The sequence below is a fragment of the Paraburkholderia sediminicola genome, from assembly GCF_046027825.1.
In the GTDB taxonomy this organism is placed as follows: domain Bacteria; phylum Pseudomonadota; class Gammaproteobacteria; order Burkholderiales; family Burkholderiaceae; genus Paraburkholderia; species Paraburkholderia sediminicola_D.
This window is the reverse complement of record NZ_JAQQDU010000048.1, coordinates 1-57671: the sequence shown is the minus strand read 5'-3', so window position 1 is coordinate 57671 and position 57671 is coordinate 1. Positions and strand designations below refer to the sequence as shown.

The following is a 57671-nucleotide window of genomic DNA, read 5'->3' as shown; positions in this document are numbered from 1 at the left end:
TCGACGTGGATGTCGTCAAGTTCTTTGAAGTAGGGATTGCTGTTATTCATTGCTTGTCCTCGGCCCGCCGCTTACGTCACTTTTTCTTCTGAATGAACTCGATCTTGTAGCCGTCCGGATCTTCGACGAAGGCGATCACGGTGGTACCGTGTTTCATCGGACCGGCTTCGCGCACAACCTTGCCGCCCTGGGCCTTGATCTTGTCGCATGCCGCGTACGCGTCTTCGACTTCGACGGCGAGGTGCCCGAAGCCGGAGCCGAGGTCATACGACGGCGTGTCCCAGTTGTGCGTGAGTTCAAGCACGGTGCCGTCGCGTTCGTCTTCATACCCGACGAAAGCGAGCGTGAACTTACCGTCCGGATAGTCATCCCGGCGCAGCAATTTCATACCGAGCAGGTCGGTGTAGAAGGCAATTGAACGGTCCAGGTCGCCGACCCGGAGCATGGTATGAAGCAGGCGCATCGTGTACTCCCTAGTGCGTGATGTCGAGAACGACAATGTACCCGGAATCACGCCACGCTGCAGAGCGTGCCACACGCGGCGAGGCGCGTGGCACACCCGTTTTCAGCCCGCGCTCTTCACCTCGTCGCGCAATGCGCGCCGCAGAATCTTGCCGACGTTGGTCTTCGGCAACTCGCTGCGGAACTCGATGATCTTGGGGCGCTTGTAACCCGTCAGTTGCTCCTTGCAGAACGCAAAAATATCCGCATCGGTGAGCGCCGGATCTTTCTTCACCACGTAAAGCTTCACGACTTCGCCCGCCTCCGTGTCCGGCACGCCGACCGCCACCACTTCGAACACGCCCGGGTGCTTCGCCACCACGTCCTCGATTTCGTTCGGATAGACGTTGAAGCCCGACACCAGAATCATGTCCTTCTTACGGTCGACGATTTTCACGAAGCCCTCTTCCGTCATCACGCCGATGTCGCCGGATTTGAAGAAACCGTCCGGCGTCATCACCTTCGCGGTTTCGTCAGGACGGTTCCAGTAGCCGGCCATCACCTGCGGCCCGCGAATGCAGATTTCGCCGCGTTCGCCGAGCGGCACCTCCTGGCCGGCATCGTCGCGAATCGAAATATCCGTGGACGGCAGCGGCAAGCCGACCGTTCCGGTGAACGCGGTGGACATCGGCAAATTGGTGGTGGCGCACGGCGAGGTTTCCGAGAGCCCATAACCTTCGACGATCGGCACGCCGGTCGCCGCCTGCCAGCGTTGCGCGACGGCCTGCTGCACAGCCATGCCGCCGCCGTTCGATTGCACCAGCGTCGAGAAGTCGAGCGTGTTGAAATCGGGTTCGTTCAGCAGCGCGTTGAACATGGTGTTCACACCGGGGAACGAGTTGATCGCATGGCCTTGCAAGGTTTTGATCAGCCCCGGCAGATCGCGCGGATTCGGAATCAGGATGCCCATGCCGCCGCAACGCATCGTCAGCAGGCCGCAGACGGTCAGCCCGAAGATGTGATACAGCGGCAGCGCGACGACCGTGATGTACTGCTTGATGTCGGTACGCCCGCGATACGCCGGTTCGCGCCACAACTCCGATTGGAGAACGTTGGCGATGAGATTGCCGTGCAGCAAGGTGGCGCCCTTCGAGACGCCGGTAGTGCCACCGGTGTATTGCAGCACCGCCACATCGTCTTGCGTGAGCGTGACAGGCGTGAAGCCCGCGTCCGAACCACGCGCGATGGCATCGTTCAGCGCAATACGCGCAGTTGGCGGCACATTGTCCGCAACCTCAGGACTACCCGCCCCGAGCATCTCGCCGATCGAGGTCAGCACGACATGCCTGATCGACGTATTTGGCTGCACGGCCTCGAGCGTCTTCGCGAACGGTTCGAGCAGCACGATCGCTTCCGCGCCGCTGTCGTTCAGCTGATGCTCCAGTTCACGCGGCGTGTATAGCGGATTGACGTTCACCACCACGTAACCGGCACGCAGGATGGCCGCCATGACCACCGGATACTGCAACACATTCGGCAACATCACGGCAATGCGCGCCCCGCGCGCAAGCCCCAGGCATTGAAACCATGCCGCAAGGTCGCGCGACTTCTTGTCGAGTTCGCCGTAGGTCAACTCGCGGCCCATGCAGACGAACGCGCGTTCTGCCGCGTGCATCTGAAAACTCTGCTCCAGCAGGTCGCCAAGGGAGCTGAACTGCGTAGTGTCAACTTCCGCCGGCATGCCCGGCGGATAGGACTTCAACCAGATTTTTTCCATGTCTCCTCCTTGAGTTTCGTATCGCGATGCGCCAATGCACGATGTGCCACAGCGCCGGCGCCCCGATGCGAGCCGCTGTGCTTCTATCGCGTAGTCAGCGCGGGCATACGCCGCGCGGGCTGGTCGAAGCAATCGAAGAAGCTGCGCAACTGCCCGGCCGTGCCACACTCGAGCACTACTGTGCCGCTCTCGAGGCACTTCGGCAACTGCGTCGCCATGTCGCGCAGCATGCCGTACAAGGTGCTGGTTTCAAGCGCGAGTTGAACGTCGACCGCCGAAGGCATGCGCTCGTGAATCTGCAACACACCGCGCCGTAGTTCGAGCACATGCGTTTCGTTGCGATCCGTCACGCGGAATGCAAGCGTCATCTGCACGTCGGCGCAACGTTCCGGATCGACGTTCACGCTGAAGCGCTGGAACACATTGCGCAACGGTTGGGCGCGCAACACATCCGCCGAGGCGAGGCTCGAGCTGCCCCCAAACGGTAGTTCGTCGTAAGCGTGTTCGAGTTCGCGCGCCGCGCTCAGATACCAGTTGCGCCAGTTGGTGTTCACCGTGCGGTAGCCCAATTCGCGCAATGCGCTCGCTTTGAGGTTGCGCGCGTCGGCGTCGGTTTTATCGAGGCGCACCAGCAGCGTGGCCAGCTCCGCGGCCCAGCGCCAGTCCGACTCGTTCAACGCCACCAGTGCCGCGGCGTGCACCGCTTCCACGCCGCCCATCATCTTGACCATGCGTGCTGACCGTTCAGCACGCGGCAGCGGATCGAGCGACGCCGGATCGCCATCGAACCAGCCGAGTTGACCGCTATAAACCTGTCGTACCGAATGCTTGACCGTGCCGTAGTACTCGCCGAGCCACGCATGCTCCGCGAGATGCGGCGGCAGCGCGGGAATGGCCTCAGCGAGTTCGTCCGGGCTCAGGCCGAAGTTCATGTGACGAATGGTCTGGTCGTGGATGAACTGGATGGCGTCGCGATACACGCACAGCACCTCGGCGACGTACTGCGCGCCCGATACCGGCCGGCCATGCGCCGGCACCATATGGGTCGCGTTGAAGCCGCGCATCATGTCGATGGTCTGATACCAGCGCACCGGATCGCGGTAACGCGTACCGCGCAGCGTATGCACGTTCGCGAGACACTCGCCCTGGATCACTTCCGCCGACAGCAGCACGCCGAGGTCGGGCAGCCACATGACGATTTCGTCGTCGGCCTCCGAGGGCGCGTAGCGGAACTCGAAACGCACACCCGCCAGAACGATGTCGAGCTTATCGTCGAACACGCGGGTCGGCGCGAAGAAGCTCGCCGGTTCGGCGATCAGCACGGGGCCGATACCCGCGTTGACCTTGCCGGTCGCGCCCGCCGGCAGCAGCGTGCCGAAGCTGTAGGCCGAGCGCGTGGCGAGAATCGGTGCGACGAGGTTCGCATTGTTGATCACGGTGTCCATCAACGAGCGGTGCGCGATGATCTCGACGCTGCCCGCCTCGAGCGCGGCCTCGTCGACGAAGGCACGCACGCCGCCGGTATGGTCCGTGTGGTTGTGCGTGTAGACCACGGCCTTGACCGGCAGCCCGGCGTGCCGTGGATCGATCGCACAAAAATCCTCATAGATGCGTTTCGCCGCGGACACCGCCTCGGTTGCGTCGATCACCACGATGCCGTCGTCGCCGACCACGAAGATGATGTTCGCAATTGCATAGCCGACCGCGCAATACACGCGCTCGGCGACGCGATAGATACGCTGCGCCATGCGCCGCGAGTGTTCTGTGAGGCGCGGCGGCACGGTCGGCGCGGCAATCGTGAAGGCGAGATTCACGCCGGCGTCGAACGCGACATCGAGCGGTTCGCCGATATGCGGCGCGTCGAAGGCAGGATTACGGACTAGTTCGGGGCAACATGAGCTCATGCGGTGTCTCCTTGAATATTCGGCTGCGCGTAGCAGGAATCACGTTGTATCTGAATCGGTTTTCTGTTAACGGAATCGGAATTCTTATTCCGATTTTTAGATAAAAAATCAGTCGTCCGGCAACTCGAGGCAGCGTCGCAAACGAACTTGCAACCATGACCGCAGTTGCCGGCTGGAGAGCGACAAAGGACCCGGGTCATTCAGCACGTTGTTGACCAGCATGCCGAGGATCAATTGCAGCGTGGCGCGTACTTCGAATTCGAGCGACTGGGTCGCGTTGTCATCGGCCTTGATGCCGCGCGACTGTGCCAACGCATTGACGAGACGCGGCACGACCATCGCCAGAACCTCGTGATTGGTCGATTTCACGGCGTCCCAGCTCGTCTTGCGCTGCGACGCCCGCAGCAACGACGCGTGATACAGCCCGCGATTGCGCCGGAACGTCGCGACATAAAACGAAATGACCGCATCGGCAAGCGTGCCCGCGTCGTTCGAACGCCAGGCCGGATCACGCTCGACGGTTGCGCGCACGTGCTCGAGCCCCTCTTCCATCGCCGCGTCCAGGAGGACTTCGAAGAAGCTGTCCTTATTGTCGAAGCGCCGATAAAACGCGCCGATCGACGTCCCCGCACGCTCGACGATATCGTTGATCGACAGATCGTCGAGATTGCCGGTGGTTTCGATCAGCTCGCGCCCGGCTTGCAGCATGCGAACGAGACCCTGCTGGCTGCGCGTCTGGCGCGGCGCCGCGATGCTGCTGGGCTGTGCTTCGCGGCCGCGTGGTAAAGTCGTCGTCATACGGTGTTCGGCTTAAGTTCGCTGCGTTGAGAAGATGGCAATTCGCGGAAAACCGGAATCTGGATTCCGGATAGTCCGTGATTGTGATCGCTGTGTCAACCGCATCCAGGGTAATTACGGGGGCCGTTGATGCGACTCCCGAATCTGCCGTTCAGCGGCCCACTCGTGTCGTGAATGAGTCGGGTTGCAGCAAGCCCTGCGCGGCGCGGTTGGCGTCCTCCATCACCTGCTCGGCGAGTGCAAACGCGGAATCCGCGGCGGGCGAAAGTGTGCGCTCGGCCAGATGCACCAGCGCGAATTCAAGCGCGAGACGCGGCGGATTGACGAGCGGGATACGCGCCAGCCGCTGCATCTCCAGATCGCGCCGCACGGCGGACGCCGTGGCGAACAGCACGGCATCGGTCTGCGCCACGACGTCTTTCAACACCGCCACGTCGTTGCATTCGATCTGCAACGGAATCTGCTCGTGCGCACGGTACTTGAGCAGACGATGCAGCGCGTCCTTCATGAACGCGGGCAGCGTCACCGAGACCAGCGGAAACTCGCGCAACGCCGCGAGCGGCACCGTGTCACGCGCGAACAAGGGATGATCCGGCCGCGCGAACCAGCCGCCCTCGTGACGCGGCAGACGCCGCAGCGTGACATCCGGCGTCACGGGCGGCACCCGGCGGTCACCGACCAGAAAGTCGATCTGTTCGGCGTGCAGCTTGGCAAGCAACGCATCGCCTTCGCCGAGTTCGATCCGCACCTTGATCTTCGGAAAGCGCCGCGCGAACTCCACCAGCAGGTCCGGCAGCAGCACGACCGCCGCGTAGGGCCCAAGGCCGATGCGTACCTCGCCGAGTTCGTGCGCCTTCAGCAGTTCGACGTCGCGGAACAGGCAGCGCGTTTCGAACAGCACACGCCGGGCGCGCTCGACCAGCAGCCGCCCGGCCGCGGTCATCGCGACGCCGCGCGCGGCGCGGTCGAACAGTTTCATGCCGACTTCCTCTTCGAGCGCCTGAATGCTGCGGCTCAACGCCGGCTGGCTCAGATGAACCCGCTCGGCCGCGCGCGCAAAGCTGCCTTCCTCGGCGAGCGCGATAAGATGGGTAAGGCGGCGGGAATTGACCTCATGCATAGTTTGCAAGCTCCCGATAACGAGAATGCACTTGAACAATTCGTTTATACCACCTCAAATGGGCGAAAACCCAGCGCCTTGCGCCAGAAATGGAGACACGTTTTGCCCACCATCCTCAGCAGCACGAAACGCTGCACGGCGCTTGACGCCGACGCCACGCCGGCCCAGCCCACCCATGCACGCGAATCCGCGCAGGGCCGCCGCTGGGTGATTGTGGCCACGCTGTTCCTGTTCATGCTGATCAATTTCGCCGACAAGGCCGTGATCGGCCTGGTCGCGATCCCGATGATGCATGACATGCAGTTGACGCACAGCCAGTTCGGCCTCGTCGGCAGCGCGTTTTTTGTGTTGTTTTCGATTTCGGGCATCGCCGTCGGCCTGATTGCCGACCGCGTCAATATGAAATGGCTGCTCGCCGCACTCGCGCTGATCTGGGCGGTCGCGCAGTTGCCGCTCGCATGGCCGACCAGCTTTGCCGTGTTGTTACTATGCCGCGTCCTGCTGGGTGCGGGCGAAGGGCCGGCCGCGCCGCTCGCGCTGCATGTCGTCTACACCTGGTTCGACGATCACGAGCGCAATCTGCCCACCACCATCGTTCTGCAAGGGGCGACCGCCGGCGTCATCATCGCGGGCCCCCTGCTCACCTATATCTCGCAGGCATGGCACTGGCACGCGACGTTTCTCACGCTCGGCGCGGTCGGCGTCGGCTGGACGGTTTTGTGGCTGTGTCTGGGCAAGGCGGGCAATCGTCAGCACAACCCATCACCCGCGTTTGCCGCCGCAGCGGCCGGCCCGCGTGCTGCGCCGTTGCGCTTTCGGCGCATGCTGAGCGACCGCACCGTTATCGGCGTGATGCTGCAATGCTTTGTCGGCTATGCGGTGGTCGCGATCGGTTTCACCTGGGTGCCCACGTATTTCCGGCTCGGCCTCGGTTTTGACGCGACCCAGGCCGGTTGGTTGTTCGCGCTGCAAGTCGCGGCGCAGATCCCGCTCGGCATCGCGCTCGCGATGGTTTCGCATCGCATGCTCAAGCGGGGCGTGCCGTCGAAGGTGGCGCGCGGCAAACTGATCAGCGCGGCATGCGTGGTCAGCGGGTTGGCGTACTGCTCACTGCTGCTCGGCGCGCCGCCGTTCGTCAAGATCGCCTTGATGGGGCTCGCTAGCGCGTTGGCGATTCAGACGTTCACCTTCGGCCCGATGCTGGTCGCCGAAGTCGCGCCGGTGGTGCGGCGCGGAGCGCTACTCGCGATCACCAACTCGATCGTCACCACCGCCGGATTGATCGGACCCGTCGCGATGGGCAAGCTGATCGGCGCGGCGGGCGACGCGCGTGGCTATGAAATCGGCTTCGGAATAACCGGCATGTTGCTGCTGATCGTGGGTGCTGCGGGCTTCGCATTGATCGATCCGCAGCGCTCGAAGCTGCGTATGGAAGGCACGTCCAGGTGAGACTCACGGCCGCGTTTTCGCCTGGCTGATGACTGGTTTTGTTTGACCTTTTCGAGTGCCCTTCCCGCGCGGCTCTTTGCCCGACTTTCGCCTGACTTTCGCGTGGCCTTTACGCCCGCTCTCGGGCGACTTCCTTCATGTGCGGTCATTCGGCTCGTCGCTCCTGCGCCGCGTCATGCGAGCCGTTGACTAATTTCATCCGACGATACATTCTTTTGCACACCGTCCAGCAGCGGCACGCTAAGAGACGGCGCAACACATAGAGCGAACCCAGCAGGAACTGACCAGGCCTGTTCTACTGGAGGACCACCGTATGCGTCGTGCATGCTCGCGGCATGTGCCTGTTCGTTTGCGTCTGCTCGAAACCCTTTCGTCCGCACTTGGAATAGTGCTCCTTCTGCCATGCAAGCCTGCGTTCGCCGGCTGTGACAACACCGCGCCGGTCAGCGGCCAGACCGTCACCTGCAGCAGCAGCGCCCCCAATCCGACCACTACGCCGGTCGTCGCCGCGGCCGGCAGCACCAACGTCACGGTGAACGCGCAAGCGGGCGCCGAACTGGACGTGAGCGGCAACAACGGCATCTTCGTGTACGACCGCAGCACGGTCACCAACCTGGGGACGATCCGTACCACGGGCGACACCTCCGAGGGCATCTCGGCGCAAGGAACGGGCGCCGGCCAGAACGTCCTGACCAACCGCGGGTTGATCGTGACGACCGGCACCGGGTCGGAAGGCATGTTCAATAGCGCGGCCGCGGTCACGATGCTCAACGGCACGACGGGCATCATCCAGACGAGCGGCAGCAATTCCGTCGCGATGCACGACTTCGCCAGCCTCGGCGGCGGTACGCTCACCAACAACGGCCAGCTTTCGACTACAGGGGACAGCTCCTCTGGCATGGCCGCACAGACGAATAACGACACGCTCGTCAACAACGGCACGATCACGACAACGGGTGCCAACGCGGCTGGCATCTTCACCAATGGCAACGCGGTCAGCGGACCTGGCAACAACGTGATCACGAACGCGGGTACGATCAGCGTCTCCGGCGCAAACGCGCACGGCATTGTCTCGTTCGATCCGTCACCGGGCGTCATCACCAACACCGGAACGATCACCGCAAGCGGTTCGGGTGGCCTCGGCGCCTATCTTATGGGTAGCGTCACGCTCAACAACGAAGCCGGCGCGAGCATCGTCAGCAAGCTGAGCAACGGCATCGATGCGAATGGCGGCGGCACATTCAACAACGCCGGCATCATCTCTGCGAACAACGTCACGTTCTCGATTTCCAACGCCAATACCACCATCAACAATACCGGCACGCTCGAATCCGCCATCACGGAGGTCATTGCCTCATTCGGTCCTATCGACATCACCATCAATAACACCGGCACCATCACGGGCGGCAATGGCCGCGCGATCTATACCGATACCGGCAACGACACGCTCAACTGGAGTGCCGGCACGATCACCGGTTTTATCCGGCTCGGCACGGGTCACGATACGGCCACGCTGACCGGCCTGACCGACACCAATCTCGCCGGTGTGCCGCTGCTTGCAGGCGGCAACGTCTCGAGTGTTCTCAACTTCAACAACACTCAGGTGAGCGGTCTCAGCCGCTTCACAAACTGGTCGCTCGTCAACGCGACGAACGGCAGCCAGCTCACGCTCGACAATAACGGTCTGACGCTGGGCAATAGCGGCACGCTGACGGGCACGCTGAATGTCGATTCGAGCAGCACGGTGTTTGCGGGCGGCTTTGGCGGCACAGCGACGATCGCGCCGGCGCTCACCGGTCAGAGCGTGAACGTCAACAATGCGGGCACCATCGATCTGACCAACGGCGCGACGGCGACGCGTAATACGCTGGTGATCAACGGCAACTACACCGGGCTCAACGGGCGCTTGCTGCTGCAGACGGTGCTCGGCGCAGACGGCTCGCCGAGCGACAAGCTGGTGATCGCGCAAGGCGTCGGCTCGGGCAATACGTCGCTCGGTGTCACCAATGTCGGCGGCTCCGGCGGCGCCACGCTCACGGACGGCATCCTCGTGGTCCAGGCGAGCAACGGCGCGACGACTACGGCGAGCGCATTCACGCTGCCAAAACCGCTGTCCGCGGGCGCCTATACGTACTACCTGTTCAAGGGCGGCGTGAGCGCGGGGACGGCGGACAACTGGTATTTGCGCTCGAGTCTGCCTGCGGCACCCAGTCCAACTCCAACTCCAACGCCAGGCGCCGCAGCCGCGCCGATCGCAGCGCCCGGCACGCCGCCCCTGCCTGCGGCACCACCGGCAGGCGCCGCCGCGACGCCGCTCTACCGGATGGAGGTGCCCGTCTATGCCGAGGTCCCGGTTCTGACGCGCGAACTCGGTATCGCACAGATCGGCACCTTCCATGACCGCCAGGGCGAGCAGGCGTTGCTGGACGAAAGCGGCCCGCTAGCCGCCGCCTGGTCGCGTGTCTGGGGTGAGCACACCTCGCAGAGCAACGGCGGCGCCGCCAACCCCGAATTCAGCGGCACGATGGCCGGCGTGCAAGTGGGTCAGGATATCTACGCGGATCGCAGCGCAAGCGGCCAGCGCAATCACTACGGTTTCTTCATCGGCTTTGCCCGCGCCCAAGGCGACGTGAATGGTTTCGCGCTCGGTTTCCCCGACCTGTCGGCCGGGCGGCTGTCGATCAATGCCTACAGCGCAGGCCTTTACTGGACGCACGTCGGTCCGGGTGGCTGGTACACCGATGCAGTCGCGATGGGCAGCTCGCTGACGCTCGATCCGTCGTCGAATCAGGGCATCGGTGCGAGCACGCATGGACATGCGGTGACGACCTCGCTGGAAGCCGGCCTGCCGATTCCGCTGCGTGCCAATCTCAGTCTCGAACCGCAAGCACAACTGATCTGGCAGCACGCATCGATCGACGATCTCAACGACGGTATTTCGAACGTATCGTTTCATGCGGCGAACGGCCCGGTGGGCCGGCTCGGTCTACGCCTGCAAGGCAGTTTTGAAGGCGCGGGCGCGCAGTGGCAACCGTATCTGCGCGCCAATTTGTGGCGCTATTTCAATGGTACCGATAGCGCGACCTTCGCCGGCACGACCGTAATGCCCACCGATGTCGCCGCCACGGCCGCCCAGTTCGGCATCGGCATGGTCGCGCATCTGAGCGCGCGCGGCAGCGTGTTCGCCACCGCGAGTTACACCACGAATGTGAACGGCGAGCACCGCAGCACGGTGGAGGGCAATCTGGGCGCGCGCTGGAGTTGGTAAGTGCTCAGAACTGATGCCGCACGCCGGCCATCAGGCCGATCTGGCTGCCCTTCTGTGCGAGTCCGACACCGTTGACGCCCTGCAATTGCGCGCCAATCAGGTCGCCCCGGTATAGCGAGTAATCGCCTTCCAGATAGACGTCCGTGCGCCTCGACAGGTTGTAGTCGGCGACCAGTTGATACTGCCATGCCGATCCGTCCTGTGCGGCGGTCTTGCCGTCCTGCAGCGTGCGCCAGACATTTGCGGCGAAGTGCCACGCGGTGCCGGCCTGCTGCGTGATGCCACCCATGATCATGCGGCGCCGCGAAAAATCCGTGTACTTGAGCGCGGCCAATGCGGGCGCGGTGAACGGCCCGTTGGCGAAATTCGAAAAGCCGGCGTCATTCTGATCGACGATGTAACCGACGGATAACCGGGTCATATTCCACGTGTACGACCCGCCGAAGGTCCACGCCTTCGCGGCTGCGCCGTTGACCGAATCTTTCGACTCCTGATACGCGCCGCCAAAGGTGAACGGACCACCCGGCGCGTAAGCGAGCGCCACGCCGACCTGGCTGCCGTATGAATTGCCCGCGTTGCCGCCGAATGCGTAGCCGGCGGCAAGATGGAAACCGTTATATTTCGCCTGGTACTGCACCTGATTGCTGGTCCAGATACCGCCCGTCATCGTCACTTCCGGCTGAAAGCTGAAATCGTACGGAATCCAGAGATTGCTGCCGTAGCCGCCGATCGTCACGCCCTCGATCATCGCGTTGTACTGACGGCCGAAGATCACCTGGCCGTAGGCATCCGAGCGCACGCCCACTTGTGCTTCATTGAAGAACGGCAAGGTGGGATCGCTTTGGCCGCCGTTCATGTAGAAACGATTTTCGAGCTTGAAGAACGTCGACCAGCCACCGCCCAGATCCTCGACGCCCCGTATCCCCCAGCGGCTCTCCGTCATGCCACCGTTGCCGAGCCTGATCGACGAATCGCCGGCCTGGTTTGCATGGGTCAGATACTGCACGCTTTCGTCGATCACACCGTAGAGCGTCACGCTCGATTGGGCATATACCATATGGCACGCCAACGCCGTGGGCACGACTGCCATGGCCCACTTGCATGCGTTCTTCATACCGTCTCCTCGTACAGGTTTCCGCTTTTCGCGGATATCTCGACACCGCCACGCCTGATGCAAAGTGCCGGCACGCTGCTCCATTGAGACCGCGCAAATCGACAGGTGCGGCACAGGGTTCGCATCGGAACCGTGCATGACGGCCCGTGCAGGCTGTTTGAATGAGCTGACGAAATGCGTATGGGTGAACCTTAGCGCGAAACCTGGGCAGCAAGGAAATAGACTGATGTAAGTGTTGTTATGTCATCGACGGGCTTGCAGCTTGTAAGAAGCACGCGTAGGCGGTGGGGTCATCGCATGGCGGCGCGGACGGGTTTGATATCGTATGACCTATGTTCGCAAATACACAGAACCCATGAGCACTACTGCCCTGCCCGCGCGCCGCCCCCCGGATAGCTTCGCCATCTTCCTGATGATCGGCTTGTGCGCGATCTGGGGACTCCAGCAAGTCGCGATCAAGAGCACCAACGCGTCGGTGCCGCCGATATTCCAGGCGGGCCTGCGCTCGGCGATCGCGGCCGTCCTGGTATGGGGCTGGGCTCGCTCACGCGGCACGCCGCTCTTTCGCGACGACGGCACGTTGGGCGCGGGCTTGCTCGCGGGCGTGCTGTTCGCGGGCGAATTCGTGTGCATTTTTCTCGGCCTGACGCTGACCAGCGCCTCGCGCATGGCCGTCTTTCTGTACACCGCACCGTGCTTCACGGCGCTCGGACTGCACTGGTTTGTCGACGGCGACCGGATGCGGCGCATTCAGTGGTTCGGCATCTTGGTAGCGTTTGCCGGTATGGCGCTGGCGTTCGCGGACGGCTTCCTGCACGGCCATGCGACGCGGGGCTCGACCCTCAAGGGCGTCGCCGGCGACGCGCTCGGCGTACTGGCCGGCGTAGCATGGGCCGCGACTACCGTGGTGGTGCGTGCCACCCGCCTCGCCCAATCGAGCGCCAGCAAAACCCTGTTCTATCAATTGACGGTGTCGGCGGTGGTGTTGCTCGCGCTCGCGGTGGGGCTGGGCCAGGCACGCGTGGAAACCGTCACGCCACTGGCTGTGATGAGCCTCGCGTATCAGGCGGTGATCGTGGCGTTCGTCAGCTACCTGGTCTGGTTCTGGCTGTTGACGCGTTACATCGCGTCGCGCCTTTCGGTGTTCTCGTTCCTGACACCGTTGTTCGGCGTGACCTTCGGCGTGCTGTTGCTCGGCGAATCGTTCAACCTGCGCTTCCTGATGGCCGCGGTGCTGGTGTTGGCCGGCATTGCGCTGGTCAATACGCCGGCGAAGCGGGTTGCTGCTTAAGACGTGGGGTGTTTCACGCGCGCTGCAGGACGCAGCGCGCTTCCTTCAGGACCGTGCAACGCCACTCAGGCGTCGTCAGTCGCAGTATCCGCGGCTGCGGCGCCACGCGACGGCGAAGCCGCCACGATCTGCGCCACACGCACATATTCGGCCACCGGCACATCTTCGGCGCGGCGCTGCAGATCGAAGCCTAGTGCGTCGAAATCCACCGTGTCACGAAACGCTGCCAAGGTGTTGCGCAACATCTTGCGCCGTTGCGAGAACGCCGCCGTCACCACTTCGCCGAGCACGCGCTCGTCCACCGCCGGCAGTTCATGCAGTTCGTACGGGATCATCCGCACGATCGCCGAATCGACCTTCGGCGGCGGGTTGAATGCTTCGGGCGGCACGTCGAGTTGCTTGTCGATCACGTAGCGGTATTGCAGCATCACCGAAAGGCGGCTGAACGCCTTGGTGCCCGGCTCCGCCACCATGCGGTCGACCACTTCGTTTTGCAGCATGAAATGCTGATCGATCACGCGATCCGCGAACGCGGTCAGATGAAACAGTAACGGGCTCGAAATGTTGTACGGCAGATTGCCGACAATGCGCAGCGACGCCTTCTCACCAGGCGCGGCCAGTGTGCCGAAGTCGAACGCGAGTGCATCGCCCGCATGCAACTCGAGCAGGTCGCCGAATTTTGTCTTGAGGCGGCCGATCAGATCGCGATCCAGTTCGACGGCGTGCAACGGCGCTTCGGGCGTCGCCAGACGTTCGATCAGCGGTCCAGTGAGTGCGCCGAGCCCGGGCCCAATCTCGACCATGCGCTCGCCGCGCTGCGGCCGGATCACGTCGACGATCGAATCGATCACGCCCGTATCGACCAGAAAATTCTGCCCGAAACGCTTGCGCGCGATATGGCCTTGGTGCCGGGCCGGTTGCTGTCTGCTGGTGGACATCGAAGAAACGCTTTAAGAAAACTGCTTAAGAATAGGAACAAACCGGGAACAACCCGCGAACAAACCAGGAACACGCGCAACGAAGGCGCAAACGGCAGCGGCAAGTGGCAGGGGCAAACGGCAAAAAGCGCGTACCGCCCCGCTCTGCGCGACTGCTGGATCAGCCCGCCCGGCGGTGTTGCGCCATCGAAACCGCTGTATCGATCGCGGCGATCAGACTGCCCGCGTCGGCACGGCCGGTGCCGGCCAGATCGAGCGCGGTGCCGTGATCAACCGAGGTGCGGATGATCGGCAAGCCGAGCGTGATGTTGATGCCTTCGCCGAACGTCGCGTACTTCAACACCGGCAGACCCTGATCGTGGAACATCGCCAGCACGCAGTCGGCCTGTTCCAGATAACGCGGCTGGAACAAGGTGTCCGCCGGATAGGGGCCCGGTGCGTCGATGCCTTGCTCGTTCGCGAGCTTCAGTGCCGGAGAAATCACCTCGATTTCTTCGCGGCCCAGATAACCGTTTTCGCCCGCATGCGGGTTCAAACCCGTCACGAGGATACGCGGCGCGGGCAAACCAAAGTGATGGCGCAGATCGTGATCGACAATGCGCAGCGTCTCGACGATACCTTCGATCGTCAGCGCGGCGGAGACGTCTTTGAGCGGCAGATGCGTGGTAGCGAGCGCAACGCGCAACGGACGCTTGCCGGTACCGGCAAGCATCATCACCACGCGCGGCGTGTGCGTGCGCTCAGCCAGATATTCCGTGTGGCCGGTGAACGGCACACCGGCATCGTTGATGGTGCTTTTTTGCAGCGGCGCGGTAACGATCGCGTCGAACGTGCCGGCCACGGCGCCGTCGATCGCGCTGTCGAGCAGATCGAGTACATAGCGGCCGTTGGCGGCGTCCAGCTTGCCGGCCAGCGAGGGCGCACCGAGCGGCCGATGCTGCACCCGCACGCGCTTGCCGCCTGCCACCAGCGCAGCCCAATCGACGCCCATCGCCCGCGCCCGTTCAGCCAGCAAATCTGCATCGCCCAGCACGGTGAACTGTGCACCAGGCCAATGCGCCGCCGCGCCCGCCAGCGCCTGCGCGGTCAACTCGGGGCCGACGCCGGCAGGCTCGCCGGTCGTGATCGCGATCTGCAACGGAAGGCTGGTGGACTGCGCGGCGGTGGTCATGATGATTATTGCAGGCTTGCCTGGACAGGTTTCACTTCAACGTAGGCCGTATCGCGCAATTCACGCAGCCAGTCTGCGTAGGCCTGTTCCGCCTTGCGCTGACCGATTGCCTGACGCGCCAGATCCATCTGCTGCGAAACCGAACCTTCCGCTTCACGGCGGCCCAGCACCTGAATCAGGTGGTAGCCGTATTCGCTGCGCACCGGGTCGCTGATCTGACCGTCCTGCAGGCTGTTCATGGCGCGCTCGAATTCCGGCACCGTCTCACCCGGGCTGATCCAGCCAAGGTCGCCGCCTTGCGACGCCGAACCGTCTTGCGAGTAGGTGTGGGCAAACTTCGAGAAGTCACCGCCTGCGGCGATCTCATTCTTGATTTCGAGCAGCTTCTGACGCGCTTGCGGCTCGGACATGCCGTCGCCGACGCGCAGCAGAATGTGGCGAACGTGCGTTTGCACGAGCTTCGGTGCATCGGAGCTGGTGCCCTGACCGGCGCGGCGATCGACGAGGCGCACGACTTCGAAGCCGTCGTTGGTGCGGATCAGATCAGGATTGACCTCACCCGGGCGCAGCGCCGAGGCGGCCTTGACGAACTCAGGCGGCAGCTTGGACTGCGGCACGAAGCCCGTATCGCCGCCTTTCGACGCATCCGGCGCTTGCGAATTCGACTTCGCCAGCTTTTCGAAGTTGGCGCCGCCTCTGGCTTCGGTCAGCAGGGCCTGAGCCTTTTTCTGCGCGGCTTCGATGTCGGTTTCAGACGCGTTCAACGGCGCCTTCACGAGGATGTGCTGAAGGTGCAGATCGCTCGTCAGGCCTGCGTTCGGGCCGCGCTGGCTGGCAATGTAGTTCGCGACCTCGGCATCCGACACCGTGACCTTGCTGTCCACTTCTTTCTCACGCAGACGCGAAAGCGTGAGCTCGGTGCGCGCGTCGTTCGTGAAGGTGGTCCAGGGCACGCCTTGCGCCTCGATACGCGAGCGATACATGTCGAGCGACATGTTGTTCGCCTGCGCGAGCCGCTCGAGCGTTTTTTGCACAGTGGCGTCGTCGATGTTGATGCCGTCTTCTTTCGCCTTCTGCAGCTGGATGCGTTCCAGCACCATCTGGTTCAGCACCTGCTGGCGCAGCTGGTCCATCGGCGGGACCGGCGCGTTCTGCTGGTTCAGCCGGTGGGTGATCAGGCCAATGCGCTCGTCGAGCTCGCGCCGCGTGATGACACCGTTGTTGACCACGGCGGCAATGGTATCGACCGTCTGGCCGTTATTGCCGGACGACAGCGCCTGCGCCTGAACCGGCGCAACCGACAGGAAAGACGCCACGGCGGCAAGACCGGCCGCAAGTGTTGCCAAGCGAAGCTTTTTCATGATTGCCACAGATACTCCAATGATGTCGGGCGCGCCTGGCCCGTCTTTTCGCATTCTATAAATGATCGGGCTAGCGTCATTCGTAATTGGTGAAACGCGCTTCCGGCGGCGGCGGCGGCGGCAACGGCGTGTAGCCCGCCACGCTTGAGCGGAACGCGGAAATCAGCCCGTTGTCGACGCTCGACAAACCCTTGAACGTCAACTGCGCGAGAAACCGAGTGCTCGACTGCTGCTGCGACGATGTGTTCACCCCGTTCGCATAGCGTTGAATCCCGGCGCCCAGCGTCCAGCAGTCGGCGTCGTATTGCAGGCCGATCAGACCGTCGACGATCCGATGCCCGCCGAGATCGTAATTGAAGCGCCCGACCCCATATACCCGGTGCGTCAGCGGCCATTGCCCCGAGATCAGGACCTGATTGATCGGCTGGTAGTCCAGCGTGGTGTTCGCACGGGTGTAGCGATACGCGACGTTGATCACCTTGCCGCTGGCCGGACTGAACCCGAAGCCGATGCTCGTCTTCGTCAACTCGTTGCTGTCGGCATTATATTGGAACGCCGTTTCCGAAGCGAAACCGGCGCCAAGCTTGAGCGACGCACCCGCGATCAGGTCCGAATGCGTGGCCTGCGAGCTGGTCTCGGTAGGTTGCAGCGTGACGCGCTGATCCTGGAAATAGTACTGCTGCGCAATCACGAAACGCGCACGTTCGTCGCCGGTCGCCGGGTCGATGAAGCGCGTGGTGAGCGCCGCGGTCAGGCGGTTCGCATCCGCAATCCGGTCGTTACCGACGAAGGTGTTCGGCGTGAAGATTTCTGCCAGCCCGAAATCGGAGTCGGCCGTATCGAACAGCGGCGCCTGCGACTGATTGCGGTACGGCGTGTAGACGTAGTAAAGCCGTGGCTCGAGCGTCTGGATGTAATCCTGACCGAAAATCCGCACCGAGCGATCGAACACCAGGCCGGTATCGAAACTCAGTGTCGGAATCGACTCAGTGAAATTCTTCGGCGAGCCGGCCGGCAGGTCGCTGCCGATATTGCCCAGGTTGTACGACGCAAAGTGCCACTGCACCTTCGGCGTGACGAAGTAACCTGGCCCCACCACCGAATACGACAGGTACGGATTGAACATCACCCGCTGACCCTGGGTGGTATCCGCGGTGGTGATGCGGAAATTCGAGTAGTCGGCTTCCGCGCCGTAATCGAAGCCGCCGATGTTGTACTTCGCGTACTTCACGTTCAACTGCGGCTCGCGGCCGTACGGCGCCACCGAAGGTGTCAGCGTCTGCCAGTGCTGCTCGCGGGCGAGCACCGACCACGGGCCGTTATTATAGGTCAACCCGGCTTCCTGTTGATACAGGAGCTGGGTGCCGTTCATGAACTGACTGACCGACGACGACAGGTCTTCCGGATACGTGTTGTCCGAGACCTTGTTGTAGTAGATATATCCGCCGAACCCGTCGCCGAAGTTCTGGTTGTGCTGGATATACAGCGCGTAGCGGTTGGTATGGGTCAGGTGGTCATCCGGCAGGAACTCGCCGGTGATCGAGCCAGAATACGTAGGCGACAGATAACGGAAGGTCGACTGCAACTGCACACCGCGCTTCGAGATCAGACGCGGCGTGACCGTCAGGTCGCGATTCGGCGCGATGTTGAAGTAGTACGGTACCGACAGTTCGAAGCCGTTCGACGAACTCAGCGAAAACGTAGGCGGCAGGACGCCGCTGCGCCGGTCGCCCGACAGCGGGAACGACAGCCACGGCGAAGCGAATACCGGCACGCCCTGGAAAAACAGCACGCTGTTGTACGCGACGCCTTCGTCCGCGCCGGTGTCGAAATCGAACTCGGTGCCCTTGAGGTACCAGGCTGGGTTGTCCGTACACGAGCAAGCCGTGTACGTGCCCTTGGTGAACACCGAGCGCTCGCTGTCGAGCAGGTCGACGCGCTCCGCGCTGCCCGAGCCACCCGTCACGTTGAAGTGGTACTTCGGCGCCGACATGTAGCCTTCGCTCGAGTCCACCCGCATATGCGCTTCCGGGCCGGCGAACGTCGCGCCGTTGTTGTTCAGGTGAACCTGGCCGTATGCGTCGGCCATGTCCGTGTCCTGATCGTAGTGCAGCGCGTCGGCCTTGATCACGAAGGTATTGCGCCGCACCTCGGCTGAGCCTTTGGCGGCCAGGTCCTGGTCGGTGGTACCGCTGGTCGAGTCGCCGAGTACGAAGGTGGCTGGCTTCTGGCCGGCCGGCAGCGGATGTTCTTCAAGCTGCGGGGCGAGCTGCATGCCCCAGGGCGCGTCGATAGGTTGCGGCTGCGCGGCTTCCCCCACCAACTGGGCGTGCGCAAGCGCGGGCATCAGGCCCGGAACGGCGATCAACGCCGCGACGAGCCGCCTTTTGCGCGGCACAACAGCACAAGAGGGAGTCGTTTGGGAAAGCTGTCTAGGCGGCATGTATCGTTTGGCGAATCGGCCCGTCCGTCAGCTTTTGTAGTCACGATCCACCGCCTGCACATCCCGACCGTGACAGTCGGCTGCACATCAATATTTACAATCTGTCGAACGATGAGGCGGGCGGTAGAGCGGACACGCGAAAGCTGGCGTGAGTCGCGTCAAAAAAGTCGTGGGGTATTATATGGCAAGACGTTGCCCCTCTGAATTTGCCGCCGGTTTTCATGACCCTGCCCCCTTCCAAAGACGCGATCCAAGATTCCACCGACAGCCGCCTCGAACTGCTCAAGGCCTGGCTGAACGCCCACGCAGCACGCTATGCGCTCGAACTCGACACACTTGCCCCGGCTTCGTCCGACGCCAGTTTTCGCCGCTATTTCCGGCTCGCCGGTAAGGCGGCGGAAGGCGACAGCACCGGCACCCTGATTGCCGTCGATGCCCCACCGCCCGAAAAGTGCCGCGAATTTGTGCAGGTGGCGCAGTTGCTCGGTGCCGCCAACGTGCATGTGCCGCGCGTCCTGGAGGTCGATTTCGACGCCGGGTTCATGCTCGTCTCCGATCTGGGCACCGATTCGTACCTCGGCGCGCTGACCGAGGCGCAAAGCGGCGACAACCCGCACCGCGCCCGCACGCTGATGCACGACGCGCTCGATGCACTGATTCGCTGGCAGCTCACGTCGCGCGAAGGCGTGCTGCCGCCGTTCGACGAAGCCTTCCTGCGCCGCGAGATGGAGTTGATGCCGGAGTGGTTCATCGGCCGCCATCTGGGCCGTGAGATCGACGACAAGACCCGCGGGCTGCTCGATCGCACCTTCGCGCTGCTGATCGCGAGCGCCCGGGCGCAACCGCAAGTGTTCATGCTGCGCGATTTCATGCCGCGCAATCTGATGGTCGCCGCCGCACCGAACCCCGTGAATCCCGGCGTGCTGGACTTCCAGGACGCGGTATACGGCCCGATCACTTACGACGTCGCCTCACTGCTGCGCGACGCCTTCCTCAGTTGGGACGAAGAGTTCGAGCTGGATTGCTACGTGTACTACTGGGAGCGCGCGAAAAAAGCCGGCCTGCCGGTCGATCCGGATTTCGGCGAGTTCTACCGCCAACTCGAGTGGATGGGGTTGCAACGGCACATCAAGGTGCTGGGCCTGTTCTGCCGGATCAACTACCGCGACAGCAAACCGCATTACATGAAGGATCTGCCGCGTTTCATCGGCTATGCCCGCAAGGTCGCTGAGCGCTATGCGCCGCTGCGTCCGTTCGCGAAGCTGCTCGACGATCTCGAAGGCCGCGCGAATGAAGTCGGCTACACGTTCTGACCGATGACGATGTCCCTGAAGAAAGCGATGATTTTCGCCGCGGGCCGCGGCGAACGCATGCGTCCGTTGACCGACGCGTGCCCGAAACCCTTGCTCGAAGTGGGCGGCAAGCCGTTGATCGTCTGGCAGATCGAGCGCCTCGCGCGCGCCGGCTTTCAAACCATCGTGATCAACCATGCCTGGCTCGGCGAGCGGATCGAGGCCGCGCTCGGCGACGGTTCGCGCTGGGGCGTGCAATTGCGCTACTCGGCCGAGCATGAAGCGCTGGAGACGGCAGGCGGGATCGTGCAGGCGCTGCCGCTGCTGGAAGATGAGGGCAAGAGCGAAGTGTTCGTCGCAGTCAGTGGTGATGTCTACGCGGATTTCGACTACGCGGCGCTGAATACGCGCGCCGAAGCGCTGAAGGCGCTAACCAAGCCCGGCATGCATCTGGTCATGGTGCCGAACCCGGCGTTTCATCCGAACGGCGACTTCGGATTGGTCGACGCAACGCTCTCGCTCGATGCGCAACCACGCTTCACGTTTGGCAACATCGGCCTCTACGACACGCGCATGTTTCGCGATCTGCCGCACGGCACGCGGCGCGCGCTGACGCCTTACTACCGCGAGACGATCGCAAGCGGCCTCGCGAGCGGCGAGTTGTATGAAGGCTTGTGGGAAAACGTCGGCACGCCCGCGCAACTGCAGGCGTTGGATCAGCGTTTGAACGAACGCTGATTGCGGCAAGGCGTTGAGCGGCACCGTGCGATAACGCGCCGCCGCTTCCTCACCGCCCGCCATCTCCCGCCCCTACCGTTTCAGTCGACTCCGACGCCTCGGCGGCACGTTGCTGCTGCAACGCCCACATCTGCGCGAAGAGGCCGTTGGCGCGCAGCAACTCGGCGTGCGTCCCACGCTCGACGATGCGCCCCTTGTCCATCACGATGATCTGCTGCGCGTGGACCACCGTCGAAAGCCGGTGGGCAATGATCAGCGTCGTGCGCTCGCGGGCGATCTGATCGAGCTCATGCTGGATTGCCCGCTCCGAGCGCGAATCGAGTGCCGACGTCGCCTCGTCGAACAGCAGGATCGGCGGATTCTTGAGGATGGTCCGCGCAATCGCGACGCGCTGCTTTTCACCGCCGGACAATTTCAGGCCGCGCTCGCCGACTGGCGTCTCGTAACCCTTCGGCAGCCCTTCGATAAAGTCGTGAATATGCGCCGCGCGCGCCGCTGCGATCACTTCCTCACGCGTGGCCGACGGACGGCCATAAGCGATGTTGTAGTAGATCGAATCGTTGAACAGCACCGTATCCTGCGGCACGATGCCAATCGAAGCACGCAGCGAATCCTGCGAGACGTCGCGAATATCCTGACCGTCGATGGTAATCGCACCACCCGTCGCGCGATCCAGATCATAGAAACGGAACATCAGCCGCGCGAGGGTCGATTTGCCCGAACCGCTATGGCCGACCACCGCCGTGGTACTGCCCGCCGGAATCGTGAAGCTCACGTCGTGCAGAATCTGCCGCGCCGGCTCATAAGAGAAGTTCACATGCTCGAAGCGCACCTGCGCACCGCTCACGTGCAGCTCGGGTGCGTCCGGCACATCGGGCACTTCCTGGGCCGCGCCAAGCAGCGTGAACATGCGGTCCATATCGGTAAGGCTTTGCTTCAGTTCCCGATACACGACGCCGAGAAAATTCAGCGGAATATAGAGCTGCAACATGAAGGTGTTGATCAGCACCAGATCGCCGAGCGTGAGACGCCCGGCCATCACGCCTTCGGTCGCGCGCCACAGAATGAACACGAGCCCCGTGCCGATGATCGCCTGCTGCCCGAAGTTCAACGCGGACAAAGAACGCTGCGATTTGATCGCGGCCGTGCGATAGCGTTTGAGGTTTTCGTCGTAACGTTGCGCCTCCCACTCTTCGTTGCCGAAGTACTTCACTGTCTCGTAGTTAAGCAGCGAATCGATCGCGCGCGAATTCGCCTTTGAATCGAGGTCGTTCATCGTGCGGCGAAAATGCGTGCGCCATTCGGTGACTTTCACGGTGAACACGATGTACGCGGCGAGCGCAATGAACGTGACGATCGCGTAATACGCCTCGTATTTGATGACGAAAAAGCCGAGCACGAGACCGACTTCGACCAGTGTCGGCAGGATGCTGTACAGCGAATACGAAATCAGTTGCGTGATGCCGCGCGTGCCGCGTTCGATATCGCGCGACATGCCGCCCGTCTGCCGATCGAGATGAAACCGCAACGACAGTGCATGCAAATGGCGGAACACTTTTAGCGCGAGCTGCCGCACCGCACTTTCGGTCACCTTCGCAAACAGAATTTCGCGCAGTTCGGTGAAAAGCGAGGTGGACAGCCGCACCACGGCATAGGCGACCACCATCAAACCGACCCCGCCCAGCAGCACGATGCCAGGGGAATCGTGCGCACGACCAAGCGCGGTGAGATGCTTCACCGATGAGAGACCGTCGATGATCCGCTTCATCACGATCGGCACGCCGAGATTGGCGACCTTCGCCCCGATCAGGCAGCTCAGCGCGAAGCCGACACGCCATTTATAGGTGGCGAGGTAGGGCAGCAGGGACAGGATCGTTTGCCAGTCGTTGCGCGGCTGGGTCGAGATCGGGGAAGGTTCGGACGAGGGCGTACGGCGCATGGGATCGGCTGGGGAGTGTATGGAAGCGACGGAGTTCGCAGCGGCGCGCCGACCGGCAGCGCGCGAACCCCGCACCCTGCTTTATGTCGCGCGACCCGGCTGGGCGCTTTCCCGTACAATTCCTGATCTTTCTATTGTCGCAGAAGCTGGCTGGCGCCGCTTTTCATGGGCCATCCGGCCGTCGGTTGCACGTGGGCCGTATCGCTGCGTTGTACTGCTGTGTGCTGCAGTTGTCGTGAAATCCCCCGCCTGCCTGTCGAGCCGACCGAGCCATTACGAATTTCAAGGGTGCCCCGATGACCGATCTCCTTCAACTCCCGCAAAAGTCTTGCGCGCTGCGCGTCGTGCCGCAACCGTCGGACGCGAACGTCCATGGCGACGTGTTCGGCGGCTGGATCATGGCGCAGGTGGATATCGCCGGTTCGATTCCGGCCAGCCGCCGCGCCAACGGACGGGTGGCAACCATCGCGGTCAATTCGTTCGTCTTCAAGCAACCTGTGTTCGTCGGCGATCTGTTGAGCTTCTACGCGGATATCGTCAAGACGGGCAACACCTCGGTGACGGTGGCGGTCGAGGTCTACGCGCAGCGCATGAGCCTGACCGAAGACCTCGTGAAGGTCACCGAGGCGACCCTGACCTACGTCGCAACCGATAGCGACCGGCGCCCACGCGCGCTGCCGGTGCTGGATTGAGCGGCGGACATTGAATGAAAACGAGGCGCCTGAGCGCCTCGTTTATCTTCATACCTTGTGCTCGCCGGGATGCGTTTGCGAGGCCCCCGGCGCAAGCACAACGGGGCCGGCAACCTCCATCCGGCCCGCGGCCGCTTACTGGCTCGCCGCCGCGCCCGCTGCCGCCTTCTTCTGCGCGTTCTGGAGATCCGTCGGATAGTTCGGATCGTTGCGCGACGGGTTATACCCATTGCTCTCCAACTGCTTCAACTCGGCGTTCTTCTTCGCGCGCGCCTGCTTGCGCGCGGCCTTGCGTTGCGCCTTGGCAGCTGCCTTGGATGCGGCCGCCGGCGTGGCGGCCGTGGTGGTATTAGCGGCATCGCCCGCCGGAGCACTTGCGCCGCTTTGCGCGAACGCCGGTGCAACCGAAGCCGCGCTCAACACAACCGATGTCAGCAGCACAGCCCATTTCTTTGCAGGTGAAGAAGTCATTGTTCTCTCCAGTCGTATTAGAAGATATTTGACGGCGAAACGCCCTTGACGGAGTGCGAGCAGCGAAAGGCGGGCGCAACGCCACGTGAATCGATGCTTCGTGGTTCCCGGCGAAGTCTGAGACGGGAATCCCGAATATATACGACTGACATTTACGCGCAACCCGGTAATCCCCCGCGAGCGGCGGCCTGCGCGCGCCAATCGGCACAGAATCTCAGGAACCGCTACGCAAATAGGCGTCGACCTGCGCGTCGATCCACTGTGCGAAATGCGCCTGTTTCGCGTTCAGGATCTCGCGTTGCTGCCACACCAGCCAGTACGGATAGCGATACGGCACGCGGATGTCCGTGATCTGCACCAGTTCGCCTCGCGCCAGCGCGTGCGCGACGAGGCTGCGCCGCTCGAGCGCGACACCCTGCCCGAGCAGCACGGCGCCGATCACGATGTTCGAATCGTTCGCCGTCAAAACCAACGCCTCCGCAGCCGGCTCGGCTATCTGCGCCGCCTGGCACCAGTCGCTCCAGGGCGCGTCGGGGCTCGAGATCAGCGGACACGCAAGCACGTCCTCGGCCGTGCGCGGAAAACGGCCGTTTGGCCCAAGCGCGAAATGCGGCGCCGCGACCACGAGCATGTCGTCGTCAAATAGCTTCTGTTGCGCGACGTCGGGCCAATGCCCCTGCCCCATGCGAATACCGATGTCACTCGTGCTCTGGCGAAAATCCTCGATCTGTAGATTCGTCAGAAGGCGCACGCGATAGTACGGATGCGCCTCGCGGAAACTCGCGAGGCGCGGCACAAGCCAATGCTGCGCGAACGACGGCACGGTCGCGATCACCAGTTCGCTTTCGTGCGGGCGCGCCTGCGCGCGGCGCGTCGCCTGCGTGATGTCGCGCAACGCCGAGCGTATTTCGAGCGCGTAAAGCCGGCCGTCGTCGGTGAGCCGCAGGCCGCGCGCTTCGCGCACGAACAACGCGACGCCCATCGACTCTTCCAGCACCTTGATCTGCTGACTGACCGCCGAATGCGTGACGTGCAATTCCCGCGCGGCCGGTGTGACACCGCCGAGCCGGGCGACGGCTTCGAAGCAGCGCAATGCGGTAAGCGGGGGAATGGGCTTCATGTAAGAAATTCTGACGTAAATCGTCGATTAATGTTGCTTTTTTTGATGCGACGAGACGGTTAGGCTATTGCTTTATTGCCCTGCAAGCACCGTCTGATAAGCGAATAGTCACATACTCGCTCGCTCGGGCAAGCCATATAGATCTTCTAACGGGAATGAGATGAAACTGATCGGCATGCTGGATTCGCCCTACGTGCGCCGGGTCGCTATCTGCCTGAAGATGCTGAAGCTCGACTTCGAACACCAGGCAATTTCGGTGTTCAGCACGTATGACGCGTTCGCGAAGATCAACCCGGTCGTCAAGGCGCCGACGCTGATCCTCGACAACGGCCAGAGCGTGATGGATTCGACCGTGATCCTGCAGTACGTCGCCACGCTCGCCGCGCCGGATCAACGGATCTTCCCGTCACAACCGGATGATTGCCTGCGCGCCGCGCGCCTCACGGGCCTGGCGCTAGCCGCTTGTGAAAAGTCCGTGCAGATCGTCTACGAACGCAATCTGCGTCCGGCGGATAAACAGCATGAACCGTGGGTCGATCGTGTGACCGAGCAATTACACGCCGCTTACCGCGAACTCGAAGCGGAACTCGCGTCGGCGCCGCTGCCGGTCGAACCGAACCATTTTGGTGCGGTGGACGTCACGGTGGCCGTCGCGTGGAATTTCACGCAGATGTTCTTGCCGGAGATCGTCACCAAGGCCGCACATCCGCGGCTCCAGGCGTTTTCCGAGGCGGCCGAGCGGTTGCCGGTATTCGTCGACACGCCCGCCGTCTGAGATACGCCTTCATGGGCTGCCGCAGGATCCGAGGCTCGCGGCGATTGTTTTGTCCACCGCACGCCTCCCTCTGTCGCGGAGCGCATTGACGCCGATACACAGCAGCGTGCCGATCAACAGCGCGGCGGGCACCCACGGCAACGCGAACGCGCCATACCGGTCGATCGCAATGCCGCCCAATGCCCCGCCGCCCGTGATCGCGAGATTCCAGACCGTGACGATCATCGATTGCGCGACGTCGGCTCCCTCGCCCGCGGCACGCGCCGACGCGGTTTGAAATAGCGTGGCGGCGCCGCCGAACGCGAGCCCCCACACGCCCACGCTGAGATAGACGCCAGCCGGCAGATCGCTCGCGAGACCGAGCATCACGGTCGCCACGCCGAACATCGCGACGCTGACGATCGTCAGCAGGCGCAGGTGCCGGTCCACCAGCACGCCGACGATCGCGATGCTCGCAAGCGCCATCACACCGAACACGAACAGCACCGCATCCACGCGCAGCTGTAAATGCGCGAGCGCAAGGAACGGCGAGATGTAGGTGTAGAGAATGGTGTGCGCGAGCACGTAAGCGAACATCACGGCGAGCACCGCCTTGAGGCCAGGCGAAGCGAGCACACCGCGCAATGTCGTGCGCCGCCCGGCTGGCTGACCGGCGAAATCGGGCACCTGCCAGCGCACCCAGCCGAGCAGCACGACCGTCAGCATGCTCATCGCACCGAACGTATAACGCCAACCAATCGACGCACCCACCAGCGTCCCGAGCGGAATACCGAGCGACAACGCGAGTGGCACGCCCGTCATCGCCACGGCAATCGCCCGGCCTTGCAGATGCGCGGGCGCCATCCGCGCCGCGTAGCCGGCGAGCAGCGCCCACACCAGACCGGCTGACACGCCGGCCAAAAACCGCGCGACCAACGTGAGCGTGTAGTTCGTCGACAGCGTCGTGACCGTATTGACGACGACGAAACCCGCAATCGCCACCAGCAGCAGCGAACGACGGCGCCAGCCGCGCGTCGCGATCGCGAGCGGAATCGCCGCCAGCAATGACCCCGCGGCATACACGGTAACGAGCTGCCCGATCAGTGCCGCCGACACCCCAAAGTCGCCGCTCATTTCGCCCAGCAGGCCGGCTGGCAATGCCTCGGTCAGGATCGTGATAAAGCCAGCCGTGGCGAGTGCAAGCAAACCTGACAGCGGCAAACGATCGGCAGATTGCGCCAATGGCGCTGGAGGTATCGCGACGCTGGATTGATCGATGTCGAATTCGCTCATGGCCGGCTTGCCTCCTGACCCGTGGGCGCTGTCACGCCGTACACGGCATCGCGCAGCGCGTTGACGAACGCCCCCGACATTCCTTCGTACAGCGTGTTGGTAAGCGCGACGACGCTCAGACCACGGCTCCGGTCGACGAACCATGAGTGGCCGTACGCGCCGCCCCAGCGCCAGGTGCCGGGCGACTCCGGCGAATCGGCGGCGAGCGGATCGCGCAGCACGGAAAAGCCCAGGCCGAAGCCGTAGCCCGGCTTATCGGGCGGACCCATCTCGTCCGTCTGGTTGCGGCCCATTTCGTCGACCCACGCTCGCGGCAGCAACGCGCCGCCGCCATCGCGCAATGTGTCGAGCAAACGCAGCACGTCATCCGCGCACCCCACCATGCCCGCGCCGCCCGAGGCGAACGCGGAACGGTCCAACGCGCGCGCCGGTTCGAAGTCGATGCCGATTGCACCTTCGAACGGCGTCACGCGTTCCTTGTCGCGCATGCGGTGCGGTTGCGGCATGTCGCTTACGTAGGGCGTCGCGAGACGATGCTCGTCGAGGGTGTGAAAGGCGGTGTCCTTCATCGCAAGCGGAGCGGTGACGAGTTCGCGTACGGCATCGTCCAGCGGCAGCAGCGTCACGCGTTCGATCAGCGCGCCCAGCACGTCGATCGACAACGAGTAAGCCCATGCGGTGCCCGGCGCAAACATCAACGGCACGCCGGCGATCCGGCGCACGTTCTCAGCGAGCGTGATGCCCGCGCGATCCATGCCATCGGAGACGCCGGCGCGGGCGTACGGGCCCTGTTCGTCGGTTTCGAGAAAGCGATAGCCAAGGCCTGCTGTATGCGTCAGCAAGTGCCGCACGGTGAGGCATGCGGCCACGCCATCCGGTCCGCGCGGCGTGAACTCGGGCAGGTAACGCTCGACTGCGTCGTCGAGTCCGAGACGCTGCTGGCTGACCAGCACCATCGCGGCCGTCGACACGATCGGCTTCGAAATCGACGCGAGCCGAAACAGCGTATCTTCGCGTATCGGCTGCTCGCGCTCGCGATCGGCGAGACCCGCCGCGCGGCGATACACCGGCTCACCGTGCTGGGCGATCAGCACCACGCCGCCGACAAGGTGCCGCGAAGCCAGTGCGGCGTCGATCACCGCATCGACGCGCACAGAGAGCGGCACGGTGTGGCGCGAAGAACGGGAAGAGTTAGACGGCTCGTGCAGATCGGACATGGCGGTTCCAATGAAAGGGCGTGCCGCCATCATACGAACCCGGCATCCGAAGAAAAACTGGGATAGAGTTCCTCAGTCTGCGGACATCCATGTCCGGAATCGGAGGTGACGGTGGAAAGTCTGAGCGGGTTTCTGGTATTCGTGCAGGTGGCCGAAACACGCAGCTTCGTCACGGCCGGGCGGCTGCTCGGCGTGTCAGCGTCGGCGGTCGGCAAGCGCATCGCACGCCTCGAAGAACGACTCGGCGTGCGGCTCTTTCATCGCAGCACGCGCAGCATCACGCTCACCACCGACGGCATGCAATTCCTTCAACGCAGCCGGCGCATCCTCGCCGAAATCGAAGCGGCGGAGCTGGAGATGTCGCAAAGTGCTGGCTCACCGCGCGGCCGCTTGCGCGTGAGCCTGCCCGTGGTCGGTTCGCTGGTGCTGCCGGTGCTCGCCGATTTCATGCTGGCGTATCCGGAGATCGAACTGGATCTGGACTTTAGCGACCGCGTGGTCGACGTGATCGACGAAGGGTTCGACGTCGTCGTGCGCACCGGCGCGCTGGCGGATTCACGCCTCGCCGCGCGACAAATTGGTTCGTTCGGCGTGGTGCTGGTCGGCGCGCCGGCCTACTTCGCCCGGCGCGGCACGCCGCAAACGCCCACCGATCTGGCCGACCATGTGTGTCTGCACTACCGCTATCCGACGAACGGCAAGCTGGAGATCTGGCCGTTGCGGCGCGAGGCCGGCGAGCGCGAGCTCGCGCTACCCATTTCGATGGTGTGCAACAACATTGAGACGCGCGCGTGCTTCGCAATGCGCGGTCTGGGGATCGCCTGCATGCCGGATTTTTCGGTACGGCAGGCGCTGAAGGACGGTTTGCTGTGCACCGTGCTCGACGATTACGTCGAGCAGGTAATCGACATCAGCATCGTCTGGCCGGCCGGACGCAGCGTGCCGCCCCGGCTGCGGGTGTTTATCGACTTCATGGCCGCGCGGCTTCTGGCGAACGACGAGCCGGACGAGCCACAACGCTATGCAAGCGTCGTCTAGTCTTCCTGCTAACTACACCGTCACCGCTTCCCGCCCCACCCCGCCCTGTAACAACGCCGAAATCGCGTCGGTCGACAACGGCTTAGCGAAGTAGAAGCCCTGCATCTCGTCGCACGCACGTTCTTTCAGAAAGTCGAGTTGCGCGGACGTCTCCACGCCTTCAGCGATCACCTGCAATTTCAGTGAATGCGCGAGCGCGATGATTGCCGAGGTGATCGTTTCATCGTCGCCCGACACGCCGATATCCGACACGAACGAGCGGTCGATCTTCAGGCGGTCCACCGGGAAGCGCTTCAGATAGCTCAGGCTCGAATAGCCGGTACCGAAGTCGTCGATGGCAAGGCCAATGCCCAGAGCGTGCAGCTCGTTGAGCATCGACACCGCCTCTTCGGCATTGCGCATGATGGTGCTTTCGGTCAGTTCGAGTTCGAGATACTGCGGCTCGAGACCCGTCTCGGCCAGCACCTGCATAACGAGCTTCGCGATATCGCGCTGCTGGAACACTCGTGCCGACAGATTCACCGACACCCGCGCCGGCGGCAAACCTTCGTCCTGCCACGCCTTGTTCTGGCGGCACGCCTCGCGCAACACCCATTCCGACAGCGGCCCGATCAGCCCACTCTCCTCGGCGACCGGAATAAACAACGACGGCAGCACCAACCCGACTTCCGGATCGCGCCAACGCACCAGCGCCTCGGTGCCGACGATCTGCCCGCTCACGATATCCACCTGCGGCTGGTAGTGCAGCAGGAACTCGTTGTCGCGCAAGGCACGGCGCAGACGCCGTTCGAGGTTCAGGCGCGCGCCCGCGCTCGCATTCATCTCCGGCTGGTAGAACTGGAACGTATTGCGGCCCATGTCCTTCGCGCGATACATCGCGAGGTCGGCTTTTTTCATCAGCGTTTCCGCGTCTTCGCCATCCTGAGGAAAGAGGCTCGCGCCCATGCTGCAGCCGACATACAACTCGGTGCCATCGAGCCACACCGGCTCGGAAATCGACGCGCGCACCCGCTCCATCCACGCGATCAGCGACTGCTCGTCGACGGTATCGGTCATCACGATCACGAACTCGTCGCCGCCGTGGCGCGCGACCGTGTCGCTGGTTCGCGTGCAACGTGCAAGCCGCTCAGCCACCACGCTCAGCAAACGGTCGCCGACGCTATGGCCGAGACTGTCGTTGACGTTCTTGAACCCGTCCAGATCGATGAACACGACCGCGACGCCCTTGTGATGCCGCTGCGCAACAATCAGTGCATGCTGCAGGCGATCGCGCAGCAGGTTGCGATTGGGCAGCCGCGTGAGACTGTCGTAGTTGGCCTGGTATTCGAGCTGTTCCTGATAGCGGATCAGATCCGTCACATCGTTGATCACGCCGATGTGATGCGTGATCACGCCCTCCGCGTTCGGTACCGGTGCGATGAACAACTGATTCCAGAACAACGCACCGTCCTTGCGATAGTTGCGCACCACGGCGCTGACTTCGCGGTTCGCGGCAAGCGACTGGCGAATCAGCGCGACGCCTTCCTGGTCGCGGTCGTCGCGTTGCAGCACACGGCAATCGTGGCCAATCACTTCGGCGGGATCGTAACCGGTGATACGCATGAACGCGGGGTTTACGTATTCGATCAGGTTGCCCGTCGGCGAGGGCGCGGTAATCAGAATCGCGTTGACGCTGGCATCGAGCGCGCGGCTTTGCAGACGCAAAGCCAGATCGGAGCGCTTGCGTTCGGTAATGTCCGTGTAGGAACCGAGCACGCCGATCACGCGGCCGTCGCTGTCGGTAAACGGCAGCTTGCTCGTGACCGTGGTGCGGTGCACGCCATCGATCACCAGGTCGACCTCGAAATTCATTTTCGGCACGCCGGTGGTCACCACCTCTTTATCGTGCTCGTTCAGCAGGCCGGCGAAGGCGCGCCATGGCATATCGCTGTCGCTCTTGCCGACCACCTGCTCCGGGTAAGAGAGCCCCGCATCGCGCGCGAACGCCATGTTGCAGCCGAGATAGCGCGACTCCTGATCCTTCCAGAAAATGCGCTGCGGGATGTTGTCCATCACCGTTTCAAGCATCTGGTTCGAGCGCTGCGCTTCGGCTTCGGCGTTGATCTGATCGGTGACGTCGTCGGCCAGCACAAAGAAGGCGGCACGGCCCATGAAGCTGAGCGCGTGATACGAAATATCGGCGCTGATCGTTGAACCGTCCTTGCGCCGGTGATGCCAGACACCCGCCATCGTGCGGCCATGTTGCAGCACGTCGCTGCGCTGCAGATGCGATTCGAGACGCGAGATTTCGGCATTCGGCCGGATCGCGCGAATCGTCATGCCGAGAAATTCGCTTTCCGTGTAGCCGTATTGCTGGATCGCCGCCGCGTTGACGGCGAGAAAGCGCAGCGTCTCGCGCTCGAAGATGTACATCGGCACCGGATGGTCGTCGAACAGGCTGCGAAACCGCTCGTCGTTGCGGTTGAGCGCGCGGACGGTGCGCAGTTTCTCGCGCGCGCTGCTTTCGCGGGCGCCGAACGTGAAGATCAGAAGCGTGCTGCCGGCCAGCATCGTTACGATCAGCAGGAACATGGCGCGCTGGGTTTCGCTCGCGGAAGCCGCCAGCGACGCCTGCAAGGCCTGGCTCTCCTGCTTGCGCAACGCCGCCAGACTGGCTTCCACCTGATCAAGACCCAGCCCGAGATGGGTATAGGCCGACGCCGCCCACGCGCGCGATTCGTTCGGCCTGGCGCTGGCGCTGGCGCTCTTCAATAGCGCATCGTCGATGTCGTGTTGCAGTGCGTGACTGTCCGCGCTCAGTTTGGCGAGCGTGTCGAGCATGGCCGGTTCGTCGGCGAGCGCTTTGCGCAATTCGCGCTCGAGACCTGCCAGCGAGTTCGCCATGGCGGCAGCCTCGTTGACAGGCGCGGCCTCACCCGAGGCTTCGAAACGGCCGAGCGCGGCCAGTCCGCCGTCAAGCGCCGTCCGGTAGGCGTCGAGATTCTGACGCACGTTTGTCGAACGCAGCATGCGCACGTCGGCGTCGCGCTGGCCGCAAATCTGCGTATAGGCGACGAACGCGTTCGCGCCGACCGCCGCGGCGACGACTGCCAGATTGATCAGCAGCCGCTTCGATAAAAAAGGAGTCATGGGTTCCGAACGTCAATCGTTCTGAGGGCGGGAGCGCGGGGTCGCTTTCGGTGCGTCGGGTCGCATCGAGTCAAGTCTTTTTACGCGCCAACCCATGGATAACGGCAGGGTTCGGAATAGCTTGAGAGGGAACGCGAAATAATTTGCGGATTTGGCTGGGGGCGCCTAGCTGGGAGCGCCTAGCTGCCTGGCCACCGGCACATGGTGGGCAGCGCCCGTTGGGCGCTCCCTGGCGGCCCGTACTAACCGGCCGCGCCTAACCGGCCGTACCAAATTCCTTCATCGCGGGAACGAAGTCGTGGTTGCCTTCCGGTTTGCGCGACAGTTTGGCGAGTACGTAACGCTTGAACGGCTCGAGTTCGGCCCACTGGGCAATGCCCGGCGTGGGCAGGCCGGCCAGCCCCGCCTGATGCACGACGCCCTCCGGCACGGCATCCGTACGGCGCCAGGCGGGCGCTTCCTCGGGCGTGAACCACTCCGGCTCGACATTCGCATGCGTGCGCAGCATTTCGAACAATGCGTGGTCGAAATTCGGCTCGATTGCCGCGTCTTCTTCGACCGGAAAGCGCGCCAACAGCTTGCGGTCCTCGAGCGGCAGCAATTGCCACTGCGCCAGCGTGATGCGCAACCCGAAGCGATCGAGATTGAAGCGCACCGACATCGGGATGTAGGCGAAATTCTCCGAAGACGCGACTTCGAAGTTGAACAGTAGCGGTGCTTCGTTGAGTCCCATGACAGTATTCCTCTTTGGTGACGGGCAACGCTCAAGCCCAGCTTGAGGTATTTTAGAACCTTATTCGTGCGATAGCGGCATGGTCTGGTGCTACTTCGCGCCGCCGGGCAAGACTGCACGCCGAAGAAACGCGCGCAGCATGACAGGAGTGAAGCAGCTTGAACGAACAGGAAACAGCCGGGCAGACAGGCGCCGTGGAGCGCCAGGTACACCGGCATCGCGGCGCGGCGGTCGAAACCGTGACCGATCATGTCGGTCAGGAGTGGCCGGTGGCGCTCGTCTTCAACGGCATTTCGCACGCGGTGATGATGTGCACGCCGCGCGATCTGGAAGCGTTCGCGGTCGGTTTTGCGATTTCGGAAGGCATCGTGGAACGCGGCAGCGACATTCAGGACATCGAGGTCGAGCTTCACGACGATGACGAATTGCCGCATGCCGAAGTGCAATTGAAGGTGGTGCAGCAGGCTTTCGTCGCACTGAAGGAAAAGCGCCGCGCGCTCGCCGGGCGTACCGGCTGCGGCGTATGCGGGATCGAAAGCATCGATCTGCTGGATCTGAAACCGGAGCGCGTGCCGGACACCGGCTTTCTGCAACGGCTCGCGCCGGATGCGATCGCCCGTGCCGCTCGCGACTTGCCGGAGCACCAGGCGCTGACGCGTCTCACCGGCGGCTTGCACGCCGCCGCATGGTGCGATGCGGCAGGCGCGATCCGCTACGCGTTCGAGGATGTCGGCCGTCACAACGCACTCGACAAGCTGATCGGCCAGTTAGTGCTCGACCGCGTGGATACCAGGGAAGGCTTTGTGTTTCTGTCTAGTCGCGCCAGCTACGAGCTGGTGCGCAAGGCCGCGCGTGTCGACGTGCCGATGGTCGCGACCATTTCGGCGCCGTCGTCGCTGGCGATCGCGATCGCCCGCAAAGCGGGCGTACGGCTCGTCAGCTTCTGCCGGGAATCCAGCTACGTCGACTACGACACCTTGCAGCCGGCGCAATCTTGAACGTTCAGGTGCCTGAAGTATTTTCAGGCGCCTGAACGCAGCCAGCTCAGTCGAACTGCCGGAAGTCCGGCTTGCGCTTCTCGAAGAACGCCTTGAACGCCTCGCGCGCTTCCGGCGCAAGCAGCATCTCGCCGAAGTGCACCGCTTCCTCCGCCATCTGCGTTTGCAGCTCATGCTGGCCGCGCTTCATCAGACTCTTCGTCACTCGCAGCGACGAGGCCGGCAGCGCCGCCAGCTTCGCTGCTTGCGCGGCCGCAAATGCATCCACTTCGGTCGCGGGCAGCACGCGATTCACGAAGCCCATGCGTCGCGCTTCAGCGGCGTCGAATGCTTCGCCGAGCAGCAGCTTTTCCGCTGCGGCCTGATAACCGGCCACGCGCTGCAACAGCAAACTCGAGGCCGCTTCCGGACACAACCCGAGTTGCGTGAACGGCAGCGAAAAGCTCGCCGTATCCGCTGCATACACCAGATCGCAGTGCAGCAGCAGCGTCGTGCCGACGCCGACTGCCGGCCCCGCTACGGACGCCACCACCGGCTTTTCCGCCGAACTGATCGCTCGCAGAAACTGGAATACCGGCGAGTTTTCGCCGCCCGGCGGCTTCTTCATGAAGTCTTCGAGATCGTTGCCGGCGCTGAAAATGCCGGCGCTTCCGCGAATCAGAATCGCCCGAATCGATGTGTCGCCCTGCGCTTCCACCAACGCGTCGGCCATCGTCTGATACATCGCGGCCGTGATCGCATTTTTCTTGTCGGGCCGGTTGAAGGCAATCGTCAGCACGCCGTTGGCGCGCTCGACCAGAATATCCATTGTCATCTCCTCGTACTCCTGGTTGCTGCTGAATGGAAAAAACGGTTCGCAAGCCAGGTGGCCTGCGAACCGTTTCCGCGGTCCCTAGGGGATCACTGCTGGGCTCACCGCAGTGTTCGCTGCGGTGACCACCTCGGGGACCATGGCAAACACGATTACAGACGTTCGATGATGCCCGCAGCGCCCATGCCGGTACCGACGCACATCGTCACCATGCCGTACTTGAAGTTACGGCGACGCAGGCCGTGCACAACCGTCGACGCACGAATTGCGCCGGTCGCACCGAGCGGGTGGCCGAGTGCAATCGCGCCGCCGAGCGGGTTGATTTTCGACGGATCGAGACCGAGGTCCTGAATCACCGCCAGCGATTGCGCGGCGAACGCTTCGTTCAGCTCGATCCAGTCCATGTCTTCGATCTTCAGGCCGGCGGCCTTCAGTGCGGCCGGAATCGCTTCCTTCGGACCGATACCCATGATTTCCGGCGGCACGCCGCGCACGGCGAAGCTGACGAAACGGGCGAGCGGCGTCAGGTTGAATTCCTTCAGCATCTTTTCCGAGACGACGATCAGGGCACCCGCGCCGTCCGATGTCTGCGAGCTGTTGCCCGCCGTCACCGAACCCTTGTTCGCGAACACCGCGCGCAGTTTTGCCAGACCTTCCAGCGTCGTTTCCGCACGCGGGCCTTCGTCGAGCGCGACTTCGCGCGTCTTGATACGCACTTCGCCGGTAGCGAGGTCGGGGAAACGCTCGGTAATCGTGTACGCGGCGATTTCGTCGTTGAACTCGCCGGCTTGCTGCGCGGCGATAGCGCGGCGATGCGATTCGACCGAGAACGCGTCTTGCGCTTCGCGGCTGATCTTCCAGCGCTCAGCGACCTTCTCCGCGGTCAGGCCCATGCCGTAGGCGATGCCGATATCTTCGTTGCGATCGAAGATATGCGGCGACATCGACGGCTTGTTGCCCATCATCGGCACCATGCTCATCGATTCGCAGCCACCCGCGATCATCGCGTCCGATTCGCCGACGCGAATCCGGTCAGCCGCCATGGCCAGCGCGGTCAGGCCCGAAGCGCAGAAGCGGTTCACCGTGACACCGCCCACCGTGTTCGGCAAGCCGGCCAGCAGTGCGCCCATGCGCGCAACATTCAACCCTTGCTCCGCTTCCGGAATCGCACAGCCGATGATCGCGTCTTCGATTACCTTCGTATCGAGGCCGGGCACTTGTGCTACAGCCGACTTGATCGCGTGCACCAGCAGTTCGTCTGGGCGCGTGTTCTTGAACATCCCGCGCGGCGCCTTGCCGATCGGCGTGCGGCTCGCGGCGACGATGTATGCGTCTTGCAATTGCTTTGCCATTTGAAGCTCCTTTGTCGACCAGAGTTAGCGCTTTAGCGCTTACTCTGGCCCCATGCAGTCTTATCGCGGTCGGCGGGAGTTGGCGCTTTAGCGCTTACTCCCGTCCCATGCATATAGATGCGAACCGCTCGTCGCTTAGTTGCGCACCGGCTTGCCGGTTTGCAGCATGCCCATGATCCGTTCCTGCGTCTTTTGCGTGCCGAGCAGATCGACGAACGCTTGACGCTCGAGTTTGAGCAGCCATTCTTCGTCGACGAGGCTGCCCGCTTCCACGTCACCGCCGCACACCGCTTCCGCGATACGGCTCGCAATCAGGAAATCGTGCTCGCTGATGAAACGGCCGTCGCGCATGTTGACGAGCGATGCCTTGATGGTCGCAATCGCCGAGCGGCCTGCCACCGGCACTTGCGTGACACGCAGCGGCGGACGGTAACCCGCGGCGGACAGCGCGCGCGCTTCCTTCTTCGCGATGTCGAGCAGTTCGAACACGTTGAAGACGATCGTGTCGGACGGCTTCAGGTAGCCCATTGCGCGGGCGTCGAGTGCCGAGGCCGAGACCTTCGCCATCGCCGCGTTTTCGAACGGTTTCTGAACGAACTTCAGCAGGTCGTTGGTCGCGCCGGCTGCGGTCGCGGCTTCCGCTGCGCGCAGTGCCGCTTCCTTCAGACCGCCGCCCGCGGGCACGAGACCCACGCCGACTTCCACCAGACCGATGTAGCTTTCGATGTGCGCGACACGCTTCGCGCTATGCAGCGCAAGCTCGCAGCCGCCGCCGAGCGCGATGCCCGACACAGCCGAAATGACCGGCACGCTCGCATACTTCACACGCAGCATGCCTTGCTGGAATTTCTTCACGAACGGCTCGATGCCCTTCGCGCCGCCCATCATGAACGCAGGCATGGCTTCTTCGAGGTTCGCACCTGCGGAGAACGGGCCGCCCGGCGTGCCGAGTTTCAGCGACGTCGGCTGCCACACGACCAGACCCTTGTAGTCTTTTTCGGCCAGTTCGATAGCCTGCGTCAGACCGTCGATCACCGACGGTCCGATCGTGTTCATCTTGCTCTTGAACGACACGATCAGGACGTCGTTCTCGCCTGCACGGTCGTCGACCCACGCGCGCACGGCGTCGGTTTCGAACAGCGTCTTGCCGTAGGTCTTCGGATCAGCCGACGTTTCGCCGACCAACGGTGCGCGGAACACCTGCTTGTCGTAGACCGACAGCGACGAACGCGGCACGAACGTCTTCGAAGCCGGCGACCACGAACCTTCGTTCGTATGCACGCCACCCTTTTCAGCCACCGGGCCTTCCAGCACCCACGACGGCAGCGGCACATTCGACAGACCCTTGCCGGCCGCGATGTCTTCCTGCACCCATTCGGCGACCTGCTTCCAGCCGGCCGTCTGCCAGCCTTCGAACGGACCTTCGTTCCAGCCGAAACCCCAACGGATGGCCAGATCGACGTCACGCGCGTTGTCAGCGATCGATTCCAGATGCACGCCAATGTAGTGATACACGTCGCGGAAAATCGACCACAGGAATTGCGCTTGCGGATGCTCCGATTCGCGCAGGAGCTTCAGACGCTCTGCCGCCGGACGCTTCAGAATGCGGCCGACCAGTTCGTCCGCTTTCGCGCCGCCGTCGACATACTCGCCCGTCTTCGGGTCGAGCACCTTGATGGCCTTGCCTTCCTTCTTGTAGAAGCCGCCGCCGGTCTTCTGACCGAGTGCGCCCTTCTTCACGAGTTCGGCCAGCACAGGCGGCGTTTCGTAGACCGCGAAGAACGGATCGTCCTTCAGGGTATCCTGCATCGTCTTGATGACGTGCGCCATCGTGTCCAGACCGACCACGTCAGCGGTGCGGAACGTGGCGGACTTCGCGCGACCCAGGCGTGAGCCTGTCAGGTCGTCCACTTCGTCGAAACGCAGGCCGAACTTGGCGGCTTCCGTAATCACGGCGAGGATCGAGAAAATACCGACGCGGTTGGCGATGAAGTTCGGCGTGTCTTTCGCCCGCACGACACCCTTGCCGACCACGCTCGTCAGGAACGATTCGAGTTGGTCGAGGATTTCCGGACGCGTCGTCGCGGTCGGAATCAGTTCGACCAGGTGCATGTAGCGCGGCGGATTGAAGAAGTGCACGCCGCAGAAGCGCGCCTTCAGCTCATCCGAGAAACCGTTCGACAGTTCGGTGATCGACAGACCCGACGTGTTGGTCGCGAAGATCGCATTCGGCGCAATGTGCGGCGACACTTTCTTGTACAGGTCGTGCTTCCAGTCCATGCGTTCGGCGATCGCTTCGATCACGAGGTCGCACTCGGCGAGCTTCTCAATGTCGTCGTCGTAATTCGCGGGCTGGATGTATTGTGCGTCGTCCTTCACGCCGAACGGCGCGGGCGACAGCTTCTTCAGATTCTCGATCGCCTTCAGGGCGATCGCGTTCTTCGGGCCTTCCTTGGCAGGCAGGTCGAACAGCAGCACGGGCACCTTGGCGTTGATCAGGTGCGCGGCGATCTGCGCGCCCATCACGCCGGCGCCGAGCACGGCTACCTTGCGAATGATCAGATTGCTCACGTCGTTCCTCCGGGGGAGTTATGCGGTCTCGCGAATGTGTCTCTTACGTTTCGCGATGTGTGGCTTGTGGCGGTGGAAGGCGCCACGCCGCTTGAGGGCGTGGCGCTTGCCGTAAAGGTTGTGCCTTAGAACAGCGACTCTTCGACGTCCATCATCGACTTCGAACCGGCGCGTGCCTGACGGATCGTCATGGCCGTTTCCGGCAGCAGCTTCGCGAAGTAGAAGCGTGCGGTAGCGAGCTTCGCCTTGTAGAACGGATCGCCCGATGCTTCGTTATCCAGCGCGATACGTGCCATGCGCGCCCAGAAGTACGAGAACACCAGATGGCCGACGGTGCGCAGATACGGCACGGCGGCGGCGCCGACTTCGTCCGGGTTCTGCATGGCCTTCATGCCGATTTCCATCGTCAGCTTCTGAACCTTGTCGCCGATGTCGGCGAGCGGGTTGATGAACTCCTGCATTTCCGGCTTCACGCCTTCCGCTTCGACGAAATCCGACACCAGCTTGCCGAACTTCTTCATCTTGGCGCCCATGTCGCCGAGAATCTTGCGGCCCAGCAGGTCGAGCGCCTGAATCGCGTTGGTGCCTTCGTAGATCATGTTGATACGCGCGTCGCGCACGTATTGCTCCATGCCCCACTCGGTAATGAAACCGTGGCCGCCGTAGATCTGCATGGCGTGGTTGGTGCTCTCGAACGCGTTGTCCGAGAGGAATGCCTTCAGGATCGGCGTGAGCAACGCGACGAGGTCGGCGGCTTCCTTACGCACCGATTCGTCGGCGTGCGACAGTTCCTTGTCGATGTGCAGCGCGGACCAGTACGAGAACGCGCGCGCGCCTTCAGCGTAGGCCTTCTGCGTGAGCAGCATGCGGCGCACGTCCGGGTGGACGATGATCGGGTCAGCCGCTTTTTCCGGTGCTTTCGGACCGGTCAGCGAACGCATTTGCAGACGCTCTTTCGCGTACGTCAGCGAGTTCTGATAACCGATTTCGGTCAGACCCAGGCTCTGCATGCCGACGCCCAGACGCGCGGCGTTCATCATCACGAACATCGCGTTCAAGCCCTTGTTCGGCTCACCGACCAGCCAGCCCTTCGCGTTGTCCAGATTGATCACCGCGGTCGCGTTGCCGTGAATGCCCATCTTGTGTTCGATGGAACCGCACTTCACGCCGTTGCGCTCGCCCGGCTCACCCGCTTCGTTCGGGATGAACTTCGGCACGATGAAGAGCGAAATACCCTTGGTGCCATTCGGTGCGCCCGGCAGACGTGCGAGCACGAGGTGAACGATGTTCTCCGAGAGATCGTGTTCACCGCTGGAGATGAAAATCTTCGTGCCGCTGATTGCGTACGAGCCGTCGCTGTTAGGTTCGGCCTTGGTGCGCAGGATGCCGAGATCGGTGCCGCAATGCGGTTCGGTCAGACACATCGTGCCGGTCCAGACCCCCGCGACCAGCTTCGGCAGATAGCGTTGCTGCAGTTCCGGCGTGCCGTGCGCGTGCAGACATTCGTACGCGCCATGCGACAGGCCCGGGTACATCGTCCACGCCTGGTTCGCCGAGTTCAGCATTTCATACAGCGCGTTGTTGACGAACGCGGGCAGGCCCTGGCCGCCGTATTCCGGATCGCAGCCGAGTGCCGGCCAACCGGCTTCCACATATTGCTTATAGGCTTCCTTGAAGCCCTTCGGCGTGGTCACGACGCCGTCGCCGACGTACGTGCAGCCTTCCTGGTCGCCGCTGTAATTAAGCGGGAACAGCACTTCGGAGCAGAACTTGCCGGCCTCTTCGAGCACGGCGTTGATCGTGTCCGCATCGAGATCCGCGTGCTTCGGCATCTGCTTGATCTCGGCTTCGACGTTAAGCAGCTCGTGCAAAACGAATTGCATGTCGCGCAGCGGCGCGGCGTACTGTCCCATGACTCTCTCTCCCAAGTTTGACAAGGAGCCAGGCCGTTAGCTGAGTCCGTGGATCGGATCTTTCAGCGCCGCTGAATCTGCTTGAAGTTCGGCGGTTCTGCTAACGGCTTTCGCTCTGATACGAAACAATCAATTTTTCCAGCGCGGCCCACGTCAGACGCACTGCATCCGGCAAGTGCAGGAAGCGCGCGTCGTGATGCAGACCGAGCGTGACGCTGTAAAGTTCGAACAGCATCAGCTGCGGATCGGTATCAGCGCGCAGATGCCCTTCTTCCATCGCCTGCGAAATTGCACGAGTGAGCGCCGCACGCCAGATCGTCACGCTCGACACCAGTTGCTCACGCACCGGGTTGTCTCCGCGGTCGTCATACTCGACGGCGCCGCTGATGTAGATGCACCCCGTGGTGACTTCCTGAATGCGTTTCTCGATCCAGCGGGAAATCATCGCGCGCAAGCGCGGCAATCCACGAGGCTCACGCAAACTCGGGAAAAACACCTCGTCTTCGAAACGACGGTGGTATTCGCGCACGACTTCGACCTGCAAATCCTCGCGCGACCCGAAATGCGCGAACACACCGCTTTTGCTCATCTGCATGCGCTCGGCCAGCAACCCAATCGTCAGACCTTCCAGTCCGTCGCGGCTTGCCAGATCAAGTGCTGCTTCGAGAATCGCGACTCGTGTTTGTTCGCCTTTTCGCATAGCTTTTTTACCGTTCTAATGTGACCGAAAGAAAATCGAACGGCCGTACTATTATTGTGTGCGGCCGTCCGCTAAACAAGGACTTTATTAGAAACCGGTTTCTAACCCGGCTTCAATTCTGCGGCATCCGTCAATCAGAGGAAGGAGATTTTTTAGAGGCCTTTGCCTTCTTATGTTTCCTTTCATTGACACCGCGCCCTTACGCTTATGTGAGAGAGGGGAAAGCGCTAGTCATAGCCACCCACCGTCAACAGCTTCATCACGGCCCGGTAGGTCGTGTAAGCGAGCCAGTTGAGGGCGCGCTCGCCCGCAGGACGGGCCTCGTAGCGCGCCTCGTCGATCCGGCGCGAATCCTTGAACGCAACGAGAATTGCTTCGCGCAGCGCACCAATCGACGGGTCGTTCACCAGCACCACGTTAGCTTCATTGTTGAGCATCAGGCTCAGCGCGTCGAGGTTCGACGAGCCGACTGTGCCCCAGTTCGAATCCACCACCGCGACCTTGCCGTGCAGCATGGTTTTCTCGTACTCGGCGATCTGCACGCCGGCTTTCAGCAGCGCACGATACAGGAACGGCACCGCGTAATCGAGCGCCTTGAACTCCTTGCGCCCGATGATGAGCTTCACGTCGACGCCGCGCCGCGCCGCGAATACCAGCGCGCGCCGCAGCTTGCGGCCCGGCATGAAATACGGATTGGCCAGCAACACTTCACTGCGCGCCTGGCCGATCGCGGTCAGATATGCCTTTTCGATGGCGCGGCGGTTGATCAGGTTGTCACGCGCGACGAAGGCCACGCAAGGCTGGCCGCCGGCCCAAAGCGCCTCGTTACGGTTGCGGCGCCGGCGACGCAAGGAGCCGAGGGACGCCATGGTCTTCGGTCCGAGATCGGGCTCGAGCGACTCCAGAGGCCGATGCCCAAGCTGAATGCGCCGCCATTGCACCTCGAACGCCTGGCGGATATCGGCGACCACCGGTCCGTGCAGTTCCACGGCGAAATCCCAGCGCCGGTAAGGCAGCTTCTCGCCGTTGTTCTCGTAGTCGTCGACGATGTTGATGCCGCCGCAATAACCGAACTGATCGTCCACCACCGCGATCTTGCGGTGCGTCCGCGAGAAGCCAAAGCGGCCGAACAGATGCGGATTGTAGATGCGGTGGTCGATGCCGGCGAGCGGCCACTCGTTGAACATCGGCAGGCGCTCGGTGCCGATACCGTCGGTAATCACGCGCACCTTTACGCCGCGCGCCGCGGCGCGCAGCAACGCCGCGCTGACGGCCTGACCTGCGCTGTCGTCACAGAAAATATAGGTTTCGAGAACCACATCGCTCTGTGCCGCGTCGATGCGTTCGATCAGCGCGGCAAAGAACTCCTCGCCGGAACGCAGCAGCTTGACGTCATTGCCGCTGGTAAAGCGGTAGCGTTGCCAGTAGCGGCGGCCGAGCAGCGATTGCCGGAGTCGCGCGAAACGGCGCGCGCCGCCGACGCTCACCGGGCACGCTCCTTGGGCTGGCCATTCAGGCGCCCAGCGAGTCGCTTCGGCAATTGCAGGATCGCGTCAGCATTCGACGACGAAAAGCAGCGCGAGGCCGCCTCTTCATACGGCAACCACAGAAACGCGGTGTGCTCGCGCGGCGCGAGCGTCACTTCGAGCTGCTCGGGTACTTCCAGGCTGAACCAATGCTCGGTGTTGTGGATCACGCCCTCGGCATAGCGATACCGGAACTGGGGATAGATTTCATATTCGATCGAGTACTGCCAGTCGAACAGCGCGCTGTGCGGCACGAGCGTACTGCCAACCACGATACCGGTTTCCTCGGCCACCTCGCGCGTCGCCGTCTCAATGAAGGGTTCGTCGAGCCGGTCTTTCGAACCGGTCACCGATTGCCAGAAATCTGCGTGATCGGCACGCCGGATCAACAGCACGTCGAGCGCGGGCGTATGGATGATGACGAGTACGGATTGCGGGATCTTCGGCGGTTTCGGCATGGCGTAAAAACTGGGCGCAACGCTTGCGCGGTGCATGTCGGCGATCCGTCCGGTGAGAGGTGGAGACCGGTTGCTTGGACTGTAACGCAAAAAACGAAAAAGGCGCATCACGCGCCTTTTTCGTTTGCTCCTTCGTTAGCTCTTTGGCGCCGGTTACCCGGCAGCCTGCCTTCGACGTGCTACTGCTTAGACCTTCGGTTCCGGCTGACGCAGACGGATGTGCAACTCGCGCAACTGGCGCTCGTCCACTTCGCTCGGCGCCTGCGTGAGCAGACACTGCGCGCGTTGCGTCTTCGGGAATGCGATCACGTCGCGGATCGAATCGGCGCCGGCCATCATCGTGATGATGCGGTCCAGACCGAATGCGATACCACCGTGCGGCGGCGCGCCGTATTGCAGCGCGTCGAGCAGGAAGCCGAACTTGGCTTGCGCTTCTTCCGCACCGATCTTCAGCGCGCGGAACACCTTGCTCTGCACTTCTTCACGGTGGATACGCACCGAACCGCCGCCGATTTCCCAGCCGTTCAGCACCATGTCGTAGGCCTTCGCGAGGCAGCGCGCCGGATCCGTTTCCAGATACTCGAGGTGCTCGTCCTTCGGGCTCGTGAACGGGTGATGCGCGGCGACGTAGCGGTTGTCTTCCTCGTCGTACTCGAACATCGGGAAGTCGACCACCCACAGCGGCTTCCAGCCGGATTCGACCAGGCCGTTGGCCTTGCCGAATTCCGAATGACCGATCTTCAGACGCAGTGCGCCCAGGCTGTCGTTCACCACCTTCGCGCGATCTGCCGCGAAGAAAATGATGTCGCCGTCTTGCGCGCCGGTGCGCTCGATGATCGCCTTGACGGCTTCGTCGTGCAGGTTCTTGACGATCGGGCTTTGCAGACCGTCACGGCCCTTCGCCACTTCGTTGACCTTGATCCATGCCAGACCCTTCGCGCCGTAGATGCGCACGAATTCCGTGTAGCTGTCGATGTCGCCACGCGAGAGCTCGCCGCCCTTCGGCACGCGGATCGCCGCGACGCGGCCGTCTTTCGTGTTGGCCGGCGTGCTGAACACCTTGAAGTCGACGTCCTTGACAGCGTCCGTCAGGTCCGTGAATTCGAGCTTGACGCGCAGGTCCGGCTTGTCCGAACCGAAACGGCGCATGGCTTCCGAGTACTCCATGACCGGGAATTTCTCGGCCAGTTCGACGCCGATCGTTTCCTTGAACACGTGACGGATCATCGCTTCGAACAGATCGCGAATTTCCTGTTCCGACAGGAACGAGGTTTCGCAGTCGATCTGCGTGAATTCCGGCTGACGGTCAGCGCGCAGGTCTTCGTCGCGGAAGCACTTGACGATCTGGTAGTAGCGATCGAAGTTCGCCACCATCAGCAGTTGCTTGAACAGTTGCGGCGATTGCGGCAGCGCGAAAAACTGGCCCGGGTTGGTACGCGACGGCACGAGGTAATCGCGTGCGCCTTCCGGCGTGCTCTTGGTGAGCATCGGCGTTTCGATGTCGATGAAACCCAGCGCGTCCAGATACTTGCGTACTTCGATCGCGACGCGATAACGCAAACGCAGGTTGTGCTGCATCTGCGGGCGGCGCAGGTCGAGCACGCGGTGCGTCAGGCGCGTGGTTTCCGACAGGTTGTCGTCGTCGAGCTGGAACGGCGGCGTGATCGACGGGTTCAGCACGATCAGCTCGTGGCACAGCACTTCGATTTTGCCGCTCTTCAGCGAGGCGTTCGTCGTGCCTTCCGGACGGGCGCGAACCACGCCCTTGATCTGCAGGCAGAACTCGTTCCGGACGCCTTCGGCCGTCTTGAACATCTCCGCGCGATCCGGATCGCAGACGACCTGAACGAGGCCTTCGCGGTCGCGCAGGTCGATGAAGATGACGCCGCCATGGTCGCGGCGGCGGCTTACCCAGCCACACAGCGAGACAGTTTGGCCCAGCAGTTCTTCGGTCACCAGACCGCAGTATTCAGATCTCATCGACATGATGTTTGTCTTTCGTTTTGCATTAGTTGAACGGCGCGCAGCAATCAAACCCTGCGCACCGGCATTACAGCGGAGGCTCGACTGTCGTGCGGCGCACCACCGGCGCCGGCGGCGCGGACGGCGCCACGACGCCCATCGAGACGATGTACTTGAGCGCAGCGTCGACCGTCATGTCGAGTTCGATCACTTCGCTCTTGGGCACCATCAGGAAGAAGCCGGACGTTGGGTTCGGCGTAGTCGGCACATACACGCTGACGTGATCTTCTTTCAGGTGGTTGACCACGTCGCCGCCCGGAATGCCGGTCAGAAACGCAATCGTATAGGAACCGCGGCGCGGGTACTCGATCAGGAGCGCCTTGCGAAACGCATTGCCGCTGCTCGACAACAAAGTGTCCGACACCTGCTTCACGCTGGTGTAGATCGGGCCGACCACCGGAATGTGAGCGACCACGACTTCCCACCACTTCACGAGCTTCTGGCCGATGAAGTTTTGCGTCAACAGCCCGACGACAAAGATGAACGCCAGCGTCAGGACCGCGCCGAGGCCCGGCAAACGGAAGCCGAGCGCGCGCTCCGGCTGCCATGAGGTCGGCAGCAGCAACAGCGTCTGGTCCATCGTGCCGATGATCAGGCCGAGCACCCACAGTGTGATAGCCAGAGGCACCAGCACCAGCAGGCCCGTCAGGAACACCGATTTGAGCGTCGTTTTTTTCGTCGTCATGTGTACCGCCAGAAAGCCGCGCGAGCCGATACCCGACGCGCGGCGTGTGCGCCGCCCCTAAGGGCGGCAGTCCCACTAGGCGCTGCCGGAACCGCTCGAACTCGCCGATGCGGCCGGTGCGGCAGCGGGCGCGGCAGGCGTTGCGGCTGCGCCCGATGAACCGGAGGCAGCCGTGCCGTTGGCCGAAGCCGTGTCGGATTTCGCGGCGCCGTCATTCGCGGCTGCAGCGTTTTCGCCCGAATTCGCATTCGAGCCGCCATTCGCGTCGGGTTTGGCCGGCGCGCCTGCGCCGCTGTTACCGCCGCGGAAATCGGTCACATACCAGCCGGAGCCCTTCAACTGGAAACCGGCTGCAGTCACCTGCTTGCGAAAGGTGTCTTTCCCGCACTCGGGACATTGCGTCAACTGCGGGTCGCTCATCTTCTGAAGCACGTCCTTCCCGAAGCCGCATGACTCGCAACGATAAGCGTAGATCGGCATGAACTTTTCCCTACTGAAATCTTGTAAACGCTTGCAAAGCCTTGAATTATAGCCGCAAACGACACCCCTTCCCCGGATTTTGGGGACGAGCGCCAGACGCAGCCGCCGTCCACGTAAATGGGGGCGGCCGTTATCGAATCAAGTGCGGCCCGAGCCGCCGTCACGCGCGACAGCGTCATCAGGCACGGCGGCACCAGGTCATCCAGCGCTCGCGGCCGGCAAAGACGGCAATCGAATCGTGCACCGCTTCGTCTTCGATCAGCTCGAAGTACGGTGTAAGCAACGCGTCGAGTTCGGCGCGCTCGATACCGAACGGCGGCCCCTTCGGCGTCGCGCCGACGAAAAAGAAACCCGCCAGCAACGCACCGTCGGGCAACAATCCGGCCATCCGCCGCGCGTAGTCGGCGCGGCGCGCCAACGGCAACGCACACAGGAACGCACGCTCGTAGATCCATCCGGGCGTGAACGGCGGCGCGTAAGCGAAGAAGTCAGCCTGCTCGACCAGTTGCTCATGCTGCGCGCCCAACTGTTCGCGTGCAGCGGCGACGGCGGCGGCCGAAAAATCGATTGCCCGAACCGGATTGCCCTTCTGCGCCAGCCATAGCGCTTCGTAGGCGCTGCCGCAACCCGGAATCAATACCGCAGCGTCGCGATGCCGCTCGGCGAATGACTGGAACGCCGCCGGAACGCCTGCCTGATCCCACGGCGTGAAACGGCGCTCGAAGCGCTCGTCCCAGAACTCAGGCGAATTGGGATCGCGGGTCGCGAAGTCAGGGCCGGAAGGTTGATTCGGGTCGCTCATGGCATGCCTCATATGGATCTCGATCGGGATCAACCGCCGTAAGCGAAAACCAGAAACGCTCGCGCCAGCACCGCGCCGACGCCGACCGCCACGCCGAACAGCAGCAAGCCTTGTAACAACCGGTTGGTGCGCTTCTGCTCGAGCAGAATCTGGCGAATCATGTCGTCATTTGCGCCGCGCGTGGTGTCGTGGCGTGCGGCCAACACGTGGTGAATCAGGCGCGGCAACTGCGGCAGCGTCTTGCTCCACTGCGGCGCCTCGATCTTCAGCCGCTCGTACCAGCCGCGCAGACCGATCTGCTCGTTCATCCAGCGTTCGAGATAGGGCTTGGCCGTCTTCCACAGGTCCAGCTCAGGATCGAGCGAGCGGCCGAGCCCTTCCACGTTCAACATGGTTTTTTGCAGCAGTACCAGTTGCGGCTGGATCTCCACGTTGAAGCGGCGCGAGGTCGAGAACAGGCGCATCAGCACCTGACCGAGCGAAATATCCTTCAACGCGCGGTCGAAATAGGGCTCGCACACGGCGCGGATCGCGCTTTCCAGTTCCTCGACCCGGGTAGTCGGCGGCACCCAGCCCGACTCCAGATGCAGCGTGGCGACGCGGTGGTAGTCACGCTTGAAGAAAGCGAGGAAGTTCTGGGCGAGGTAGTTCTTATCGAAATCCGACAGCGCGCCGATGATGCCAAAGTCGAGCGCGATATACCGGCCGAAGTGCGCCGGATTGAGGCTCACCTGAATGTTGCCCGGGTGCATGTCGGCGTGAAAAAAACCATCGCGGAACACTTGGGTAAAGAAAATTTCGACGCCTTCGCGCGCCAGCTTCGGAATATCGACGCCCGCTGCGCGCAGCGTCTCCACCTGGCTGATCGGCACGCCGACCATGCGTTCCATCACCAGCACCGTGGGCGTGCAGAACTCCCAGTACATTTCCGGCACGAGCAGCAGATCGAGCCCGGCAAAATTGCGGCGCAACTGACTGCCGTTGGCCGCTTCGCGCATCAGATCGAGTTCGTCGTGCAAATATTTGTCGAATTCGGCGACCACCTCGCGCGGCTTGAGGCGCTTGCCGTCGGCCCACAGGCGCTCAGCCCAGACGGCGATGTCGCGCAGCAAGGCCAGGTCGGAGTCGATCACCGGCAACATGTTCGGCCGCAGCACCTTCACGGCAACCGCCTTGCCCGCGTGCTGCCCGGCTTTCACCTTCGCAAAGTGAACCTGCGCGATCGACGCACTCGCCACCGGCACCCGCTCGAAATCGTCGAACAGCACGTCGACAGGGGCGCCGAGCGACTTCTCGACCAACCCGATCGCCACCGCCGAGTCGAACGGCGGCACCTGATCCTGCAGCTTCGCCAGTTCGTTCGCGATATCCACCGGCAACAAATCGCGCCGCGTGGATAGCACCTGGCCAAACTTGACGAAGATCGGCCCGAGGCTTTCGAGCGCGAGCCGCAAGCGCACGCCCGGCGGCGCGTCGAACTTGCGGCCGATCGTGGTGATCCGCAGCAGCAAACGCACACGCCGGTCGTTGACGCGGCTGAGCATCATCTCATCGAGACCGAAGCGGATGACCGTAAAGAAAATCTTGAGGAAACGCAGAAAACGCATAGTTGTGCCCGGTGACTAGCGCGTGCCGCGCGACGTGGCGGCGCCGCCCGGCGCATCTGCACCGCGGGCTTCGACCTTCAGTTCAAGACGTTCAAGGCGCTTTTCCACGCGCGCCAAAGCATCACGTGTGCGGGCCAGTTCGACGTTGAAGTCCTCCAGCGCGGCACGCCGCACCAGTTGCGGATTTTCGTCGAGCAGGTATTCGGCAGCCGTGTCGAGCAGATTGCGGCCCGTGCGCCGCGCATGTTCGCCGACCGTGCGCACGACCGACGCCACCCGCCACGCCGGGCCGTCGCCGATGAGCTTTGCCAGATCCTCTTCCGGTTCCCAGCGCAGATGCTCGGCGAGTTTGGCGACCACCGTCGCAAACTCGGCGTCGCCTTCGATCTTGACGTGCTTCATCACGGCGGCCTGACCGCCTTGCACAAAGGCCGGCAACGCATCGGACGGCACCGAGATCGTCACATCGAACTGTTGCGCCTCGGTTTCGTCAACCGCACTCAGGTAGCCATCCGGCTGCACCAATAACATCAGCACGACGGGTGGACAGGACAGTCTCGCGGTCTTGCCCGCGTAGGGGGCGAGGCGCTCACGGGCCCACGATTCGCGGGCGAGCAGGTGATTGACGGCAGCAGCGAAGGGCTTGGCGGCGAGGGTCATTGAAAGTGGCAAGAAAAAACCCGCGCAGGCGAGTTGCCCGCGCGGGTTCCTATTGTAACGTCCGTTCGCTTCGCGGCTTGCTATGCCGAACGGCCAACGTTTTGTGCGAAATCAGGGTAAGCCGTGCTGCCTGCACTCCGGCTCCCCACTGCCTCAGTGCTGCGCCACCTGCTGAATGCCGGCCAGCAGCCAGCCTTCGCCTGCGCGGTTGGACTTCGTCAAGTTCCAGACTTCGACGAACGGCTCAGCCGCCGCACCTGCCGATTCGCGGATCAGGCCGGAGAAGCGCACGCTGGCGAAATATTCGCTCGCGCGTTCTTCGACGCCCAGCAACTCCGCGTTCAATTGCACCACGTCCGTCAGATTGGACTCGGCACCGCGCGACGACAGATCGACCTTCACTTCAGCGAACATTTCCGGCGTAGTGAATTCGCGGATGTCTTCCTGGTTGCCGACGTCCCACGCGGCTTGCAGGCGCACAAAGTAAACCTTGGCGTTGCGCAGGAACGCTTCCGAATCAAAGCCGGCCGGGATAGAGGGCGCGGCGTTGACCGACGGCGTGGTCAGCGGGCTGCCTTGCGGCTCGAGATACGAACCGGTGGGCGGCGCGCTGTAACGCGGCTCCTGCGAGTAACCGGTCCCGCCAGCGTTCAGCGACGGCGAGCTGCCGGCGTACGCCGGTTGCGCCGTATTGCGCTTGCGGCCCATAAATTTGCGGATCAGCCAGATACCGATCATGGCGACCACCGCAATCACGATGATATTAGCCATGGCGCCGGCAAACGCGCCGCCCAGACCGAAGTGCGACAACAACGCAGCGATACCGAGACCGGCCGCGAGACCGGCGATCGGCCCGAGCCAGCGCGAGCGGTTAGGCGCAGCTGCCGGCGTCGGCGCAGGCGCCGGTGCCGGCTGCGCGCGCTGCTGCATGGCCTGATTGCTTTGGGAAGGTTGCGACGGGGTCGACTGCTGCTGAACCGTGTTCGACTGACGGCCAAGACTACGGCCACCGCCCATGCGGCGAGCTTCCGCATCGAGCGAGGCGAGAGAGCCGGCCATGATCAGGCCGACCATCGCGATCAGTCCGATTCGTCTCACCAGCGACCGTTTAACCTTACGGATAGATAACACGCCTGAATCGGACATTTTCGTACTTTCCTTTAAAAAACGATGGGTTAGGAACCCTAGTATTTGGTCCCCACATGTAAAGCTACCACGCCAGCTGACAAATTGTAATATTTGACGCCGTCCAGGCCCGCTTGTTCCATCATTGTTTTTAAAGTTTCCTGGTCCGGATGCATCCGGATCGATTCCGCCAGGTAGCGGTAGCTCTCGGCGTCCTTCGCAAAACGGTCGCCAAGCCACGGCAACACCTTGAACGAATAGACGTCGTAGACCTTTTTAAGCGGATCCCACACCTTCGAGAACTCCAGCACCAGCAGACGGCCTGCCGGTTTCAACACGCGGCGCATCTCGGCCAGCGCCACATCCTTGTGCGTCATGTTGCGCAAGCCGAAGGCCACCGTCACCACATCGAAGTAATTGTCCGGAAAGGGGATCTTTTCGGCGTCGCAAAGCAGCGCCGGCGTGATCACGCCCTTATCCAGCAAGCGGTCGCGGCCCACGCGCAGCATCGATTCATTGATGTCGGTGTGCCAGACCTCGCCGGTTTCGCCCGCCTGTTTGGCGAACGCCTTGGACAGGTCGCCCGTGCCCCCGGCGATGTCGAGCACCTTGAAACCCGGCCGGACGTTGGCCTGGGCGATCGTGAACATCTTCCACGCCCGGTGCAACCCGCCCGACATCAGGTCGTTCATCAAGTCGTAGTTGGAGGCGACCGAGTGGAACACGCCCGCCACCTTCTGCGCTTTTTCCTGTTCGTCGACCGATTGAAAGCCGAAGTGGGTTTTGCTCATCGCGCTCGTCCTTTCGCGTATTCTGAAATGTTGCGCCGCATCAGCGCGGCGATCAGGGCGAATCGTATCAGTGACAGTGTCCGTGTGCAGCACCGGCTAGTGACAGTGTCCGTGCGCGGCACCGGCTGGCGCCATCGGTGCGTCGCGGTCGACGCCGGCCGCCTGAAGTTTGGCGAGATAATCGCGCCAGAGTTCATCCTGGCGGACGGCCATGTCGTGCAGCAGGTCCCAGGAATAGATGCCGGTGGCATGCCCGTCGGAGAAAGTCGGCTGCAGGGCGTAGTTGCCGACGCCTTCGATCATCGTGATCGTGACGTCGCGCTTACCGGTCTGCAACGTTTCCTGGCCGGGCCCGTGGCCCATCACTTCTGCTGACGGCGAGTACACGCGCAACAGTTCGAACGGCAGGAGATACGTTTCGCCGTTTGCGTATTGCAATTCAAGTACGCGCGATTTGGAATGCACGACCACGCCGGTTGGCACCGGGGTATCGCGAGTCAGTCCGCTCATGTTGACCTCATCATAAGAAAACGCCGGGGCGCCCCAGGTTTTCAGCCCTTCGGGAAGTCCCCTTGGGGGGCTGGCGCGAAGCGTCACACGTTCGGGGGCGCTCAGCCAAGCGCCTGTTCGATTTCCTCCCGCACCGCCTCGCGCAGCAAGGTAGCTTGCGCGCGGCGCGACGACAGCATGGCTTCGGACACCGTGCGTTGGCGCGGCGCCCAGATCGGCAGCGGGAAATGAGCGTCGTTCGAAAAACGCGGAATCACATGCCAGTGCACGTGCGGCACCTGGTTGCCAAGGCTCGCCAGGTTGACCTTCACCGGCTGAAGAATGCGCCGGATCGCCCGCTCGACCGCGTACACGGCCTGCATTACGCGATCGCGGTCGGCTTCGGCGAGATCGGAAAACTCAGCGATGTGCTTGTTCCAGATCACCCGGCAAAAGCCCGGGTAATCGTGTTCGTCGGCGAGGACGACACGCAGGGTGTCGTCCTGCCACAGCACATCGCCGCCATCTTCACGGCAAAAAACGCAGTCCATCGTCGTCCTCAGGCAAAAATCGTCAGTCGTGCCATTAAACCAGCACGCGCTCGATTCCGCCATTGTTCGCCCGCTGGACGTAATCCGCCATCCAGTCTTCACCGAGCACGTGACGTGCCATCTCGACCACGATGTAGTCTGCCTCGGTGCCCGCGTCTTCGTTGTAACGCGACAGCCCTTGCAGGCAGGACGGGCAGCTCGTCAGGATCTTCACGTCGGGGGTGCCGTTCGGCTGCGGCCCGTTGCCCGCCTTGAGCACGGAGCCGTCCGGCGCACCCACCGCGCCGGCCGACGCATTGCCCGCATTGATGCCATTCGCACCCGCCTCAGCCACTAACGGAATACCCCGCAGCTTGGCAGCACCCTTGCGCATTTCCTCTTCCTTGCGGAAGCGGACTTGCGTCGAAATGTCCGGGCGCGTCACCGCGAGTGTGCCGGATTCGCCACAGCAGCGATCGTTCTTCTCGATCTTGTAGCCGTCGTTCTCCGACCCCATCAGCTGATTGACGAGCTTGACCGGGTCCATCGTCTTGATCGGCGAGTGGCACGGGTCGTGGTACATGTAGCGCACGCCGTTGACGCCTTCGAGCTTGATGCCCTTCTCGAGCAAAAACTCGTGGATGTCGATGATCCGGCAGCCCGGGAAGATCTTCTCGAATTCGTAACCGGCGAGCTGGTCGTAACACGTGCCGCACGACACCACCACCGTCTTGATATCGAGGTAGTTCAGCGTGTTCGCGACGCGGTGGAACAGCACGCGGTTATCCGTGACGATCTGCTCGGCCTTGTCGAACTGGCCCGAGCCGCGCTGCGGATAGCCGCAACACAGGTAGCCCGGCGGCAGCACGGTTTGCACGCCCGCTTCCCACAACATGGCTTGCGTCGCCAGACCGACTTGCGAGAAGAGCCGCTCGGAGCCACAGCCCGGGAAGTAGAACACCGCTTCCGTATCGGCGGTGGTCGTCTTCGGATTGCGGATGATCGGGACGATCTTGTTGTCCTCGATGTCCAGCAACGCGCGCGCGGTTTTCTTCGGCAGATTGCCCGGCATCTTCTTGTTCATGAAGTGGATCACCTGCTGCGTGACCTTCGGCTTGCCGACGGTTGCCGGCGGGTGCGCCGTCTGCTTCTTCGCGAACTTCTTCAGCACGTCGTTGCCGAGGCGCTGCGCCTTGTAGCCGATGCCCATCATCGCGGTACGCGCGAGGTTGATGGTCTGCGGGTTGGTGGCGTTCAGGAAGAACATACCGGCGGCGTTGCCCGGATTGAACTTCTTCTTGCCCATCTTGCGCAGCAGGTTGCGCATGTTCATCGTCACGTCGCCGAAGTCGATCTTCACCGGGCATGGCGTCACGCATTTGTGACAGACCGTGCAGTGATCTGCAACGTCGTTGAACTCGTCCCAGTGCTTGATCGACACGCCGCGGCGCGTCTGCTCTTCGTACAGGAACGCCTCGACCAGCAAGGAGGTGGCGAGAATCTTGTTGCGCGGGCTGTACAGCAGGTTCGCGCGCGGCACGTGGGTCGCGCACACCGGCTTGCACTTGCCGCAACGCAAACAGTCTTTGATCGAATCGGAAATCGCACCGATGTCGGACTGCTGCATGATCAGCGATTCGTAGCCCATCAGGCCGAAGCTCGGCGTGTAGGCGTTACGCAGATCCGCGCCAGCGAGCAGCTTGCCCGCATTGAAGCGGCCATGCGGATCGACGCGCTGCTTGTAGGCGCGGAATTCGCCGATCTCCTCGTCGGTCAGGAACTCGAGCTTGGTAATACCGATGCCGTGCTCGCCGGAAATCACGCCGTCGAGCGAACGCGCCAGCTTCATGATGCGCGCGACCGCCGTGTGGGCGTCCTGCAGCATCTCGTAGTTATCGGAGTTGACCGGCAGGTTCGTATGGACGTTGCCGTCGCCCGCGTGCATGTGCAGCGCGACGAACACGCGGCCACGCAGCACCTTCTTGTGGATCGCCTGGGCTTCTTCGAGGATCGGCTTGAACTCGCCGCCGTTGAAAATCTGACGCAGTTCGGCGCGGATCTCCGCCTTCCACGACACGCGGATCGTCCGATCCTGGGTGATGTGGAACACGGTGGCGTCCGGCTGCTCGTCGACGCGATCGGCGAACTTCTCCGCCAGCCCTTCGTAGCCGAGGCCGACCAGATAGTGCTGCGCCTCGCGCAAGGACAGATCGAGCTTGTCGCGCAGGAATTCCCAGCGCGTACGCACCTTCTTCAGCAGATCGAGCGCCTGTTGCACACGATCTTCGAGCAACTCCGCGCTCGGGATTTCGTTAGCGTCGTCGCTCTTGCCGAGCGGCAGCTTGCCACCCTTGAAGAACGCTTCCAACGCGTCGACCAGTTGCAGCTTGTTCTTGATCGACAGTTCGATATTGATGCGTTCGATGCCGTCGGTGTACTCGCCCATCCGGTTCAGCGGGATCACCACGTCTTCGTTGATCTTGAACGCATTGGTGTGCTTCGCGATCGCGGCGGTGCGGCTGCGGTCCAGCCAGAAACGCTTGCGCGCTTCCGCATTGACCGCGACGAAGCCTTCGCCGCTCTTGCCGTTGGCCATGCGCACGACTTCCGAGGTAGCTTGCGCGACCGCGTCCGCATCGTCGCCGACGATGTCGCCGATCAGCACCATCTTCGGAAACGCGTTGCGCTTGCTCTTGGTCGCGTAGCCGACCGCACGCAGATAGCGTTCGTCCAGATGCTCGAGGCCGGCGAGAATCGCGCCGCCCTGCTTCGACGTTTCGAACAGATAATCTTTGATCTCGACGATGCTCGGAATCGCTTCACGGGCCTGACCGAAGAACTCGAGGCAGACCGTGCGCGTATGCGCGGGCATCTTGTGCAGGATCCAGCGCGCCGACGTGATCAGGCCGTCGCAGCCTTCTTTTTGCACACCCGGCAGACCGGCGAGGAATTTGTCCGTGACGTCCTTGCCCAGCCCTTCCTTACGGAACACGCGGCCCTTGATGTCGAGCGCTTCCGTGCGCAACAGCTTCTCGCCTGGCGCGTACCGGCCGTCGAACCACTTCAGCTCGAAACGCGCGACTTCGATGTCGTGAATCTTGCCGAGGTTGTGGTCCAGACGCGTGACTTCGAGCCAGTTCCCTTCCGGGTCGACCATGCGCCACCAGGCCAGGTTGTCGAGCGCCGTACCCCACAGCACCGCCTTCTTGCCGCCCGCGTTCATCGCGACATTGCCGCCGACGCAGGATGCATCCAGCGAGGTCGGGTCGACCGCGAACACAAAGCCGGCCTGCTCGGCCGCTTCGGTCACACGCCGAGTGACCACGCCCGCGCCGGAGAAAATCGTCGCCACCTTGCGGTCGACGCCCGGCAGTTCGGTCATCTCGACCGCGCCCAGTTGTTCGAGCTTTTCTGTGTTGATGACGGCTGAGAACGGCGTGAGCGGCACCGCGCCGCCCGTGTAGCCCGTGCCACCTCCGCGCGGAATCACGGTCAGACCGAGCTCGAAACACGCCTTGATCATGCCGGCAATCTCGGCTTCGGTGTCCGGCGTCAGCACGACGAACGGGTACTCGACGCGCCAGTCGGTCGCGTCGGTCACGTGCGAAACGCGGGACAAGCCGTCGAACTTGATGTTGTCTTTTTCCGTGACCTTGCCCAGTACCTTGTTCGCGCGACGGCGCAGATCGAAGGTCTTCTGGAATTCGCTCTCGAAATCGTCGACGGCGCGGCGCGCGGCCGCCACCAGCGTTTCAACGCGAGCGGCCCGATCGATGCCCGCTTCGTCGCCGTGCTCGACCAGATCGGCGCGACGGCGCTTCTCGATCTCGGTCAGACGGTGGTGCAGCGCCTCGATCAGCAGCGCGCGGCGCTTCGGATTGTCGAGCAGGTCGTCTTGCAGGTAAGGATTACGGCGCACGACCCAGATGTCGCCGAGCACTTCGTACAACATCCGCGCCGAACGGCCGGTGCGGCGTTCCGCGCGCAGTTCGGCCAAGGCCGCCCAGGCTTCGTCGCCTAGCAGGCGGATGACGATTTCGCGGTCGGAAAACGACGTGTAGTTATAGGGAATTTCGCGCAGACGCGCTTCGGGATCGGCGACCACCGCAGTGGCGGCCCCGTGCGGATCGAAAACTTGAGGTGCGTTCATGTTCGGACGACTCGGTGGGTCAACCCAACGCGCTCACGAATGAGGCGCCGGCTGACGGTGCGCGTGGGGCGCAATGCTGGAAATCTTCTATGGGGAGCGAAGCCCGACCGACGGCCTACCCACATCAGTCGCTTCGCGGTGCTCAGAGACAGCTACACGATCGTGCGTGACGGACGTGACGCTCCGCCGCGGGACGAGACTCACGCGGGACGGGCATCAAATGGGCGATCCGAGGCTGCCAGTGCATCTTCCGATCCTTATTCCAAAGTGGAATTCTACCCCATGATCCGACAGCGCGTTGACGGCTGAAATCGGAGTGGTGGCGGGGCTTTGAGCATTTTTGTCTTTAGCGGCGCCCACCAGTGCTTGGAAAAATTCTCCGACCGGACGGTCGGGCGGAGCTTTGCTGACGGCGCTCGCCGATACGCTGAAGTCCAGAGCGCGCACCGTTGGCGCTATCATTGACCCTTTCCCGTCCCGCAAAGCGCACCGCGCCACCCGCATGGCTTC

Annotated in this window: 46 protein-coding genes (1 of these 46 running past the window's edge); 9 read left to right on the top strand and 37 right to left on the bottom strand. The window is 62.8% G+C overall.

The annotated features are described in order from the left end of the window. The 6 genes from PQQ96_RS24610 to PQQ96_RS24585 all read right to left on the bottom strand — a co-directional run. A protein-coding gene (locus PQQ96_RS24610) for a hypothetical protein (protein WP_408297523.1) crosses the window boundary here: on the bottom strand, positions 1-50 show its beginning. 349 nt of this gene lie to the left of the window's left edge; the window shows 50 of its 399 coding nt (coding positions 1-50); it begins with the start codon at positions 48-50; its stop codon lies off the left edge, out of view. Positions 51-76: 26 nt separating this feature from the next. Next, positions 77-463 (bottom strand): lactoylglutathione lyase, encoded by a 387-nt coding sequence (gene gloA, locus PQQ96_RS24605; RefSeq protein ID WP_408297521.1) that lies wholly within the window; start codon positions 461-463, stop codon positions 77-79. Between the two features lie 102 nt (positions 464-565). Then, entirely contained in the window at positions 566-2218 is a 1653-nt protein-coding gene (locus PQQ96_RS24600; protein ID WP_408297519.1) for a long-chain-fatty-acid--CoA ligase, read from the bottom strand. 83 nt (positions 2219-2301) lie between these two features. Further along, positions 2302-4122, bottom strand: coding sequence for an alkyl sulfatase dimerization domain-containing protein (locus tag PQQ96_RS24595; RefSeq protein ID WP_408297517.1), 1821 nt, complete (start codon positions 4120-4122; stop codon positions 2302-2304). Between the two features lie 108 nt (positions 4123-4230). Beyond that, positions 4231-4920: a TetR/AcrR family transcriptional regulator gene (locus tag PQQ96_RS24590; protein ID WP_408297515.1), complete on the bottom strand. Its 690-nt coding sequence runs from the start codon at positions 4918-4920 to the stop codon at positions 4231-4233. A gap of 151 nt (positions 4921-5071) precedes the next feature. Continuing rightward, on the bottom strand, positions 5072-6040 hold the full coding sequence (locus PQQ96_RS24585; protein WP_408297513.1) for a LysR family transcriptional regulator: 969 nt from the start codon (positions 6038-6040) through the stop codon (positions 5072-5074). Positions 6041-6142: 102 nt separating this feature from the next. Here PQQ96_RS24585 and PQQ96_RS24580 point away from each other — a divergent pair, with 102 nt between their 5' ends. Both PQQ96_RS24580 and PQQ96_RS24575 read left to right on the top strand, forming a co-directional pair. Further along, on the top strand, positions 6143-7489 hold the full coding sequence (locus tag PQQ96_RS24580) for an MFS transporter (RefSeq protein ID WP_408297511.1): 1347 nt from the start codon (positions 6143-6145) through the stop codon (positions 7487-7489). Between the two features lie 313 nt (positions 7490-7802). Continuing rightward, positions 7803-10757, top strand: a complete 2955-nt coding sequence (locus PQQ96_RS24575) for an autotransporter family protein (RefSeq protein ID WP_408297509.1) — start codon at positions 7803-7805, stop codon at positions 10755-10757. Between the two features lie 4 nt (positions 10758-10761). Here the strand turns inward: PQQ96_RS24575 and PQQ96_RS24570 are convergent, their stop codons facing one another. Beyond that, positions 10762-11871, bottom strand: coding sequence for a porin (locus PQQ96_RS24570; protein ID WP_408297508.1), 1110 nt, complete (start codon positions 11869-11871; stop codon positions 10762-10764). A gap of 355 nt (positions 11872-12226) precedes the next feature. On the opposite strand from PQQ96_RS24570, the gene PQQ96_RS24565 reads away from it, so the two are divergent. Beyond that, complete coding sequence (locus PQQ96_RS24565; RefSeq protein WP_408297506.1) at positions 12227-13162, top strand: DMT family transporter; 936 nt, start codon at positions 12227-12229, stop codon at positions 13160-13162. A 65-nt stretch (positions 13163-13227) separates the two neighbouring features. Here the strand turns inward: PQQ96_RS24565 and rsmA are convergent, their stop codons facing one another. The 4 genes from rsmA to PQQ96_RS24545 form a co-directional block, all read right to left on the bottom strand. Next, a complete protein-coding gene (gene rsmA, locus PQQ96_RS24560) occupies positions 13228-14100 on the bottom strand; it encodes a 16S rRNA (adenine(1518)-N(6)/adenine(1519)-N(6))-dimethyltransferase RsmA (RefSeq protein WP_408297505.1) in 873 nt (290 codons plus the stop codon). Positions 14101-14260: 160 nt separating this feature from the next. Beyond that, the gene (pdxA, locus tag PQQ96_RS24555) at positions 14261-15271 is read right to left on the bottom strand and encodes a 4-hydroxythreonine-4-phosphate dehydrogenase PdxA (protein WP_408297503.1); all 1011 of its coding nucleotides are present in this window, start codon (positions 15269-15271) and stop codon (positions 14261-14263) included. Between the two features lie 5 nt (positions 15272-15276). Next, positions 15277-16641, bottom strand: a complete 1365-nt coding sequence (locus tag PQQ96_RS24550) for a peptidylprolyl isomerase (RefSeq protein WP_408297501.1) — start codon at positions 16639-16641, stop codon at positions 15277-15279. 67 nt (positions 16642-16708) lie between these two features. Beyond that, positions 16709-19075, bottom strand: a complete 2367-nt coding sequence (locus PQQ96_RS24545; RefSeq protein ID WP_408297499.1) for an LPS-assembly protein LptD — start codon at positions 19073-19075, stop codon at positions 16709-16711. A 221-nt stretch (positions 19076-19296) separates the two neighbouring features. Between PQQ96_RS24545 and PQQ96_RS24540 the strand changes: the two genes are divergently transcribed. Then, positions 19297-20388 carry an aminoglycoside phosphotransferase family protein gene (locus tag PQQ96_RS24540; protein WP_408297497.1) on the top strand — a complete coding sequence of 364 codons (1092 nt, stop codon included), beginning with the start codon at positions 19297-19299 and terminating at the stop codon, positions 20386-20388. Positions 20389-20391: 3 nt separating this feature from the next. Continuing rightward, positions 20392-21105 carry an N-acetylmuramate alpha-1-phosphate uridylyltransferase MurU gene (gene murU, locus PQQ96_RS24535; RefSeq protein WP_408297495.1) on the top strand — a complete coding sequence of 238 codons (714 nt, stop codon included), beginning with the start codon at positions 20392-20394 and terminating at the stop codon, positions 21103-21105. A gap of 49 nt (positions 21106-21154) precedes the next feature. Here the strand turns inward: murU and PQQ96_RS24530 are convergent, their stop codons facing one another. Beyond that, the gene (locus PQQ96_RS24530; protein WP_408297493.1) at positions 21155-23044 is read right to left on the bottom strand and encodes an ABCB family ABC transporter ATP-binding protein/permease; all 1890 of its coding nucleotides are present in this window, start codon (positions 23042-23044) and stop codon (positions 21155-21157) included. A gap of 296 nt (positions 23045-23340) precedes the next feature. Here PQQ96_RS24530 and PQQ96_RS24525 point away from each other — a divergent pair, with 296 nt between their 5' ends. Then, entirely contained in the window at positions 23341-23736 is a 396-nt protein-coding gene (locus PQQ96_RS24525) for an acyl-CoA thioesterase (protein ID WP_211608929.1), read from the top strand. Positions 23737-23871: 135 nt separating this feature from the next. Here the strand turns inward: PQQ96_RS24525 and PQQ96_RS24520 are convergent, their stop codons facing one another. Together PQQ96_RS24520 and PQQ96_RS24515 are read right to left on the bottom strand one after the other, a co-directional pair. Further along, positions 23872-24207 carry a DUF4148 domain-containing protein gene (locus tag PQQ96_RS24520; RefSeq protein WP_408297491.1) on the bottom strand — a complete coding sequence of 112 codons (336 nt, stop codon included), beginning with the start codon at positions 24205-24207 and terminating at the stop codon, positions 23872-23874. Between the two features lie 214 nt (positions 24208-24421). Continuing rightward, positions 24422-25327, bottom strand: coding sequence for a LysR substrate-binding domain-containing protein (locus PQQ96_RS24515; protein WP_408297489.1), 906 nt, complete (start codon positions 25325-25327; stop codon positions 24422-24424). Positions 25328-25487: 160 nt separating this feature from the next. Between PQQ96_RS24515 and PQQ96_RS24510 the strand changes: the two genes are divergently transcribed. Continuing rightward, entirely contained in the window at positions 25488-26102 is a 615-nt protein-coding gene (locus PQQ96_RS24510; protein ID WP_408297487.1) for a glutathione S-transferase, read from the top strand. A gap of 9 nt (positions 26103-26111) precedes the next feature. On the opposite strand, the gene PQQ96_RS24505 is transcribed toward PQQ96_RS24510, so the two are convergent. Both PQQ96_RS24505 and PQQ96_RS24500 read right to left on the bottom strand, forming a co-directional pair. Further along, the gene (locus PQQ96_RS24505; RefSeq protein WP_408297485.1) at positions 26112-27374 is read right to left on the bottom strand and encodes an MFS transporter; all 1263 of its coding nucleotides are present in this window, start codon (positions 27372-27374) and stop codon (positions 26112-26114) included. Next, the gene (locus PQQ96_RS24500; RefSeq protein WP_408297483.1) at positions 27371-28591 is read right to left on the bottom strand and encodes a serine hydrolase domain-containing protein; all 1221 of its coding nucleotides are present in this window, start codon (positions 28589-28591) and stop codon (positions 27371-27373) included. Before PQQ96_RS24500 ends, PQQ96_RS24505 begins: the two co-directional genes overlap by 4 nt. Positions 28592-28702: 111 nt before the next feature. Between PQQ96_RS24500 and PQQ96_RS24495 the strand changes: the two genes are divergently transcribed. Further along, positions 28703-29629 (top strand): LysR family transcriptional regulator, encoded by a 927-nt coding sequence (locus tag PQQ96_RS24495; RefSeq protein WP_408297481.1) that lies wholly within the window; start codon positions 28703-28705, stop codon positions 29627-29629. Between the two features lie 12 nt (positions 29630-29641). Here PQQ96_RS24495 and PQQ96_RS24490 read toward each other — a convergent pair whose 3' ends face one another. Beyond that, positions 29642-32758, bottom strand: a complete 3117-nt coding sequence (locus tag PQQ96_RS24490; RefSeq protein WP_408297479.1) for a sensor domain-containing protein — start codon at positions 32756-32758, stop codon at positions 29642-29644. Between the two features lie 256 nt (positions 32759-33014). Further along, on the bottom strand, positions 33015-33491 hold the full coding sequence (locus PQQ96_RS24485) for a nitrate reductase associated protein (protein WP_408297477.1): 477 nt from the start codon (positions 33489-33491) through the stop codon (positions 33015-33017). A gap of 158 nt (positions 33492-33649) precedes the next feature. On the opposite strand from PQQ96_RS24485, the gene fdhD reads away from it, so the two are divergent. After that, a complete protein-coding gene (gene fdhD, locus PQQ96_RS24480) occupies positions 33650-34489 on the top strand; it encodes a formate dehydrogenase accessory sulfurtransferase FdhD (protein WP_408297475.1) in 840 nt (279 codons plus the stop codon). A gap of 46 nt (positions 34490-34535) precedes the next feature. On the opposite strand, the gene PQQ96_RS24475 is transcribed toward fdhD, so the two are convergent. The 19 genes from PQQ96_RS24475 to PQQ96_RS24385 all read right to left on the bottom strand — a co-directional run. Continuing rightward, positions 34536-35303 carry an enoyl-CoA hydratase gene (locus tag PQQ96_RS24475; protein ID WP_408297473.1) on the bottom strand — a complete coding sequence of 256 codons (768 nt, stop codon included), beginning with the start codon at positions 35301-35303 and terminating at the stop codon, positions 34536-34538. A gap of 149 nt (positions 35304-35452) precedes the next feature. After that, positions 35453-36652: an acetyl-CoA C-acyltransferase gene (locus tag PQQ96_RS24470; RefSeq protein WP_408297471.1), complete on the bottom strand. Its 1200-nt coding sequence runs from the start codon at positions 36650-36652 to the stop codon at positions 35453-35455. A gap of 135 nt (positions 36653-36787) precedes the next feature. Continuing rightward, positions 36788-39223 (bottom strand): 3-hydroxyacyl-CoA dehydrogenase/enoyl-CoA hydratase family protein, encoded by a 2436-nt coding sequence (locus PQQ96_RS24465; protein ID WP_408297469.1) that lies wholly within the window; start codon positions 39221-39223, stop codon positions 36788-36790. A gap of 125 nt (positions 39224-39348) precedes the next feature. Next, entirely contained in the window at positions 39349-41136 is a 1788-nt protein-coding gene (locus PQQ96_RS24460; protein ID WP_408297467.1) for an acyl-CoA dehydrogenase C-terminal domain-containing protein, read from the bottom strand. A gap of 100 nt (positions 41137-41236) precedes the next feature. Further along, a complete protein-coding gene (locus tag PQQ96_RS24455) occupies positions 41237-41836 on the bottom strand; it encodes a TetR/AcrR family transcriptional regulator (protein WP_169490252.1) in 600 nt (199 codons plus the stop codon). Positions 41837-42063: 227 nt separating this feature from the next. Next, positions 42064-43323 carry a cardiolipin synthase ClsB gene (gene clsB, locus PQQ96_RS24450; protein ID WP_408297465.1) on the bottom strand — a complete coding sequence of 420 codons (1260 nt, stop codon included), beginning with the start codon at positions 43321-43323 and terminating at the stop codon, positions 42064-42066. Next, a complete protein-coding gene (nudB, locus tag PQQ96_RS24445) occupies positions 43320-43820 on the bottom strand; it encodes a dihydroneopterin triphosphate diphosphatase (protein WP_408297530.1) in 501 nt (166 codons plus the stop codon). Before nudB ends, clsB begins: the two co-directional genes overlap by 4 nt. A 186-nt stretch (positions 43821-44006) precedes the next feature. After that, positions 44007-45806, bottom strand: a complete 1800-nt coding sequence (aspS, locus tag PQQ96_RS24440) for an aspartate--tRNA ligase (protein WP_074285449.1) — start codon at positions 45804-45806, stop codon at positions 44007-44009. Between the two features lie 64 nt (positions 45807-45870). Continuing rightward, on the bottom strand, positions 45871-46527 hold the full coding sequence (locus tag PQQ96_RS24435) for a DUF502 domain-containing protein (RefSeq protein WP_074285450.1): 657 nt from the start codon (positions 46525-46527) through the stop codon (positions 45871-45873). Between the two features lie 75 nt (positions 46528-46602). Continuing rightward, a complete protein-coding gene (locus PQQ96_RS24430; RefSeq protein ID WP_408297463.1) occupies positions 46603-47007 on the bottom strand; it encodes an FmdB family zinc ribbon protein in 405 nt (134 codons plus the stop codon). Positions 47008-47185: 178 nt separating this feature from the next. After that, a complete protein-coding gene (locus PQQ96_RS24425; RefSeq protein ID WP_408297461.1) occupies positions 47186-47809 on the bottom strand; it encodes a methyltransferase domain-containing protein in 624 nt (207 codons plus the stop codon). A gap of 29 nt (positions 47810-47838) precedes the next feature. Next, positions 47839-49416 (bottom strand): ubiquinone biosynthesis regulatory protein kinase UbiB, encoded by a 1578-nt coding sequence (ubiB, locus tag PQQ96_RS24420; protein ID WP_408297459.1) that lies wholly within the window; start codon positions 49414-49416, stop codon positions 47839-47841. Between the two features lie 15 nt (positions 49417-49431). Continuing rightward, positions 49432-50076: a ubiquinone biosynthesis accessory factor UbiJ gene (locus tag PQQ96_RS24415; protein WP_408297458.1), complete on the bottom strand. Its 645-nt coding sequence runs from the start codon at positions 50074-50076 to the stop codon at positions 49432-49434. 153 nt (positions 50077-50229) lie between these two features. Then, the gene (locus PQQ96_RS24410; RefSeq protein ID WP_408297456.1) at positions 50230-51222 is read right to left on the bottom strand and encodes a Tim44 domain-containing protein; all 993 of its coding nucleotides are present in this window, start codon (positions 51220-51222) and stop codon (positions 50230-50232) included. Positions 51223-51260: 38 nt separating this feature from the next. After that, the gene (gene ubiE, locus PQQ96_RS24405) at positions 51261-51992 is read right to left on the bottom strand and encodes a bifunctional demethylmenaquinone methyltransferase/2-methoxy-6-polyprenyl-1,4-benzoquinol methylase UbiE (protein WP_153137354.1); all 732 of its coding nucleotides are present in this window, start codon (positions 51990-51992) and stop codon (positions 51261-51263) included. Positions 51993-52088: 96 nt separating this feature from the next. Continuing rightward, entirely contained in the window at positions 52089-52502 is a 414-nt protein-coding gene (locus PQQ96_RS24400; RefSeq protein ID WP_408297455.1) for a gamma-butyrobetaine hydroxylase family protein, read from the bottom strand. 101 nt (positions 52503-52603) lie between these two features. Further along, a complete protein-coding gene (locus PQQ96_RS24395) occupies positions 52604-53032 on the bottom strand; it encodes an HIT family protein (protein WP_408297453.1) in 429 nt (142 codons plus the stop codon). Positions 53033-53066: 34 nt separating this feature from the next. After that, a complete protein-coding gene (locus tag PQQ96_RS24390; RefSeq protein WP_408297451.1) occupies positions 53067-57161 on the bottom strand; it encodes a DUF3683 domain-containing protein in 4095 nt (1364 codons plus the stop codon). 216 nt (positions 57162-57377) lie between these two features. Further along, on the bottom strand, positions 57378-57671 hold a 294-nt coding region (locus PQQ96_RS24385; RefSeq protein ID WP_408297449.1), incomplete at its 5' end, for a hypothetical protein.

What these genes read in the sequence shown, in the direction of transcription:
- gloA (WP_408297521.1), bottom strand. Translation starts at nt 463, where the DNA reads ATGCGCCTGCTTCATACCATGCTCCGGGTCGGCGACCTGGACCGTTCA.
- PQQ96_RS24600 (WP_408297519.1), bottom strand. Translation starts at nt 2,218, where the DNA reads ATGGAAAAAATCTGGTTGAAGTCCTATCCGCCGGGCATGCCGGCGGAA.
- PQQ96_RS24595 (WP_408297517.1), bottom strand. Translation starts at nt 4,122, where the DNA reads ATGAGCTCATGTTGCCCCGAACTAGTCCGTAATCCTGCCTTCGACGCG.
- PQQ96_RS24590 (WP_408297515.1), bottom strand. Translation starts at nt 4,920, where the DNA reads ATGACGACGACTTTACCACGCGGCCGCGAAGCACAGCCCAGCAGCATC.
- PQQ96_RS24585 (WP_408297513.1), bottom strand. Translation starts at nt 6,040, where the DNA reads ATGCATGAGGTCAATTCCCGCCGCCTTACCCATCTTATCGCGCTCGCC.
- PQQ96_RS24575 (WP_408297509.1), top strand. Translation starts at nt 7,803, where the DNA reads ATGCGTCGTGCATGCTCGCGGCATGTGCCTGTTCGTTTGCGTCTGCTC.
- PQQ96_RS24570 (WP_408297508.1), bottom strand. Translation starts at nt 11,871, where the DNA reads ATGAAGAACGCATGCAAGTGGGCCATGGCAGTCGTGCCCACGGCGTTG.
- PQQ96_RS24565 (WP_408297506.1), top strand. Translation starts at nt 12,227, where the DNA reads ATGAGCACTACTGCCCTGCCCGCGCGCCGCCCCCCGGATAGCTTCGCC.
- rsmA (WP_408297505.1), bottom strand. Translation starts at nt 14,100, where the DNA reads ATGTCCACCAGCAGACAGCAACCGGCCCGGCACCAAGGCCATATCGCG.
- pdxA (WP_408297503.1), bottom strand. Translation starts at nt 15,271, where the DNA reads ATGACCACCGCCGCGCAGTCCACCAGCCTTCCGTTGCAGATCGCGATC.
- PQQ96_RS24545 (WP_408297499.1), bottom strand. Translation starts at nt 19,075, where the DNA reads ATGCCGCCTAGACAGCTTTCCCAAACGACTCCCTCTTGTGCTGTTGTG.
- PQQ96_RS24540 (WP_408297497.1), top strand. Translation starts at nt 19,297, where the DNA reads ATGACCCTGCCCCCTTCCAAAGACGCGATCCAAGATTCCACCGACAGC.
- murU (WP_408297495.1), top strand. Translation starts at nt 20,392, where the DNA reads ATGACGATGTCCCTGAAGAAAGCGATGATTTTCGCCGCGGGCCGCGGC.
- PQQ96_RS24530 (WP_408297493.1), bottom strand. Translation starts at nt 23,044, where the DNA reads ATGCGCCGTACGCCCTCGTCCGAACCTTCCCCGATCTCGACCCAGCCG.
- PQQ96_RS24525 (WP_211608929.1), top strand. Translation starts at nt 23,341, where the DNA reads ATGACCGATCTCCTTCAACTCCCGCAAAAGTCTTGCGCGCTGCGCGTC.
- PQQ96_RS24520 (WP_408297491.1), bottom strand. Translation starts at nt 24,207, where the DNA reads ATGACTTCTTCACCTGCAAAGAAATGGGCTGTGCTGCTGACATCGGTT.
- PQQ96_RS24515 (WP_408297489.1), bottom strand. Translation starts at nt 25,327, where the DNA reads ATGAAGCCCATTCCCCCGCTTACCGCATTGCGCTGCTTCGAAGCCGTC.
- PQQ96_RS24510 (WP_408297487.1), top strand. Translation starts at nt 25,488, where the DNA reads ATGAAACTGATCGGCATGCTGGATTCGCCCTACGTGCGCCGGGTCGCT.
- PQQ96_RS24505 (WP_408297485.1), bottom strand. Translation starts at nt 27,374, where the DNA reads ATGAGCGAATTCGACATCGATCAATCCAGCGTCGCGATACCTCCAGCG.
- PQQ96_RS24500 (WP_408297483.1), bottom strand. Translation starts at nt 28,591, where the DNA reads ATGTCCGATCTGCACGAGCCGTCTAACTCTTCCCGTTCTTCGCGCCAC.
- PQQ96_RS24490 (WP_408297479.1), bottom strand. Translation starts at nt 32,758, where the DNA reads ATGACTCCTTTTTTATCGAAGCGGCTGCTGATCAATCTGGCAGTCGTC.
- PQQ96_RS24485 (WP_408297477.1), bottom strand. Translation starts at nt 33,491, where the DNA reads ATGGGACTCAACGAAGCACCGCTACTGTTCAACTTCGAAGTCGCGTCT.
- PQQ96_RS24475 (WP_408297473.1), bottom strand. Translation starts at nt 35,303, where the DNA reads ATGACAATGGATATTCTGGTCGAGCGCGCCAACGGCGTGCTGACGATT.
- PQQ96_RS24470 (WP_408297471.1), bottom strand. Translation starts at nt 36,652, where the DNA reads ATGGCAAAGCAATTGCAAGACGCATACATCGTCGCCGCGAGCCGCACG.
- PQQ96_RS24460 (WP_408297467.1), bottom strand. Translation starts at nt 41,136, where the DNA reads ATGGGACAGTACGCCGCGCCGCTGCGCGACATGCAATTCGTTTTGCAC.
- PQQ96_RS24455 (WP_169490252.1), bottom strand. Translation starts at nt 41,836, where the DNA reads ATGCGAAAAGGCGAACAAACACGAGTCGCGATTCTCGAAGCAGCACTT.
- nudB (WP_408297530.1), bottom strand. Translation starts at nt 43,820, where the DNA reads ATGCCGAAACCGCCGAAGATCCCGCAATCCGTACTCGTCATCATCCAT.
- aspS (WP_074285449.1), bottom strand. Translation starts at nt 45,806, where the DNA reads ATGTCGATGAGATCTGAATACTGCGGTCTGGTGACCGAAGAACTGCTG.
- PQQ96_RS24435 (WP_074285450.1), bottom strand. Translation starts at nt 46,527, where the DNA reads ATGACGACGAAAAAAACGACGCTCAAATCGGTGTTCCTGACGGGCCTG.
- PQQ96_RS24430 (WP_408297463.1), bottom strand. Translation starts at nt 47,007, where the DNA reads ATGCCGATCTACGCTTATCGTTGCGAGTCATGCGGCTTCGGGAAGGAC.
- PQQ96_RS24425 (WP_408297461.1), bottom strand. Translation starts at nt 47,809, where the DNA reads ATGAGCGACCCGAATCAACCTTCCGGCCCTGACTTCGCGACCCGCGAT.
- ubiB (WP_408297459.1), bottom strand. Translation starts at nt 49,416, where the DNA reads ATGCGTTTTCTGCGTTTCCTCAAGATTTTCTTTACGGTCATCCGCTTC.
- PQQ96_RS24415 (WP_408297458.1), bottom strand. Translation starts at nt 50,076, where the DNA reads ATGACCCTCGCCGCCAAGCCCTTCGCTGCTGCCGTCAATCACCTGCTC.
- PQQ96_RS24410 (WP_408297456.1), bottom strand. Translation starts at nt 51,222, where the DNA reads ATGTCCGATTCAGGCGTGTTATCTATCCGTAAGGTTAAACGGTCGCTG.
- ubiE (WP_153137354.1), bottom strand. Translation starts at nt 51,992, where the DNA reads ATGAGCAAAACCCACTTCGGCTTTCAATCGGTCGACGAACAGGAAAAA.
- PQQ96_RS24400 (WP_408297455.1), bottom strand. Translation starts at nt 52,502, where the DNA reads ATGAGCGGACTGACTCGCGATACCCCGGTGCCAACCGGCGTGGTCGTG.
- PQQ96_RS24395 (WP_408297453.1), bottom strand. Translation starts at nt 53,032, where the DNA reads ATGGACTGCGTTTTTTGCCGTGAAGATGGCGGCGATGTGCTGTGGCAG.
- PQQ96_RS24390 (WP_408297451.1), bottom strand. Translation starts at nt 57,161, where the DNA reads ATGAACGCACCTCAAGTTTTCGATCCGCACGGGGCCGCCACTGCGGTG.